47 protein-coding genes, 1 tRNA gene and 1 pseudogene (1 of these 49 only partly in view) are annotated in these 55740 nt (G+C 73.1%); 22 read left to right on the top strand and 27 right to left on the bottom strand.

Annotated features, from left to right (window positions below):
* Positions 1 to 789, bottom strand: partial view of a class I adenylate-forming enzyme family protein gene (locus tag ACFVU3_RS33870; RefSeq protein WP_390072388.1) — the 5' portion only. Its footprint begins 846 nt before the window's first position; the window shows 789 of its 1635 coding nt (coding positions 1-789); its start codon is at positions 787 to 789; its stop codon lies off the left edge, out of view.
* An 82-nt stretch (positions 790 to 871) separates the two neighbouring features.
* On the opposite strand from ACFVU3_RS33870, the gene ACFVU3_RS33865 reads away from it, so the two are divergent.
* Positions 872 to 944, top strand: a tRNA-Arg gene (locus ACFVU3_RS33865).
* Positions 945 to 1026: 82 nt separating this feature from the next.
* Here ACFVU3_RS33865 and ACFVU3_RS33860 read toward each other — a convergent pair.
* Positions 1027 to 1449 (bottom strand): annotated as a pseudogene (locus ACFVU3_RS33860) (IS5/IS1182 family transposase); the annotation flags it as partial.
* A gap of 376 nt (positions 1450 to 1825) precedes the next feature.
* Here ACFVU3_RS33860 and ACFVU3_RS33855 point away from each other — a divergent pair.
* Entirely contained in the window at positions 1826 to 2650 is an 825-nt protein-coding gene (locus tag ACFVU3_RS33855) for a DUF6551 family protein (RefSeq protein ID WP_390072385.1), read from the top strand.
* Between the two features lie 925 nt (positions 2651 to 3575).
* On the opposite strand, the gene lepB is transcribed toward ACFVU3_RS33855, so the two are convergent.
* From lepB to ACFVU3_RS33840, 3 genes are all read right to left on the bottom strand, one after another.
* Positions 3576 to 4352 carry a signal peptidase I gene (gene lepB / locus ACFVU3_RS33850; protein WP_390072382.1) on the bottom strand — a complete coding sequence of 259 codons (777 nt, stop codon included), beginning with the start codon at positions 4350 to 4352 and terminating at the stop codon, positions 3576 to 3578.
* Between the two features lie 71 nt (positions 4353 to 4423).
* Positions 4424 to 6202: an MFS transporter gene (locus ACFVU3_RS33845; protein ID WP_390072380.1), complete on the bottom strand. Its 1779-nt coding sequence runs from the start codon at positions 6200 to 6202 to the stop codon at positions 4424 to 4426.
* Positions 6203 to 6474: 272 nt separating this feature from the next.
* Entirely contained in the window at positions 6475 to 9018 is a 2544-nt protein-coding gene (locus tag ACFVU3_RS33840) for a serine hydrolase (RefSeq protein WP_390072378.1), read from the bottom strand.
* A gap of 162 nt (positions 9019 to 9180) precedes the next feature.
* Here ACFVU3_RS33840 and ACFVU3_RS33835 point away from each other — a divergent pair, with 162 nt between their 5' ends.
* From ACFVU3_RS33835 to ACFVU3_RS33825, 3 genes are all read left to right on the top strand, one after another.
* Complete coding sequence (locus ACFVU3_RS33835; RefSeq protein ID WP_390072376.1) at positions 9181 to 9879, top strand: GPP34 family phosphoprotein; 699 nt, start codon at positions 9181 to 9183, stop codon at positions 9877 to 9879.
* A gap of 286 nt (positions 9880 to 10165) precedes the next feature.
* Positions 10166 to 11026 carry a helix-turn-helix domain-containing protein gene (locus tag ACFVU3_RS33830; protein ID WP_390072374.1) on the top strand — a complete coding sequence of 287 codons (861 nt, stop codon included), beginning with the start codon at positions 10166 to 10168 and terminating at the stop codon, positions 11024 to 11026.
* Between the two features lie 333 nt (positions 11027 to 11359).
* Entirely contained in the window at positions 11360 to 11560 is a 201-nt protein-coding gene (locus tag ACFVU3_RS33825; RefSeq protein ID WP_169094264.1) for a DUF397 domain-containing protein, read from the top strand.
* A 112-nt stretch (positions 11561 to 11672) separates the two neighbouring features.
* On the opposite strand, the gene ACFVU3_RS33820 is transcribed toward ACFVU3_RS33825, so the two are convergent.
* Entirely contained in the window at positions 11673 to 12497 is an 825-nt protein-coding gene (locus ACFVU3_RS33820) for a hypothetical protein (RefSeq protein ID WP_390072372.1), read from the bottom strand.
* Positions 12498 to 12579: 82 nt separating this feature from the next.
* Between ACFVU3_RS33820 and ACFVU3_RS33815 the strand changes: the two genes are divergently transcribed.
* Positions 12580 to 13365 (top strand): SDR family oxidoreductase, encoded by a 786-nt coding sequence (locus ACFVU3_RS33815; protein WP_390072370.1) that lies wholly within the window; start codon positions 12580 to 12582, stop codon positions 13363 to 13365.
* A 25-nt stretch (positions 13366 to 13390) separates the two neighbouring features.
* Here ACFVU3_RS33815 and ACFVU3_RS33810 read toward each other — a convergent pair whose 3' ends face one another.
* The 4 genes from ACFVU3_RS33810 to ACFVU3_RS33795 form a co-directional block, all read right to left on the bottom strand.
* The gene (locus ACFVU3_RS33810) at positions 13391 to 14485 is read right to left on the bottom strand and encodes an ADP-ribosylglycohydrolase family protein (protein WP_390072368.1); all 1095 of its coding nucleotides are present in this window, start codon (positions 14483 to 14485) and stop codon (positions 13391 to 13393) included.
* A gap of 303 nt (positions 14486 to 14788) precedes the next feature.
* Positions 14789 to 17419, bottom strand: a complete 2631-nt coding sequence (locus ACFVU3_RS33805; RefSeq protein WP_390072366.1) for a bifunctional FO biosynthesis protein CofGH — start codon at positions 17417 to 17419, stop codon at positions 14789 to 14791.
* Positions 17420 to 17482: 63 nt separating this feature from the next.
* On the bottom strand, positions 17483 to 18316 hold the full coding sequence (locus ACFVU3_RS33800) for an LLM class F420-dependent oxidoreductase (protein WP_390072364.1): 834 nt from the start codon (positions 18314 to 18316) through the stop codon (positions 17483 to 17485).
* Positions 18317 to 18376: 60 nt separating this feature from the next.
* A complete protein-coding gene (locus ACFVU3_RS33795; RefSeq protein ID WP_390072362.1) occupies positions 18377 to 19078 on the bottom strand; it encodes a hypothetical protein in 702 nt (233 codons plus the stop codon).
* A 108-nt stretch (positions 19079 to 19186) separates the two neighbouring features.
* Between ACFVU3_RS33795 and ACFVU3_RS33790 the strand changes: the two genes are divergently transcribed.
* The gene (locus ACFVU3_RS33790) at positions 19187 to 19951 is read left to right on the top strand and encodes a GNAT family N-acetyltransferase (protein WP_390072360.1); all 765 of its coding nucleotides are present in this window, start codon (positions 19187 to 19189) and stop codon (positions 19949 to 19951) included.
* On the opposite strand, the gene ACFVU3_RS33785 is transcribed toward ACFVU3_RS33790, so the two are convergent.
* Positions 19926 to 20390, bottom strand: a complete 465-nt coding sequence (locus tag ACFVU3_RS33785) for a GNAT family N-acetyltransferase (RefSeq protein WP_390072358.1) — start codon at positions 20388 to 20390, stop codon at positions 19926 to 19928. The genes ACFVU3_RS33790 and ACFVU3_RS33785 overlap by 26 nt on opposite strands.
* A 58-nt stretch (positions 20391 to 20448) precedes the next feature.
* Here ACFVU3_RS33785 and ACFVU3_RS33780 point away from each other — a divergent pair, with 58 nt between their 5' ends.
* On the top strand, positions 20449 to 20661 hold the full coding sequence (locus ACFVU3_RS33780; protein ID WP_390072356.1) for a hypothetical protein: 213 nt from the start codon (positions 20449 to 20451) through the stop codon (positions 20659 to 20661).
* Positions 20662 to 20756: 95 nt separating this feature from the next.
* Here the strand turns inward: ACFVU3_RS33780 and ACFVU3_RS33775 are convergent, their stop codons facing one another.
* The 6 genes from ACFVU3_RS33775 to ACFVU3_RS33750 all read right to left on the bottom strand — a co-directional run bounded on the left by ACFVU3_RS33775 (position 20757) and on the right by ACFVU3_RS33750 (position 28872).
* Complete coding sequence (locus tag ACFVU3_RS33775) at positions 20757 to 22322, bottom strand: APC family permease (RefSeq protein ID WP_390072354.1); 1566 nt, start codon at positions 22320 to 22322, stop codon at positions 20757 to 20759.
* A 292-nt stretch (positions 22323 to 22614) separates the two neighbouring features.
* On the bottom strand, positions 22615 to 24072 hold the full coding sequence (locus ACFVU3_RS33770; RefSeq protein ID WP_390072352.1) for an aldehyde dehydrogenase family protein: 1458 nt from the start codon (positions 24070 to 24072) through the stop codon (positions 22615 to 22617).
* The gene (locus ACFVU3_RS33765) at positions 24069 to 25808 is read right to left on the bottom strand and encodes an amidohydrolase family protein (protein ID WP_390072350.1); all 1740 of its coding nucleotides are present in this window, start codon (positions 25806 to 25808) and stop codon (positions 24069 to 24071) included. The genes ACFVU3_RS33770 and ACFVU3_RS33765 overlap by 4 nt, the downstream gene beginning before the upstream one ends.
* A gap of 158 nt (positions 25809 to 25966) precedes the next feature.
* A complete protein-coding gene (locus tag ACFVU3_RS33760; RefSeq protein ID WP_390072348.1) occupies positions 25967 to 27091 on the bottom strand; it encodes an LLM class flavin-dependent oxidoreductase in 1125 nt (374 codons plus the stop codon).
* A 90-nt stretch (positions 27092 to 27181) separates the two neighbouring features.
* The gene (locus ACFVU3_RS33755) at positions 27182 to 27943 is read right to left on the bottom strand and encodes an SDR family NAD(P)-dependent oxidoreductase (protein ID WP_390072346.1); all 762 of its coding nucleotides are present in this window, start codon (positions 27941 to 27943) and stop codon (positions 27182 to 27184) included.
* Between the two features lie 11 nt (positions 27944 to 27954).
* A complete protein-coding gene (locus ACFVU3_RS33750; RefSeq protein ID WP_390072418.1) occupies positions 27955 to 28872 on the bottom strand; it encodes a TIGR03619 family F420-dependent LLM class oxidoreductase in 918 nt (305 codons plus the stop codon).
* A 160-nt stretch (positions 28873 to 29032) separates the two neighbouring features.
* On the opposite strand from ACFVU3_RS33750, the gene ACFVU3_RS33745 reads away from it, so the two are divergent.
* Positions 29033 to 29254 carry a type II toxin-antitoxin system VapB family antitoxin gene (locus ACFVU3_RS33745; protein WP_376599468.1) on the top strand — a complete coding sequence of 74 codons (222 nt, stop codon included), beginning with the start codon at positions 29033 to 29035 and terminating at the stop codon, positions 29252 to 29254.
* The gene (locus ACFVU3_RS33740) at positions 29251 to 29664 is read left to right on the top strand and encodes a PIN domain-containing protein (protein WP_390072344.1); all 414 of its coding nucleotides are present in this window, start codon (positions 29251 to 29253) and stop codon (positions 29662 to 29664) included. The genes ACFVU3_RS33745 and ACFVU3_RS33740 overlap by 4 nt, the downstream gene beginning before the upstream one ends.
* A gap of 28 nt (positions 29665 to 29692) precedes the next feature.
* On the opposite strand, the gene ACFVU3_RS33735 is transcribed toward ACFVU3_RS33740, so the two are convergent.
* The gene (locus ACFVU3_RS33735) at positions 29693 to 30919 is read right to left on the bottom strand and encodes an amidohydrolase family protein (protein WP_390072342.1); all 1227 of its coding nucleotides are present in this window, start codon (positions 30917 to 30919) and stop codon (positions 29693 to 29695) included.
* Positions 30920 to 31161: 242 nt separating this feature from the next.
* On the opposite strand from ACFVU3_RS33735, the gene ACFVU3_RS33730 reads away from it, so the two are divergent.
* The 4 genes from ACFVU3_RS33730 (at position 31162) to ACFVU3_RS33715 (ending at position 36544) form a co-directional block, all read left to right on the top strand.
* Positions 31162 to 32370 carry an RNA-guided endonuclease InsQ/TnpB family protein gene (locus ACFVU3_RS33730; RefSeq protein WP_390072340.1) on the top strand — a complete coding sequence of 403 codons (1209 nt, stop codon included), beginning with the start codon at positions 31162 to 31164 and terminating at the stop codon, positions 32368 to 32370.
* 147 nt (positions 32371 to 32517) lie between these two features.
* The gene (locus ACFVU3_RS33725; RefSeq protein WP_390072338.1) at positions 32518 to 35694 is read left to right on the top strand and encodes a BTAD domain-containing putative transcriptional regulator; all 3177 of its coding nucleotides are present in this window, start codon (positions 32518 to 32520) and stop codon (positions 35692 to 35694) included.
* Between the two features lie 215 nt (positions 35695 to 35909).
* On the top strand, positions 35910 to 36104 hold the full coding sequence (locus tag ACFVU3_RS33720; RefSeq protein ID WP_390072336.1) for a hypothetical protein: 195 nt from the start codon (positions 35910 to 35912) through the stop codon (positions 36102 to 36104).
* Between the two features lie 308 nt (positions 36105 to 36412).
* Positions 36413 to 36544 carry a hypothetical protein gene (locus ACFVU3_RS33715; RefSeq protein ID WP_390072334.1) on the top strand — a complete coding sequence of 44 codons (132 nt, stop codon included), beginning with the start codon at positions 36413 to 36415 and terminating at the stop codon, positions 36542 to 36544.
* Here ACFVU3_RS33715 and ACFVU3_RS33710 read toward each other — a convergent pair.
* Together ACFVU3_RS33710 and ACFVU3_RS33705 are read right to left on the bottom strand one after the other, a co-directional pair.
* Positions 36520 to 38025: a sensor histidine kinase gene (locus ACFVU3_RS33710; RefSeq protein ID WP_390072332.1), complete on the bottom strand. Its 1506-nt coding sequence runs from the start codon at positions 38023 to 38025 to the stop codon at positions 36520 to 36522. The two genes, ACFVU3_RS33715 and ACFVU3_RS33710, sit on opposite strands and share 25 nt — an antisense overlap.
* Positions 38018 to 38692 (bottom strand): response regulator transcription factor, encoded by a 675-nt coding sequence (locus ACFVU3_RS33705; RefSeq protein WP_390072330.1) that lies wholly within the window; start codon positions 38690 to 38692, stop codon positions 38018 to 38020. Before ACFVU3_RS33705 ends, ACFVU3_RS33710 begins: the two co-directional genes overlap by 8 nt.
* A gap of 94 nt (positions 38693 to 38786) precedes the next feature.
* On the opposite strand from ACFVU3_RS33705, the gene ACFVU3_RS33700 reads away from it, so the two are divergent.
* Positions 38787 to 40220: a DUF2079 domain-containing protein gene (locus ACFVU3_RS33700; RefSeq protein WP_390072328.1), complete on the top strand. Its 1434-nt coding sequence runs from the start codon at positions 38787 to 38789 to the stop codon at positions 40218 to 40220.
* 4 nt (positions 40221 to 40224) lie between these two features.
* Here ACFVU3_RS33700 and ACFVU3_RS33695 read toward each other — a convergent pair whose 3' ends face one another.
* Positions 40225 to 40911 (bottom strand): hypothetical protein, encoded by a 687-nt coding sequence (locus ACFVU3_RS33695; RefSeq protein WP_390072327.1) that lies wholly within the window; start codon positions 40909 to 40911, stop codon positions 40225 to 40227.
* Between the two features lie 132 nt (positions 40912 to 41043).
* Positions 41044 to 42594, bottom strand: coding sequence for a FadD3 family acyl-CoA ligase (locus ACFVU3_RS33690; RefSeq protein ID WP_390072326.1), 1551 nt, complete (start codon positions 42592 to 42594; stop codon positions 41044 to 41046).
* A gap of 90 nt (positions 42595 to 42684) precedes the next feature.
* On the opposite strand from ACFVU3_RS33690, the gene ACFVU3_RS33685 reads away from it, so the two are divergent.
* Genes ACFVU3_RS33685 through ACFVU3_RS33675 form a run of 3 tightly spaced genes read left to right on the top strand, consistent with a single transcriptional unit; the run spans position 42685 to position 45053 of the window.
* Positions 42685 to 43827, top strand: coding sequence for a lipid-transfer protein (locus ACFVU3_RS33685; RefSeq protein WP_390072325.1), 1143 nt, complete (start codon positions 42685 to 42687; stop codon positions 43825 to 43827).
* 12 nt (positions 43828 to 43839) lie between these two features.
* Complete coding sequence (locus tag ACFVU3_RS33680; protein ID WP_390072323.1) at positions 43840 to 44271, top strand: Zn-ribbon domain-containing OB-fold protein; 432 nt, start codon at positions 43840 to 43842, stop codon at positions 44269 to 44271.
* Entirely contained in the window at positions 44268 to 45053 is a 786-nt protein-coding gene (locus ACFVU3_RS33675; RefSeq protein WP_390072321.1) for an enoyl-CoA hydratase/isomerase family protein, read from the top strand. The genes ACFVU3_RS33680 and ACFVU3_RS33675 overlap by 4 nt, the downstream gene beginning before the upstream one ends.
* Here the strand turns inward: ACFVU3_RS33675 and ACFVU3_RS33670 are convergent.
* On the bottom strand, positions 45019 to 45618 hold the full coding sequence (locus ACFVU3_RS33670) for a hypothetical protein (protein ID WP_390072319.1): 600 nt from the start codon (positions 45616 to 45618) through the stop codon (positions 45019 to 45021). The genes ACFVU3_RS33675 and ACFVU3_RS33670 overlap by 35 nt on opposite strands.
* Before the next feature lie 139 nt (positions 45619 to 45757).
* Here ACFVU3_RS33670 and ACFVU3_RS33665 point away from each other — a divergent pair, with 139 nt between their 5' ends.
* Positions 45758 to 46357 carry a hypothetical protein gene (locus ACFVU3_RS33665; protein WP_390072317.1) on the top strand — a complete coding sequence of 200 codons (600 nt, stop codon included), beginning with the start codon at positions 45758 to 45760 and terminating at the stop codon, positions 46355 to 46357.
* 64 nt (positions 46358 to 46421) lie between these two features.
* On the opposite strand, the gene ACFVU3_RS33660 is transcribed toward ACFVU3_RS33665, so the two are convergent.
* Positions 46422 to 48779, bottom strand: coding sequence for a PQQ-binding-like beta-propeller repeat protein (locus ACFVU3_RS33660; protein ID WP_390072315.1), 2358 nt, complete (start codon positions 48777 to 48779; stop codon positions 46422 to 46424).
* A gap of 290 nt (positions 48780 to 49069) precedes the next feature.
* On the opposite strand from ACFVU3_RS33660, the gene ACFVU3_RS33655 reads away from it, so the two are divergent.
* A complete protein-coding gene (locus tag ACFVU3_RS33655) occupies positions 49070 to 50695 on the top strand; it encodes an IS200/IS605 family accessory protein TnpB-related protein (protein WP_390072313.1) in 1626 nt (541 codons plus the stop codon).
* 33 nt (positions 50696 to 50728) lie between these two features.
* On the opposite strand, the gene ACFVU3_RS33650 is transcribed toward ACFVU3_RS33655, so the two are convergent.
* Positions 50729 to 51619, bottom strand: a complete 891-nt coding sequence (locus tag ACFVU3_RS33650; RefSeq protein WP_390072311.1) for a VOC family protein — start codon at positions 51617 to 51619, stop codon at positions 50729 to 50731.
* Positions 51620 to 51899: 280 nt separating this feature from the next.
* Here ACFVU3_RS33650 and ACFVU3_RS33645 point away from each other — a divergent pair, with 280 nt between their 5' ends.
* On the top strand, positions 51900 to 52547 hold the full coding sequence (locus ACFVU3_RS33645; protein ID WP_390072309.1) for a TetR family transcriptional regulator: 648 nt from the start codon (positions 51900 to 51902) through the stop codon (positions 52545 to 52547).
* Positions 52548 to 52694: 147 nt separating this feature from the next.
* On the opposite strand, the gene ACFVU3_RS33640 is transcribed toward ACFVU3_RS33645, so the two are convergent.
* The gene (locus ACFVU3_RS33640; RefSeq protein ID WP_390072307.1) at positions 52695 to 53168 is read right to left on the bottom strand and encodes a nitroreductase/quinone reductase family protein; all 474 of its coding nucleotides are present in this window, start codon (positions 53166 to 53168) and stop codon (positions 52695 to 52697) included.
* On the bottom strand, positions 53168 to 54397 hold the full coding sequence (locus ACFVU3_RS33635; RefSeq protein ID WP_390072305.1) for an acyl-CoA dehydrogenase family protein: 1230 nt from the start codon (positions 54395 to 54397) through the stop codon (positions 53168 to 53170). Before ACFVU3_RS33635 ends, ACFVU3_RS33640 begins: the two co-directional genes overlap by 1 nt.
* 106 nt (positions 54398 to 54503) lie before the next feature.
* Here ACFVU3_RS33635 and ACFVU3_RS33630 point away from each other — a divergent pair, with 106 nt between their 5' ends.
* Positions 54504 to 55685, top strand: a complete 1182-nt coding sequence (locus tag ACFVU3_RS33630; protein ID WP_390072303.1) for an acetyl-CoA acetyltransferase — start codon at positions 54504 to 54506, stop codon at positions 55683 to 55685.
* The last annotated feature ends 55 nt before the right edge of the window (positions 55686 to 55740 follow it).

Genomic DNA, 55740 nt, shown 5'->3' with positions numbered 1-55740 from the left:
CAGCGTGCCGCCGCCGGCCATCACCGCGAACAGCGACGTGAAGGCGGCCACGTGGAAGAACGGGAAGGTCGTCAGCGACACGACGGGCCCGCCGCCGCCCGGCCGCTCCCCCCGCGCGAGCGCGGCCGCGGCGGCGAAGTACCGCGGATGGACGGCGGCCCCGGCCTGCGCGAGCTGCGTGGCGACGGCCCCCTTGGGCCGCCCGGTGGTGCCCGAGGTGTAGAAGATCGTCGCGTCGTCCTCGGCCGCGACCTCGACGTCGGGCGGCCCGAGCAGCGGATCGTCGTCGGCCTCGTACGCGGCGAACCCGGCCTCCGCCTCCCCCCGGAACACGATCCCCGGCACCCCGGCCCGCCGCGCCCAGGCCCGCACCCGGGGCACCCGCTCCCCGTCGACGAGCAGCACCCCCGGGGCGCAGTCGTCGAGCGCGTACGCGAACTCCTCCTCGCTCCACCACGCGTTCAGCGGCACGGCGACGAGCCCGGCGAGCTGCGCCGCCCAGAACGCCACCTGCCACTCGGGCACGTTCCGCATCGCGACGACGACCCGGTCCCCCCGCTTCAGCCCGTACTCCCCCACCAGCCGCCGGGCCAGCCCGCAGGAGGCGTCGAAGAACTCCCGGTACGAGAGGACCTCCCCCTCGGACACGAGAAACGCCCGGTCCCCGAACGCCCACACGGCCTCGACGAACTCCCGCAGCGTCCGGGGCCCCCCGACATACACCCCGTCCCGCACCTCGAACGGCGCCCCGTCCCCGGTCAGCCGCCCCACACCACCACTCCGCCCCACGACCACCCTCCTCACCCGACCCCCCAGTCTGACCCACAACCCCACCCCCCAACCCCCCATCCGCTAGGCTGTTCCCCGCCCCGCCTCCGTAGCTCAGGGGATAGAGCACCGCTCTCCTAAAGCGGGTGTCGCAGGTTCGAATCCTGCCGGGGGCACAAACCGAAGGGCCAGCTCACAGGGACTTTTCCCCGGAGCTGGCCCTTTCGCATGATCACGCCCGTGCCACCTACGAGACCCGCGCCAAGAGCTGGTGTTCTCGTTGGCGAGGGAGCGGGCCATGAGGCTGGTCATCGCCAGGTGGACCATAGCTTCGGAGCGGGTGGGGCAGGACCTCGTAGTCACGGGCCAGTCGGCGGTTCTGCATCAGGCAACCGTAGGTCCGACCGACCGCTTCAGGGCAGGTATGAATCCCCTGGTCGCGGGCTTGCGGACGGCAATTTCCATGTCGATGGCTAGCGTGGCGGCGCCGTGCTCCACGAGGTGCTGTCAGTAGCCGCCGGCGATCTATGCTTCGCGGACTCAAGGGTGGCCGACAGCAGCCTGATCGAGCAGCGCGGCGCGGGCCACGAACTCCTACACGCCGGCCGCGGTGACCAGCGTGGCAAGAAGCAAGCCGTGGGTGTCGGTGACGATGCTCCGCTTCCTATCGAAGTCCCTCTTGCAAGATCGCAAAAGAGCAACAGCCCTAACAACACCCAATACATCAGAAATTACCTCATAAGCAAATAATGAGGGCGATAAAGATCCTTGAGTGCCATTTGAGCGAACCCCCCAACTCGGTCGACTTCCCACCAAATCACACACCACGGCTTGGGTGTCCAGGTGACGCGATAGCCAAGACAGCTCTGCGGGTACCGGTCCGCCGAAGTGCGAATAGAGGACAGCACCCATGGCCGCCTGAGGCCGCAGAGGCAGCAGGTCGCGCAACGGAGTTGATGGCACGTCAGTCAATCTGATTGTGTAGCTTCGCGCCGCCCTCCCATGCGTGACCCAGGTCACTTCCCTTAGCGCGGCGCAGAAATGAGGGATGCCTCCCATGGCGAAGAAGTACCGCTATGAACTGCCGGAACACCCCGTCGACTACGGCGTGAAGGTCGTGGCAGCAGACCTTAAGATCGCCTCTGAAGCCCAGCGAACGATCAATCCGGCGCGAGCCAAGGCGATTGCCGCCGATATCAAGCCACATGCGCTCGGGTCGATCATCGTTTCTCAGCGACAGAACGGCGATCTCTACATTGTCGATGGGCAACACCGACGAGAAGCTTGCCTCATCGCCGGCATCGAGACGCTTGTGGCTGAGGTACACCGAGGTCTGACTCTGTCCGAGGAGGCGACCCTGTTCCTGATCAAGAACAGGGAAGCGGCCAAAACCAACGCTCACGACGAGTACCGCATCGGGCTCACAGCTGGGCTCCCGCTGTTCGTCGATACCGAATCGGTCCTCGTCTCACACAAGCTCAAGATCGGCAGCACCTCTTCAAACCAGATCGGAGCGGTGCAGGGGATCCTCGCGATCACCGACAAATACGGCCCTGAGGTCTTGGACGAGGTACTCACCATCGCGGAAGCCGCCTACGGACGTACCGCCGAGACGTGGGACGGGATCATCATCGGCGGACTCGGCGAGTTCGTTGGGCGGCATCGCGACCTTGTTCTCAGCGCCGCCTCACTAGACGAGTTCGCACGCAAGGTGGAGAAGCGGTCCTCGGCAGCACGGTTGATCGGCGACGCGCGCAGCTTCGCCACCGGCTTCGGCTCGAAGGCAGACGGAACCGGGTCTCGCAAGATGGCGGCCTATCGACTGTTCGTCGAGGTGTGGAACAAGGGACGTCGAAACCACAAGATCGACATCGGCGGCTGAAGGTACGACTCAGAAGGTCTGACTCCACGGCTGCTGCCAACGACGCTGTACGGAGACGCCCCTGGCGTCTCCGTCTGGCCGTCACATCAGCGAACAGTTAGAGGGCCAGAAACCCCGACCCGAACTGTCCTGGAGGGTCTCGCAGGTTTGAGTCTTGCCGGGGCACAAGAGCTGAGGACCCCCGCTGATCTTGGTGGGGTCCTCGGCGACTGGATCATCGGCATCGGCTGTGATCCCGGTGCTGCTGGGAGTTCCCGTCGCTCGCGTCCGTGCCGAAGGCCACCACTCCAGCATCGAGTTGGGCGGGCTCCGCACCTTGTCGACCGATCAGCGCCCCGGGGTTCCGGCAAGACGGGTACGACTGCCGCGCGGTGAGCGTGGTCCCTCGGCCCGCCTGACCTGCACGGACGGCATCGACGACGGTGTACGACAGCGGTCGGTAGCGGACCGCCGGACCGTCGGCGAGCAGCCGCCCGACTCCGGGCAGGACCCTCAATCGAGCTCCTGAAGCCGGTGGTCGAGAGTGGGCGGAGGCTCCGTCGTGGCGGCTGTGAGGGATCCCGTCCACCGATCCGGTTTCTCGCTGGTGTGCCACGGCGATCTTCAGGGGGGGCCGGCCGGCTCTCCTCGGCCTTCCTGTGCGCGGCCGCCTGGACTTCGGCGGGGGTGCGGTCGGCGGCGGGGTGGGGGAGGTGGCCATCCGCAACGCCTCGGGGTTCCAGGAAGTAGACGGCGTAGCGCCATCTCTCGGGGGTGCGGTACAGAACGATCGTCTCGGGGGTTCCCAGGTGGTCCAGCCAGTGCTTCCGCGGTCTCACCATGCGCGCACGGTAGTCGCACGGCGGGTCCCGGTGGGTGCGGCGGGCATCCGCGCGAAGGCCCCCACCGTCGTGGTGGGGGCCTTCGGGGTTCCGGGGGGTGGAGGTCAGTCCTGGGTGGTGAAGGTGTCCGGGACCGGGAGGGTCGACCAGTGGGGGACGGGCCAGGCCACGACGATGGCTCGGCCCACCACGTCGGTGAGGGGGACCATGCCGCCGCGGCCGTCGTTCTGGTGGTAGCGGGAGTCCTGGGAGTGCTGGCGGTGGTCGCCCATGACCCAGAGGTGGCCGGCGGGGACGGTGACCTTGAACTGGCCGCCGGCGTCGTTGCTGCAGGGGGTGTTGCCGGCGAAGACGTAGGGCTCGTCGAGCGGCTTGCCGTTGAGCTTGACCGGGCCCGTGCCCTGGCATTCGACCGTGTCGCCGGCGACGCCGATAACACGCTTGATCAGGTGCTGCTCGCCGGCGGCGGGCATCAGGCCGACGAAGCCGAGGACCTTCTGGGTGGTGGTGGGGGGCTTCAGTTCGTGGCCCGCCAGCCAGTCGGCGGGGTCGCGGAAGACGACGACCTCGCCGCGGTCGGACTCCGAGCCGAACCAGGGGGTGAGCTTGTCGACCAGGACCCGGTCGTCCTCCTGGAGGGTGTTCTGCATGGAGCCCGACGGGATCAGGAACGCCTGGACCAGGAAGGTCTTGATCAGGAACGCCAGGACCAGCGCGACCGCGGCCAGGAGCGGGTACTCCACCCACGGGGAGAGGCGGCGGCGTCTCGGCGGGCGGGGGGCCTCCGGCGCCTCGCGCCCGGGTTCGGGCCTCAAGTCCGTCGCCACGTCTCCCGCGTCCGTCACGTCCGCCGTCCCCGATTCAGTTGGTTCCTGCCGCATGGGACGACCCTAGGCCCGGATTCCGGTGGAGGGCATCCTTCCCGGGCGTTCACCCTCCTTATGAGTGACCGTCAGGGATGGCCGCGGAGCTCGTCCGGGCAGGCGGTGCCGCGCGGGAAGAGCTTGTAGGGGGCCGCCAGCCGGTACGTACCGGCCTTGGGGGCGATCAGCTCGGTCCACTCGTCGCCCTCCTCGTCCGGTTCCGCCTTCAGCAGGCAGCCGTTCTCGTTGGCGAAGACCTTGGGGATCTCCGTCTCGGACTCCTCGCGGGCCAGCTTGGACGCCTCCGTCTCCTGCGGGGGCTCCAGCTTGCCGCCGTTCTCGTCCATCAGCGCCAGCCAGGGCGAGTACGGGACGCGGATCTTGATCCGGGCCGGGCGGTCGAGGTGGAGGACGACCTCGTTCTCGGCGGCGCGCTCGACCTGGGCCGGGGCGTCCGCGAGCGGGGTGGCGTCGGCGACCTCGTAGAGCCGCCAGTTCGCGTCGGCCCACACCTGGTTCAGGTACGGCAGGCCCTCGGCGACGAGCTCCGCCTCCTGCTCCGCGCCCGAGTCGGGGGCGCCGGTGGGGAGGACGACGTACCGGACGGACCAGCGGTGGAGCCACTCGCGGTAGTTCACGGCGTTGAGGGTGTCGTCGTAGAAGAGCGGGTTGCGTTCCATGTCCGCCTGGCGGTTCCAGCCGCGCGCCAGGTTGATGTAGGGGCTGAGCGCCGAGGACTCGCGGTGGCTGGAGGCCGGGACGACCTCGACGCGCGCCTTCCGCGCCTCCCGGACCTGGAGCTGGTTGATCAGCGGCGCCACCTCGAAGGCCCAGGAGGCGTCGGGACGGGTGCGGATCACGTCGTCGACGCCCTTGAAGCCGATCCAGAAGTTCAGGCCGAGGAAGGCGACGACCAGCGCGTACCAGCGGCGCGAGCGCGGGCGCGTGTACGGCAGGGCGGCGAGCAGCGCCACGCCCGCGAAGAGCATCGGGAGCCGCGAGATGTTGGAGCCGATCTGCGAGTCGATCAGCCAGGTCAGGAAGGTGCCGACGGTGTAGCAGGCGGCGGCGGTGCGGACGGTCCGCCAGTCCTTCGGTACGAGGACGAGGACGAGGATCCCGAAGAGCAGCGGCAGCGCCGTCGAGGCGAAGGCCATCGGCTGGGTGCCGGAGAAGGGGAAGAGCCAGGAGGAGAGCGCGACGACGGCCACGGGGGCGAGGCCGATGGCGTACGCGCCGGGGCGCCGCTTGTTGAGGAAGAGCGCGGCCGCGATCACGCCGAGGAACAGGCCGGCGACCGGGCTGCACGCGGTCGCGAGCCCGGCGAGCGGCGCCGCCACGGCGGCCTTCGCCCAGCGCTTGCGGCGCCAGCGGTGCGGCCAGCAGAAGACGGCGGCGACCGAGCCGAGCGCGAACATCATGCCGAGCCCGAAGGTGACGCGGCCCGACAGGGCGTTGCAGAGGAAGGCGAAGACGCCCGCGAGGGAGCACGCCATCGGGTTCCGGACCGCCGGGACCCGCACGAGGATCAGCGCTGTCAGGGCGGCGGAGAGCGTCCCCGCGATCATCATGGTCGAGCGGACGCCGAGCAGCGACATCACGTACGGCGAGACCACGCTGTACGAGACCGGGTGCATGCCGCCGTACCAGGCCAGGTTGTACGCGGAGTCCGGGTGCCGTCCGACGAACTCGGCCCAGGCGTCCTGCGCCGCGAGGTCGCCGCCGCTGTTGGCGAAGTAGAAGAACCACAGGATGTGGAGGAGCGCGGCGACGGCCGTCGCCACCATGACGGGGTAGCGGCGCTTGCGCCGTCGTGGCGGAGGCGGTGTCGTGGTCCGCTCGGGGGCGGTGCGCTGGTTCGGAAGCACTATTCGCGAAGGTGAACCGGAGGTGGGGGGTGCGGTGGGGGGCGGGGTGAGGGGCGGGGTGGGGGCGTCCTGCTCGGGAGGGGGCGCGGCGGCCGTGCTGCGGCCCGCGCGTGTCGGCTCGGCGGTGGTCACTGCGGCCCTTTCCCGTGCTGCTTCCCTCTGCCCGTCTCGCGTCCGCGCGGCTCCGCGTGTCGCGTCTCGTCCCCCGGAGACGCTAACAGCAGGGCGCCCCGGTCGTCCGGGGCGCCCACCGTTCACGTCGGCCGATCGGGTCAGCCGACCCGGGTCAGCTTCTTGTCGAAGCCGGGCTCGACCAGGTCGGACTCCAGCGCCACCGGGGCGCTGACCTTCCCGGCGCCCTCGCCGATCGAGACGGTGCCGACGACGTCCCCGGCCTTGCCGGTGTGCGGGACGGCCTTGCCGCCGTCGGCCAGCGTCAGCGCGACCTTGAGGCCCGGCCAGCCGACCGCCTTGATCTCCTTCGTCGCGACGACGGGGGTCCGGCCCCCGAGCCCGTCGTCGACGTAGCCGACGACCTGGCCCTTCTTCACGACGGCCGCGGAGGTCACGTCGTCCTGCGCCTTCTTGATCAGCTCGTAGCTGTAGTCCAGCGACAGCTCCAGCTTCTTGTTGAGCGTCTCGGCGTTCTGCGCGCCCATCACGATGCCCAGGACGCGGCGGGGCTCGCCGTCGACGACCGTGTTCGCCGACCAGAGCAGGTTGCCGCCCGCGGGGGTGGAGGAGCCGGTCTTGATGCCGCTCACACCCGGCTTGAGCAGGAGCCGGCTGTTGTTGTTCTCGATGTAGCCGACGCCCTCGATGGTGGCGTTCGGCATGTCCACGATCTCGCGGAACACGTCGTACTGCATGACCGCCTTCGCCAGCTTCAGCTGGTCCTTCGGGGTCGAGACGGTCGAGTCGAGCAGGCCGGACGGGTCGGTGTACCGGGTCTGGGTCATGCCCAGCTCCTTGGCGGCCGCGTTCATCTTGTCGACGAACGCCTGCTCCGAACCGGCGTCCCAGCGCGCGAGCAGCCGGGCCACGTTGTTGGCCGACGGGATCATCAGAAGCTGGAGGAGCTCCTTCTCCGTGTAGGTCTGCCCCTCCGTCACGGGCGCCGTCGACTCGTGCGCCGCCTTCGCCTGCTCGGCGGCCTTCTTGTCGATGGTGATCTCGGGGCCCTTCTGCTTCCCCTTGATCGGATGGTCGCGGAGGATCACGTACGCGGTCATCGTCTTCGTCACGGACGCGATCGGCGCCGGCTTCTGCGCCCCGTACGTGCCGATGGTGCCGACGCCCTCGACCTCCACCGCGCCCTGGCCCTCGCCGGGCCACGGCATCTGGAGCGGGCCGCCCGCGAAGGTGTACGTCGGAGAGGCCGAGAGCTTCAGCGCGGGCGCCGGAAGCGGCCGGACCATCTGCACGATCGCAAAGACGATCAGGAGGAGCAGGACCAGCGGGGTCCAGATCCGGACCCGGCGCAGGGCCGTCCGCCAGGCGTTCGGCGGCGGCGGCGGGGTGTTCGTCAGCTCGGCCAGCAGGTCGAGCGGGGGCAGCGGCGGGAGCGGCTGCTGCCGCGTCCGCTCGGGCTCCCCGAGCGCCGGGGCGGCGGGCTTCGCCTGGGCGGGCGCGGACGTCCGCGGGGCGGCCGGGGCGGCCGAAGCCGCCGCGGTGGCCGAAGCGGCCGGCTTGCCGGCGGCGGCCTGGTCCCGCTTCGGGTCCCGCTTCGGGTCCGGGTCCGGCTCGGGCGCGGCGGCGTCGGCCGGCTTCCGGTCGGCCGGGATGTCCGGACGCAGCGGTACGAAGGTGCTCGTCCGCTCGCTGTCGGAGTCGGAACCCGCGGAGACGGCCGGGTCGCGCGGCAGCTTGAGCGCGGTCGTCGGCTGGTCCACGGCGGGCGCGGCCGGCGGTCGGACGGCCCGGAACATGGTGGTGGGCTGGTCGACCGGGTCCTCGGCCCTGGGCGCGGGCGCGGCGGCCTTCGGCGCGGACGCCTGCGCGGCGCCGGACCCGGTCCCCGCCGCGGACTCGGACTCGGGCTCGGGCTCGGAGTCGGAGTCGGAGCCGGCCCCGGGCTTCGCCGTGCCGGCGTTCGACTCCGCGGACTTCGACTCCGCGGGCTTCGACTCCGCGGGCTTCGACTCCGCGGACTTCTTCGTGGCGAACCACGACGGCTCGGCGGCCTTCGGCGCCTCGACGGCCGTCGCGGGGGCCTCCGCGGGCTCGGCGGCGTCCTCGGACGCCTCGGCGTCCCCGGAGGCCGTCGCGGGCCCCTCGGGCGCGGACGCGGGCTCCTCGGCCGTCACGGACGCCTCACGCGCCCCGGAGACCTCACGGGCTCCGGACGCCTCGGACGCGTCCCCGGTCTCGGCGGCGGCGTCGCTGTCGCTCTCGGCGTCGGCGTCGGCGTCGGACTCGTCGTCGGTCCCGTCCGTCGCCGCCGTCGCGACCCACGCCGCCACGGCCTGCTTCAGACGGTCGCCCTCCGGCGCGGCCGAACGTTCCGCCGCCGTCCCGGACGACGCCTCCGCCGACTTCTCCGCCGAATCCTCCGCCGGCTCCTCCGCCGGCTCCTCCGCAGACGCCTCCGCCGGCTTCTCGCCCGGCTTCTCCGCGTCGTCCTCCGGGGTGCGCGGCGCCAGGGTCTTGAACACCGCCGTCGGCTGGTCCACCCGATCCGGCGCGGACACCGCGGACGCCGGGGTCTCCGGGGAAGCAACCGTCGACGCGGCCGCCGTCGTCTTCCCCTTCGACGACCCCTGCTGCTCCGCCCTGTCGGGGGACTCGCCCGCCACCGTGCCTCCTCCATGCGTCATACGTAAGTCCGAACCGTCTACCAGTGTCCTGTGTGAACCCCTTGGCTCCCGTGCTAGACGAGAACGACATACCTACTGGTTCCCGGACGAACCATCCAGGCACTCTCGACAGATGAATGTGAGAGGGGTCACCCTGTCATTCATCCACGCGGGGAGGCATGGATGGGCAGGAGCCGCAGAACCATTCCGGAGGAGCTTCTGCTGCTCGCTCTGGACCCGACCACGGGTACCACAGCGCAGCCGCAGTCGCTCGATCTGGGCCTTGCCGGAGCACAGCTAGTGGAGCTGGCTCTGGCAGGACGGATAGCCCCTGACGGGGATCGTATCGCCGTGGTGATGCCACGGCCGACCGGAGATCCGACTCTGGACTCCGCACTGGAACTGCTGCGCAGGCGCGGCAGTCCGGTCCGGGCCGTCCACTGGATCGGCGGGCCCCGGCTGGGGCTCCGCCAGACGTATCTCTCGCATCTGGAGCGATGCGGCATGGTGCATGCCGTGGAGGGCCAGATGTGCGGGGTGCTGCCGACGACTCGCTACCAGGCGACGGACACGGCGATCAGCCGGGAGATCAGGGCCCGGCTGGACAGTGCGATCCGCACCGGCGTACCACCGGACCCGCGGACCGCGGCGCTCGCCGCACTGGCCCACGCGGTCGGACTCGGCAAGCACCTGTACCCCGGCAACGAAGGACGGTCGTCGCGGTCCCGGCTGCGCGATCTGATCCGGCACGACCCCATGGGCGGTCTCGTCGCGCACGCCGTGATGGACGTCCAGAACGGCGCGGCCGCACAGCCGCGCCGGAACGGCCCGGGCGTACCCGCCCAGCCACGCGGCAGCATGGCCCGCGCCGCCGCCCACTGAGGCGGCGCACGGCGCGGCACCGCCGGGACCCCCGGCACGCCGCACGCACGGCACGACCCGTACGCCGGCACGTCCGTACGGCCGCGCCGCGCACCACGTACCGATCCGGGAGCCGCACACGGTGTGCGGGGCGCCTCCGGGCGCCCCGCACATCCGCACCACATCCGAGCGCCCGCGCGGGCGTTGTCGCGTTTTCCCAGCGCACGCCACACCTTTGGTGGCAGTCTGCCAAACAGTAGATACTCACAGCTACGCATCGCAGACAGCAGCCGGAGGTGCAGTTTCCGTGGCGTCCAGTGTCAACCCCACCGTCAGGCGACGCCGATTGGGCCAGGAGCTGCGCAAGCTCCGCGAGGGCAAGGGCATGACGGCCGAGCAGGTCGCCGAGCGCCTCCTCGTCTCCCAGTCCAAGATCAGCCGCCTCGAGAACGGCCGGCGCTCCATCAGCCAGCGCGATGTGCGCGACCTGTGCGGGGTGTACGAGGTCGAGGACGAGGCCATGGTCAACTCCCTCATGCAGATGGCCAAGGACTCGCGTCAGCAGGGCTGGTGGCACGCCTTCGGGGACATCCCGTACAGCGTCTACATCGGTCTGGAGACGGACGCCCAGAGCCTCCGCGTCTACGAGCCGCAGATCATCCCCGGACTGCTCCAGACCCGCGCGTACGCCACCGCCGTCATCTCCGGCGCGCTCCCCGAGTCGACTCCGGCCGACATCGAGAAGCGGGCCACCGTCCGCACCCGCCGCCAGGACCGGATCCGGGACGACGAGCGCCCGCTGCGCCTGTGGGCGGTCATCGACGAGGCGGCGCTGCGCCGGGTCGTCGGCAACCGGCAGGTGATGGTCGAGCAGCTGGAGCACCTCGTCGAGCAGTCCCAGCTGCCGCACGTGACCGTGCAGGTGCTGCCCTTCGACACGGGCGCGCACCCGGGCATCAGCGGCCAGTACTCGATCCTGGAGTTCCCGGACGCCGCCGACTCCAGCGTCGTCTACATCGAGGGCGTGACGAGCGACCTGTATCTGGAGAAGGGGCCGGACGTCTCGAAGTACAGCTACATGTACGAGCACCTGCGGGCGCAGGCGCTGGGCGTGGAGCAGACGCGGGAGTTCGTGGCCGACATCGCCAAGACGTACGCGCAGGGCTGACAGTCCCGGCACTCGGGGCGGTTCGGGCACGTCAGACAGGTCACGCACGTCAGGCACGTCAGACAGGTCACGCAAGGCCAGGCAGGTCAGGCAGGTCAGGCAGGTGCGGACAGGCCCGGCAGGGGGAGACAGGTCAGACAGGTCTGAACCACATGGGGCAGGTACCGTACACCCCCGACTCAGGCTGACGGAAGCTCAGTTGGAATATGCCACCCGGTCGTGTGAACGCCGGTCCCGCCGCTCGGGACCGGCGAGTAGCGTCGATCAGGCCGGTGGAGATCACGCCGGCACCGACACTCACGCCCTTCGGGCAGAACCGGAGCTGTGCACATCATGGCCATCATCCAGGGTGCCACCGACAACTGGACCAAGTCCTCCTACTCCGGCGGCAACGGCGCCTGCGTCGAGGTCAAGTCCCCGGCCGTCGCCGCCATCGCGGTCCGCGACTCCAAGGCCCCCGAGGGCCCGTCCCTCTCTTTCGGACCGGGCTCGTGGAACGCCTTCGTCGGCCAGGTCAGCGACGGGGCTCTCTGAGCCGCGCAGAACCGCAGGCACCACGCGTAGCACCGCCCTCTCGTCCGGTCCGCCGTCCTGGCCGAGAGGGCTCGCTCATGTCCGGGGCCCGGCGGGCGGTCCCGGAAGTCCGTCACCTCAGCCGGTCGACGTGGAGGTCCGTCCCCGGGGCCGTCGGGACGAACGGCGCGACCAGCTCCACCCGGCCCGCGTCGCCCGCGAGTCCGCCGAGGTCGGCGAAGTGCTCGTCCCAGTGGTCGCGCGGGTCCCGCTCCAGGAACCAGAGCAGGGTGAGGCGGGTGTCGACGCCCTCCACCTGCTTCACGTACGTCATGCGGTCGCCGGGCAGCGGCGTCGGGCGGAAGACGGTCACCATCGCCGCCGGGGAGCCCGCGAGCCGGCGCGGAAGGTCACGCGCGGCGAGCCGCTCCAGGAGCGCGGCGCGCTCCTCCGGGCCCGCGCAGTCGACCACCTGGAGGATCAGACCCGCGTAGGGGTGGTCGAGGGCGTGGAAGTCGCGGGGGCCGGCCGCGCCGTCCCGGTACACGGTCGTCTCGTGGTCCTGGAAGGACGTGAAGACGTGGGTGCGGTCGTGGTAGACGCGGGCGTCGCGGTTGAGCCGTTTGTTGATGGCGACGGTCCACTTCATGTGCGCGTCGTAGCGGCCGTCGGTGATCCAGTACGTGGAGAGGTAGCAGCCGGCGGTGACGGGCTGGGCGACGGCGGACTTCTCCGGGACGCGCAGCTCCTGGAGGTCGCGGGTGGCGACCCAGCGGCGGCCCGCGAACATCCAGGGCATCGCCATCGCGCCGGCGTAGTAGTGGTCGTCCTCGTACCAGCGGTTGTACGCGTACTCGTGCCCCGGATGCGGCTCCACCATGGTGATCAGGGCGTGGCCGGGGCGGACCCCGTACGGCCCGGTGGCGGCCAGTTCCCCGTACGTGTCGGCGTCGCTCATCGCCGTCTCCCTTCCCAGTGCGGCTCGGGACACCTACTCTGACGGACCGTCAGATCAGTGACCAGAGGCGGGAGACACCCGGATGCTGCTCCAGGGGAAGACGGTCGTCGTGTCGGGCGTCGGGACCGGACTCGGTCACCGGGTCGCGGAGGCGGTGGTACGCGACGGGGGCAACGCGGTCCTCGGCGCCCGCACCGAGGCCAACCTGGCCAAGACCGCGGCCGCGATCGACCCGGCGGGCGGGCGCACCGCGCGCCTCGCCACCGACATCACCGACGAGACGCAGTGCGAGGCGCTCGCCGCGCTCGCCGTCGAACGGTTCGGCGGGATCGACGCGGTCGTCCACGTCGCCGCCTGGGACTCGTACTTCGGCGGGCTCGCCGACGCGGACTTCGCCACCTGGCAGGGGGTCCTCGACGTCAACCTCTTCGGCACGCTGCGGATGACCCGGGCGTGCCTGCCGGCCCTGCGGGCGGGCGGCGGCGGGTCCGTCGTCCTCATCGGCACGCAGTCGGCCGTCGCCGCGCCGACACAGGTGCAGCAGGCGGCGTACGCGGCGTCCAAGGGCGCCCTGACCTCGGCGATGTACTCGCTGGCGCGGGAGCTCGGGCCGGACCGGATCCGGGTCAACACAGTGCTGCCGGGGTGGATGTGGGGGCCGCCGGTCGAGGCGTTCGTCCGCTTCACGGCGCGGACGGAGGGTGTGGACGAGGCGGAGGTGCTCACGCGCCTCACCTCGCGTATGGCCCTCCCCGACCTCGCGACCGACGGCGACGTCGCCGACGCGGTCGCCTTCCTCGCGTCTCCGCGCGCGCGGGCGATCACGGGCCAGTCCCTCCTGGTGAACGCGGGCGAACTGATGCGGTGACGCCGCGCCGGGCGGGACGCGGGGGCTACGGGGTGGGGTAGCGGGTGTGCCAGGTGGGGGTGTGGAGGGTGGCCGCCTGGGTGAGTTCCATGGCGAGGTCGTCGGAGAGTTCGAGGACCGTGCCGCGGCCTTCGAGCGCCGCCAGCCAGGCGGGCGGGAGGGCCGTCTCGCCGTGCTGGACGCCGAGGAGCGCGCCGGTGACGGCGGCGGTGACGGCGGACGGGCCGTCGTGGTTGGCGGCGAGGCGCAGGCCGTGGCGGACGTCCTCGCCGACGAGGGCGCAGTAGACGGCGGCCGCGAGCTGGCCCTCCGCGCGGTCCTCGTCGGCGCCGAGGGCGGTGACGCGGTCCGCGTCGGGGACGCCTTCGCGGACGGCCGCGAGGGCGCGGGTGAGGGCCTCCGTCACGGGCTCGTGGCCGGGGCGGGCGGCCAGCAGACCCAGGGCCGTGGCGGCGGCCGCCTCGACGGAGGCGCCGCGGGCGACGCCGTGGACGGTGACGGCGAGCGCGCCGGCGGCGAGCGTGGCCGAGGGGGCCCCGTGCGTCTGGGCGGCGCACTCGACGGCCAGCTGGCAGACGAGCGCCGGCTCCCAGCCGACGAGGAGGCCGAAGGGGGCGGAGCGGACGAGCGCGCCGGAGTCGCCGGCGTCGGGGTTCTTGGGCCGGTCCAGGGTGCCGAGGCGTTCGTCGCCGAGGCCGGTGAGGCAGGCGCGGGGTGCCCGGCGGCGGGCGTAGAGCCATTCCTGGCGGCCGAGCCAGCCGTTGTCGTGGCGCCGTTCGTCGGGGCCCCAGTCGCGCTGGGTGGCGGCCCAGCGCAGATGGGCGCGGTGGACCTCGGTGGGCGGGTGCCAGACGCCGCTGTCGCGGCGGACGTGGGCGCGGATGAGGCCGTCGACGGTGAAAAGGCTCATCTGGGTGGCGGCGGTGACGGGCAGGGTGCCGTCGGGGGGTTCCGTGAGGCCCGCCTCGCCGTGGGCCGTGCGGATCTCCTTCAGCGCCCGCTCGTGCACGCCCGCGCCGAACGCGTCGCCGACGGCGGCGCCGAGCAGACAGCCGCGGACACGCGAGCGGAAGTCCTGTTGTTCGGTGCGGCCCCACACGGCCGCGGCAGTGGTGGTCACGACGTGCCCTCCCCCGTCCGAGGTCCCGTTCTCTCACCGGTCTCCGCAGCACTGTAATCGACCGGGTGTGGTCGTTCGGGGGTCAGAGTCTTATGTGATCGGACGCCCTTCAGGCCGCTTTTGACCACAGTTCACCCGAGGTTCGCGGTTGGCCTGAACCGTCCGCCGCAGGCCCCGCTGACACGCCTCAGGCACTCCTCCGCCGCGCCGGCCGCCGCCCTCCCGGTGGGCCCCGGCGCCCACGGGCCGAGGGCGCTCCGGCGCCGCCCGCTCGTGGGCCGAGACCCCTGCCGGGGGACCCCGTCAGCCCTCGATCACCGGCAGCAGCTCCGGCAGGTGCCCGTCCGAGGCACGGGCGGCGGCCTGCCGCTCGGCCGGGACCTCGCCGTAGAGGGTGGTGCGGGGGCGGGACGGGCGGCCGGCGGCCTCGGCGATCGCCTCCAGGTCGCGGATGGAGCGGTACGAGCCGTAACTCGACCCCGCCATGCGGGAGATGGTCTCCTCCATCAGCGTCCCGCCGAGGTCGTTCGCACCGGAGCGCAGCATGGCGGCAGCACCCTCCGCGCCCAGCTTCACCCAGCTGGTCTGGATGTGGGGGATGTGCGGGTGGAGGAGGAGCCGGGCCATCGCCGTCACCGCGCGGTTGTCGCGGATCGTCGGGCCGGGGCGGGCGATGCCCGCGAGGTAGACGGGCGCGTTGGTGTGGATGAAGGGGAGCGTGACGAACTCCGTGAAGCCGCCGGTCCGCTGCTGGATGGAGGCCAGGGTGCGGAGGTGGCCGAGCCAGTGCCGGGGCTGGTCCACGTGCCCGTACATCATGGTCGAGGACGACCGGATGCCCAGCTCGTGCGCGGTGGTGACCACCTCGATCCAGGTGGCGGCGGGCAGCTTGCCCTTGGTCAGCACCCAGCGGACCTCGTCGTCGAGGATCTCGGCGGCCGTGCCGGGGATCGAGTCGAGCCCGGCCTCCTTCGCCGCGGTCAGCCACTCGCGGATCGACAGGCCGGTGCGGGTGGCGCCGTTGACGACCTCCATCGGCGAGAAGGCGTGCACGTGCATGCCGGGGACGCGCTCCTTCACCGCCCGGGCGATGTCGAAGTACGCGGTGCCGGGCAGGTCGGGGTGGATGCCGCCCTGCATGCAGACCTCCACCGCGCCGACGTCCCACGCCTGCTGGGCGCGGTCGGCGACCTGGTCGAGGGAGAGGGTGTACGCGTCGGCGTCCGTCCGCCGCTGGGCGAAGGCGCAGAAGCGGCAGCCGGTGTAGCAGACGTTGGTGAAGTTGATGTTCCGGGTGACGATGTACGTCACCTCGTCGCCGGAGACCGACTTCCGCACGTCGTCCGCGACCGCGCACAGCGCGTCGAGCGCGGGGCCGTCCGCGTGGAAGAGGGCCAGGGCCTGCGGGTCGGTGAGCTTCGTCGGGTCGTCGGCGGCGACGGCCAGCGCCTCCCGCACGTCGGCGTCGATCCGCTCGGGGACCATGCCGGGCGCCGCGGCCTCCCGCAGCGCCTCCCAGTCGCCGTACACCTCGTCGAAGTCGGCGCGCCGGTCACCGGTCCGGCCCTCGGTGTCGATGGTCGCGTGCAGGTCGGTGCGGCCGCTGCCGGTCCCGGCGGCCGTGAAGGTCTCGTCCGGCTCCTGCCACGGCAGGCCGCGCACCACCGCGTCCGGGTTCGCGAGGCCGGTCTCCGGGTCGGCGAGGGCGCGCACGTGCGGCATGATCCGGGGGTCCAGCCACGGCTCGCCGCGCCGGACGAACTCCGGGTAGACGCAGAGGCGTTCGCGCAGCTCGAAGCCGGCGGCGGCGGAGCGCTCGGCAAGCTCGTCGATCCGGGGCCAGGGGCGCTCGGGGTTGACGTGGTCGATGGTGAGCGGGGAGACCCCGCCCCAGTCGTCGATGCCGGCGGCGATCAGCCGCTCGTACTCGGCGTCCACCAGGTTCGGCGGCGCCTGGAGGCACGCGGAGGGGCCCATGATGAGACGGGCGACGGCGACGGCCGCGACCAGGTCGTCGAGTTCGGCGTCGGGCATCGAGCGCATCGCCGTGTCCGGCTTGGCCCGGAAGTTCTGGATGATCAGTTCCTGGATGCCGTGGTAGGCGCGGGCGGTCCGGCGGAGCGCGAACAGCGACTCCGCCCGCTCCTCGTACGTCTCCCCGATGCCGAGGAGCAGCCCCGAGGTGAAGGGGACGGAGGAGCGGCCGGCGTCCTCCAGGACGCGCAGCCGGACGGCCGGCTCCTTGTCCGGCGAGCCGAAGTGCGGGCCGCCGGGCTCGGACCACAGCCGGGTGGCGGTGGTCTCCAGCATCATGCCCATCGACGGCGCCACCGGCTTGAGCCGCTGGAAGTCCGTCCACGACATCACGCCCGGGTTGAGGTGCGGCAGGAGCCCGGTCTCCTCCAGGATGCGCACCGACATGGCCCGTACGTAGGCGAGGGTGTCGTCGTAGCCGTGGGCGTCGAGCCACTCGCGCGCCTCGGGCCACCGGTCCTCCGGCTTGTCGCCGAGGGTGATCAGGGCTTCCTTGCAGCCGAGCGCGGCTCCCTTGCGCGCGATGTCCAGCACCTCGTCCGGCGACAGGAACATGCCGTGGCCCTCGCGCCGCAGCTTCCCCGGCACGGTCACGAAGGTGCAGTAGTGGCACTTGTCCCGGCAGAGACGGGTGAGGGGTATGAACACGCTCTTCGAGTACGTGATCACCCCGGGCCGCCCGGCGGCCTCCAGCCCGGCGTCCCGCACCCGGCCCGCGACCGCCACGAGCTCGGCCAGGTCCTCCCCGCGCGCCCGCAGCAGCACCGCCGCCTCGCCGACGTCGAGCGCGACCCCGTCCCTGGCCCGCCGCAGCGCCCGCCGCATCGCGCTCCTGGTCGGGGGTGCGGTCTGCCCGCCGGTCTGCTGGTCGGCCCGGTCGTCGGCCTGGTGGTCCGTCATGCCCCGAGCATACGAGCGGCGCCCGCGGGGGGTGCGGGGTCCCCGCGGCTCGTCACGGACCTGTCATCCCACGTACGCCGCGTACGCGTCCAGGACGCGCAGGACCTCCGCCTCGCCGGACGGGGGGAGCTGGAGGACGGTCTCCTCGCAGCCGAGCTCGGCGTAGTGGGCGAGCTTGCCGGGGGTGGGGAGGACGGCGTAGGGGACGATCTGGAGGTGCCCGGGGTCGCGGCCGGCCCGTTCCCACGCGGCGCGCAGGACCGGCAGCGACTCCGAGAGGCCGCGGCCGCCGATCGGCATCCAGCCGTCCGTCTGCCCGGCGACCGCGCCGAACAGCTTCGGCCCGGCGGCGCCGCCCAGGAGGATCCGCGGCGCCCCGCCGGCCGGCTTGGGCCAGACCTCCGAGGCGCGCACGGAGTGGCCGTGCTCCCCGTCGTACGCCGTCGGCTCCGGCGCCCACAGGGCCCGCATGAGCGCCAGCCGGTCGCGGACGAGCTCCCGGCGGGTGGACCAGACGACGCCGTGGTCGGCGGCCTCCTCGCGGTTCCAGCCGTATCCGATGCCGAGGGTGAGGCGGCCGCCGGAGAGGTGGTCGAGGGTGGCGATCTGCTTGGCCAGCGCGATCGGGTCGTGCTGGGCGAGCAGGGTGATGCCGGTGCCGAGCGCGAGCCGCTCGGTGACGGCGGCGGCCTGGGCGAGGGCGACGAACGGGTCCAGCGTCCGGGCGTACTCGCGCGGCAGCTCCCCGCCGGCCGGGTAGGGCGTCTCCCGGGAGACGGGGATGTGGGTGTGCTCGGGCAGGTAGAGCCCGGCGAAGCCGCGCGCCTCCAGCTCGCGGGCGAGCCGCACGGGCGAGATGGTCTCGTCGGTCAGGAAGATCGTGGTCGAGATCCGCATGACGGCACGGTAGGGGCTGCGGCCGCGGATTCCGAGGGGTACGGCGCCGGCGGGCGCGCGTCATCCCCGCGCCGGGTCCACCGCCCGCTGCCGCGCCGCGAGTTCCCCGTATCCGCCGTGTCCCCAGACCTTCTCGCGGAAGCGCTGGAGGGTGAGCGGCGTGCGGTCCTCGCCGGGCACGTCCGCGAGGTGGACCGTGCCACAGCGGTGGCAGTACCAGCCGTGCGACCAGAGTTCCTCGGCCCGCGGGCGGCCCTCCGTCAGGCGGGCGAAGGCGGTCCGGCGGCGGTACGTCACGACGGCGACGAGGACGACGACGAGGAGCGCCGCGGCCGAGATCCAGCCGAGGTACGCGAAGTCGGGCGGGGGCGCCGAGGCCGGGCCCAGCGGCTGCGTGTAGTCCGGGGTGGTCGAGCCGCCGGGGACGAGGTACACCCCGCCCACCCGCGGCATGCCGTCGGGGCCGGTCTCCATGGCCGGGTCCTCGAACCAGTGCCCGGCCTGGACCCCGCCGACGAAGGTGCCGATCGCGACGAGCGCGGCGAGCGCCCCGAGGGCGACGATCCCGTGGGACGGCGGGCGGGGCACCGGCGAGAGGGCGTCGGAGAGCCCGGTGGTGACCGTCCGGGTCACGGTCCGCAGGTCGCCGTCGCGGTCGCGCTCGCGGCCGGTCACGGCGTCCCGGCCGGCGACGTGCACGGCGGGCACGGCCTGCACCCGGTCGTCGCGCCCGCATCCCGGACAGGTGCGCGTCCCGCTCATCATGGTCTCCCCCCGGTCGAACACGGTGATGACGAGGGTGACGTGCTCATGCCCCGCGGTGGTTCCCGGCGGGGAATCCTCCGGCGGCCGGGCCGCCGGAGTGCTTGGATGACGCGCGTGCTGAACCGAATCGAGTCGTACTACGACGCCGTGCCCCGCTCCTCCGCCCGCGCGGAGGACTTCGGACCGCTGACCTTCTTCGTGCGGGAGGGGGCCGACGGGTGGCCGTTCTACGCGCGGCCGACGCCCGGGCACCCGGACGACGCGACCGTGGAGGACGTGGAGCGGGTGCGGGCCCGGCAGCGGGAGCTGGGGCTGCCGGAGGCGTTCGAGTGGGTGGCGGAGACGACGCCCGGGCTGCGGGCCGCCGTGGAGGCGAGCGGGATCGTGGTGCACGAGCACCCGCTGATGGTCCTGGACGGCGCGCCGCTCGCCGTCTCGGCGCCCGAGGGCGCGCGCGTCCGCACCCTCGCCGCCGGCGATCCGGACCTGGCGGCGGCCGTCGCCGCCCCGTACGCGGCCTTCGGCGCGACGCCGGGCCCCGGTGACGTGCGGCGGGTCGCCGCCCGGATCACGGAGGGTCTGACCGTCCTCGCCGCCGCCTTCGACGCGGCGAGCGGGGAGGCCCTGGCGGGCGGCCAGGTCCAGCCCGTCGGGGACGTGGCGGAGGTGGTGGGCGTCGGCACCCGGCCGGAGGCCCGGCGCCGGGGCCTGGCGCTCGCGGTGACCGCCGCGCTGGTCGCGGACGCCCGGGCGCGCGGCACGGGCCTGGTCTTCCTGACGGCCTCGGACGCGGACGTGGAGCGCCTCTACGCCCGGCTCGGCTTCCGTACGGTCGCGACCGCCCTCATCGGGGAGGCGCCGGCGCCCTGACCATGAAGACGTCCACCGCGTCCTCCGCCTCCCGCGTGAAGCCGGCCCGCTCGTAGAGCCGGCGGGCCGCGCTGCCCTGGAGGACGGCGAGCCGGACGGGGGCGGCGGCCGCGTCGGCGCGGGCCAGCAGGTGGCGCAGGACGGCGGTGCCGAGGCCCTGCCCCTGGAGGTCCGGGGCGAGGTAGAAGTGCTCCAGGACGAGGCCGTCGCCGCGGTCGTCGGGGCGGAGCGTCACGCAGCCGGCGAGCGCCCCGCCGGTCTCGACGATCGAGGTGTACGCGGGCGAGAACCCGTCCCGCAGCCGTTGCCGGACCCGCTGCCCGTCGTACCGTCCGAGCCGCTCCAGGTCGTCGCGCAGGACGGCCGCCCGCAGTTCGGCGACGGTCTCGACGTCCTCCGCCCGTCCCGGCCGCAGGGACCAGCCGCTCTCGGTGCTCATGGCGCGATGGTAGGGACCCGTTCGTAACCGCCCGCGCCCGGGGCCCGTTGGAGCGGGCATGAAGAAGCTCCTCACCGCAGCCGCCCTGACCGCCTTCGCCGCCACCGGCGGTCTCGCCTCCGCGGGCGCCGCCGCCGCCGACACGGGCGGCATGAACCTCCCGTCGGTCGTCCCCCTCAGCGGTGTCCTGGCCCCCGAGCCCCTCCCGGCCCAGGCCGCCGACCTGCCCCCCGTCCACCGGGCGGTGGACGGACTGCTGCCCGGGCGGTAGGGGTCCCGGACACGGGACGAAGGCGGCGGGACCCCCCACGGGCCCGCCGCCTTCGCGTTTCTGGACGACTCAGCGGTGCGTACGGAGCGGCCGCGTCAGTCGGCGACCACCAGGGACGGGGTCTCCTTCGTCAGCACCTCGCCGCGGAAGAAGGCGGGGCTGCGGCGCTGCATGACGAGCATGATGACCGCGCCGAGGAGGAGCAGGCCGACGGCGATGACGAAGACGGAGCCGACGCCGAAGACGGCGGAGCCGGAGCCGTAGGCCGGGTCCCACATGTCGTAGAGGGTCTTGCCGAAGACCGCGGTGAGCATGAGGCCGCCGAGGGCCGGCATGAGGCCCTTGAAGGCGAAGTCGCGGAAGGAGCGGAAGAGCTCGGCGCGGAAGTACCAGACGCAGGCGAAGGCCGTGATCCCGTAGTAGAAGCAGATCATGAGGCCGAGCGCGTAGATGGTGTCGACCAGGACGTGCTCGCTGACCAGGGTCATCACGGTGTAGAAGGCGCCGGTGGCGACACCGGCGACGACGGTGGCCTTGCCGGGGGTCTTGAAGACCGGGTGGACCTTGGTGAAGGACGTCGGCAGGGCCTCGTAGGTGGACATGGCGAGGACCGTGCGGGCGACCGGGATGAAGGTGGTCTGGAGGCTCGCGGCGGCGGAGGCCAGGACGGCGACGAAGAGGAAGACGCCGAGGACGGGGCCCATGACCGGGCCGGCGAGGGCGGCGAAGACGTTGTCGGAGGTCTCCGGGTTGGCCAGGCCGAGGCCCTGGTCGCCGGAGCCGACGGCCATCTGCGCGGCGATGCCGGTGGCGAGGTAGGAGCCGACCAGGACGACCATCGCGATGAGCGCGGCGCGGCCGGGGGTCTTCTCGCTGCCGGTGGTCTCCTCGTTGGTCGCCATGCAGGCGTCCCAGCCCCAGTACATGAAGATCGAGAGGGAGAGGCCGGCGGTGAAGGCGGCGAAGGACTGGACCGCGAAGGGGTTCATCCAGGACCAGGAGAAGTCCACCGAGGTCTCGAAGGAGCCGGCCTTGGAGAGGGCCAGGGCGACGAAGACGGCGAGGACGACGAGCTGGAGGCCGACGAGGGCGTACTGGACGCCCTTGGTGGCCGTCATGCCGCGGTAGCTGATCGCGGTGGCGGTGGCGATGAGGGCGAGACAGGTGACGATGTGGACGGCCTTGTTGCCGTCCAGGGCGGCGATCGATCCGCTGCCGGTGATCTCGCCCGCGAGGAGCCAGAAGTAGGAGGTGGCGACGCCGGCCAGGTTGGAGAGCACGATGATCGTGGCGATCACCAGGCCCCAGCCGCACATCCATCCGATCTTGGGGCCGAACGCCTTCACGGTCCAGGTGAAGGAGGTGCCGCAGTCCGGCATGGCCTTGTTGAGCTCCCGGTACGCGAAGGCGACGAGGAGCATCGGGAGGAAGCCCGCGAGGAACACGGCGGGCATCTGGAGGCCGACCTCGCCCGCGGTGGAGCCGAGGGTGGAGGTCAGGCAGTAGACCGGGGCCACGGTGGAGATGCCGATGACGGCATTGCCGAGCAGGCCCACGGAGTTGCCGCCGAGGCCCTTCTTGCGCATGTCCTGCGTGTCGCCCGGGGCGGTGGCGCCCCTTACCGTGTCTCCGGCCTGGGGCCGTACGTCCACCTGAGTCATGAACAGGACGTTAAATGCTGCGGTTTCCTTATCCGGAAGCGTGGACTCCGCTCATGTGATCGATCAGAGCCTTGCATTGCGAGATCAAATCGGGACACCGGCCAATGATTGAAAGATCGACCACCCGGACGGACCGACCAACTGGTAGGTCGGCCGCCGGATGTCCGATATGCGGGAACCGCAGCCGAGACCGGAATGTCCGTTTCGAAATTTTCCCGAGGAATTTTCGCGGGCGCCTCCGGCACGGCCCGACCCCTTGGGAGGACCGGGTTCCGGTCGTTGTACCGGCCGGTCAGCCGGGCCAGACGACCGCCTGCGTCTCGCTGTAGGCGTGGAGGGCGTAGGACCCCACGTCCCGGCCCACCCCGCTCTTCTTGAAGCCGCCGAACGGGGCCTCCATGTTCCGGCCGATCGTGTTGATCCCGACCCCGCCGGCCCGCAGCCGGGCGGCCACCCGGAAGGCGCGGGCCACGTCCCCGGACCAGACGTAGTCGATCAGGCCGTAGTCGCTGTCGTCGGCCAGGGCGATCCCCTCCTCCTCGTCGTCGAAGGGCACGACCACGACGACCGGACCGAAGATCTCCTCCCGGACGACCCGCATGTCGTTGGTGCAGTCGGCGAGCAGCGTCGGCGCCACGTAGAAGCCCCGCTCCAGGTCGGGCCGGACTCCGCCGGCGACGATCCGCGCGCCCTCCTTCCGGCCCAGCTCGACGTACGCCTCCACCCGGTCGCGGTGGGCCGCCGAGATCACCGGGCCCACCACCGTGCCCCGCGCGGCCGGGTCCCCCACCTTCAGGTGGCCGGCGTACGCGGCCAGCTTCGCGACCAGTGCGTCGTGGATCCCCCGCTGGGCGAGCACCCGGGTCGGGGCGGTGCAGATCTGGCCGCTGTAGAAGGAGAAGGTCGTGCCGATGCCCATCACGGCGGAGTCCAGGTCGGCGTCGTCGAAGACGAGCGCCGCGCCCTTCCCGCCGAGCTCCATGAGCTGCCGCTTCATCGCCCGGCCGCAGACCTCGCCGATGGCCTGGCCGACGGCGGTGGAGCCGGTGAAGGAGACCATGTCGACGTCCGGGGAGTCGACGGCCGCCTCGCCCACGGCGGGCGCCGAGCCGGTGACCAGGTTGACCACGCCGGCCGGGACACCGGCCTCCTCCAGGGCGCGGACCATGGCGAAGACCGACAGCGGGTCCTGCGGGGCCGGCTTCACCACGACGGTGTTGCCCATGGCGAGCGCGGGCGCGATCTTGCCGGCCGGGTTGGCCCAGGGGTTGTTGTACGAGGTGACGCAGGTGACGACGCCGACCGGGCGCCGTACCGCGACCGCCCCGAAGACCCCCGCCCTGCCCATGGGTCCGGCCTCGTTGATCTGCGGCGGCAGGGGCTGCTCGACCGGCTCCAGGGCGCCCTTGGCGTACCGCCGGAAGCGGGAGGAGCCGACGGCCACCTGCATGCCGCGCGCGGTGCCGGTGGTGGCGCCGGTCTCGGCGCGGGCCAGGACGGTGTGCGCGTCGGCGTCGCGGGTCATGATCGCGGCGGCGCGGTCGAGGATCGCGGCCCGCTCCTCGGGCTTCGTGCGGGACCAGGCCGCGAAGGCGTCGCGGGCGGCCGCGGCGGCCTCGTACACCTGGCCCCTCGACGCCTCGGGCGCGAGCCCGACGGTCTCCTCGGTGGCCGGGTTCACCACCTCGTAGTGGCCGCCGTCGGGCTCGGTCCACTCGCCGCCGATGTAGAGCCTCTCGGTGATCGTCACCGGGTGTTCACCGTCCTCGTGTCACGGCCCGAGCGCAGGACGCGCCCGGGGATCGCCCCGGTCACCTCGTCGTCCCTGACCGTCTCGACGCCGTTGACGCGTACGGAGACGATGCCGACCGCCCGCGAGTCGAGGCGCGGGCTGTCGCCGGGCAGGTCGTGGACGAGGGTGGCCGGGCCGGCGTCGATCCGCTCCGGGTCGAAGAGGACCAGGTCGGCGTGGTAGCCCTCGGTGATCCGGCCGCGCTCGCGGAGCCCGAAGAGGCGGGCCGGGTCGTCGCTGAGCATCCGCACGGCCTGCTCCAGCGGGACCAGCTTCCGGCCGCGCAGGCAGTCGCCGAGGAAGCGGGTGGTGTACGGGGCTCCGCACATGCGGTCCAGGTGGGCGCCGGCGTCGGAGCCGCCGAGCATGACGTCCTCGTGCTGCCAGGTCTCGGCGCGCAGCGCCCAGGAGGCCGGGTCGTTGTCGGTGGGCATCGGCCACAGGACCGTCCTGAGGTCGTCGTTGGCGCAGATCTCGACGAGGCACTGGAAGGGGTCCTGGCCGCGCTCGGCGGCGATGTCCTTCACGACGCGGCCGGTCAGTCCCTCGTTCTCCCGGCTGTACGTGTCGCCGATGACGTACCGGCCGAAGTGGGCGAGGCGGCGGAAGACGCCGGCCTCCCGGGAGTCGGCGCGGCGGAGCATCTCGGCGCGGACGTCGGGGTCGCGGAGCCTCTCGATCCGTTCGGGGACGGGGAGGCCCAGGATCTCGCCCCAGCCGGGGATGAGGTTGAGGGCGCAGAAGGTGCCGAGGGACATGTTCATCGGGGTGAGGATCGGCATGGTGAGGGCGACGATCCGGCCGCCGGACTTGCGGGCCCGCTCGGAGGCGGTGAGCTGGCGGGGGACGCGCTCGGGGACGGAGGCGTCGATGGTGAGGACGTTCCAGTTCAGGGGCCGTCCGGCGGCGGCGGACATCTCGACGAAGAGGTCGATCTCGGCGTCGGAGAACTGGTCGAGGCAGCCGGCGAGGATCGCCTCCAGCTGGGTGCCCTCGTGCTCGCCGACCGCCTTCGCCAGGGCGATCAGCTCGGCGGGGCTCGCGTGCCGGGAGGCGACGGGGGCGCCGTCGCCGTCGGAGTGGGTGGACGACTGGGTGGTGGACAGGCCCCAGGCGCCGGCCTCCATGGCCTCCTCCAGGAGGGCGGTCATCGCCGCGAGCTGCTCGGGGGTGGGTTCTCCGCCGACGGCGTCCTCGCCCATCACGTACCGGCGCAGGGCGCAGTGGCCGACCATGAAGCCGGCGTTGACGGCGATCCGCCCCTCCAGGGCGTCGAGGTACTCGCCGAAGGAGGACCAGCTCCAGTCGACGCCCTCTTCGAGGGCGGCCAGGGCCATGCCCTCGACCTTGGACATCATGCGGCGGGTGTAGTCGGCGTCCTCGGGCCGGCCGGGGTGGAGCGGGGCGAGGGTGAAGCCGCAGTTGCCGCCGGCGACGGTGGTGACGCCGTGGTTCATGGAGGGGGTGGCGTACGGGTCCCAGAAGAGCTGGGCGTCGTAGTGGGTGTGCGGGTCGACGAAGCCGGGGGCGAGGACGAGTCCGGTGGCGTCCTGGGTGGTCCTGGCCTCCTCGGCGACCGTGCCGGGCTCGGCGATCACGGCGATGCGGCCGTCGCGCAGTCCGACGTCGGCGGTGAAGGCGGGTGCGCCGGTGCCGTCCACGACGGTGGCGCCCGTGATGAGGTGGTCGAGCATGGGCGATCCCTTTCTGCGGTTCCGTACGTGCTGCGCGCGGACGCGGGTGTGCCCCGGCCCGGAGGCCGCCGCGGAAGGGCCTCCGGCCGGGGCCGGTACGGGGCGGCGGTCCGGGAAGACGCCGCCCCGGACCCGCTGTGCGGGCCCTCGGGACGGGCCTAGGAGCCGGCCGCCTGCCGGAAGCGGGTGGTGCGGTGGACCGGGTCCGTGTCGATCTCGGGGATCACGTGCTCGCCGATCAGCTTGATCGTGTTCATCGTGTCCTCGTACGAGATCCCGATCGGGAGGCCGAAGGAGAGCTGGTCGGCGCCGGCCCGCTCCCAGCGCCTGCACTGGGCGAGGACCTCCGAGGGGTCGCCGCAGATCATCAGCTCCTCGGCGATGAGGAGTTCGATGATCTCGGCGGAGTACTCGGGGAGCAGCTCGGGCCACTCGGGGACGCCCTCGGGGCGCGGGAAGGTGTCGTGGTAGCGGAAGAGCAGCGACTGGAGGTAGTTGAGGCCGCCGCCGACGGCGATCTCGACGGCCTTCTCGTGGGTCTCGGCACAGATCGCGGTGGAGGTGACCATGACGTTGTCGTTGACGAAGTCGCCGACGGCCCTGGCCTCCTTGATGGCGTTCTTGTAGGACTCGACGACCCACTCCATGTCGGAGACCTTCTGGACGCTGAAGCCGAGGACGCCGAGGCCCATCTTCCCGGCCATGGCGTACGAGGAGGGGGAGCCGGCGGCGTACCACATGGCGGGGTGGGAGGTGCCGTACGGCTTGGGGAGGATCTTGCGGGGCGGCAGGGACCAGTGCTTGCCCTGGAAGCCGGCGTACTCGTCCTGGAGCCACATCTTGGGGAACTCGGCGATGGTCTCTTCCCAGAGTTCCTTGGTGTGGTTCATGTCGGTGATGCCCGGGAAGAAGCCGAGGATCTCGTGGCTGCCCGCGCCGCGGCCGGAGCCGAACTCGAAGCGGCCCTCGGAGAGGTGGTCGAGCATGGCGACCTTCTCCGCGACCTTCACCGGGTGGTTGACCGGGGCGAGCGGGTTGAAGATGCCGGAGCCGAGGTGGATGCGCTCGGTGGCGTGGGCGAGGTAGCCCAGGTAGACGTCGTTGGCCGAGAGGTGCGAGTACTCCTCCAGGAAGTGGTGTTCGGAGGCCCAGGCGTACTTGAAGTTGGACTTGTCCGCCTGGATGACGTACTCGGTCTCCTCCATGAGGGCCTTGTGCTCGGCTTCGGGATCGGTCTCGGCGCGCTTGCCGACGTATCCCTGTACGAAGATCCCGAATTCCACGGAAGTCACCGTCCTCGTGAGTTTCTGACGTGTCGTCAGATTCTTGGATGCACTGCGCCGTGTCAATACCTGATGGATCGTCAGATCTGATCAGAACAGGGAGACCCCGGCCAGCCAGCCGCCGTCGACGACGAACGGCTGGCCCGTCACGTACGAGGAGTCGTCCGAGGTCAGGAAGAGGGCGAGGGCCGCCACCTCCTCCGGGCGGCCGATCCGGCCCAGCGGCACGAGCTTGCGGTACAGCTCGCCGGCCGCCGCCGGGTCCACCCCCTCCGGGTTGCTCATCGGGGTGTCGATGGCGCCGGGGCAGACCGCGTTCACCCGGATCCCCCGCGGCGCCAGCTCCAGCGCCGCCACCCGGGTCAGCCCGACCACCGCGTGCTTGGACGCCGCGTAGGCGCCGACCCCGGCCATCCCGGTCAGGCCGGTGTACGAGGCGGTGTTGACGATCGTGCCGCCGCCGGCCGCCGCGATCTCCGGCGCGACCGCCCTGATCCCCAGGAAGCAGCCCGTCTGGTTGACCGAGACGATGGCCTGGAACTCCTCCAGCGGAGTCGAGAGCAGCTCGTTGAAGCGGAGGATGCCGGCGTTGTTCACCAGCGCGTCGATCTTCCCGAACCGCTCCCTGGCGGCGGCCACCGCGGCCGTCCACTCCTCCTCGCGGGTCACGTCCAGGTGGACGTAGGCGGCCCGCTCCTCCCCCAGCTCCTTGGCGAGGGCCTCCCCGGGTCCGTCCAGCACGTCCGCGAGGACCACCTTCGCCCCCTCGGCGGCGAAGAGCCGCGCCTCCCGCTCACCCTGCCCGCGCGCCGCCCCCGTGACGATCGCGACCCGCCCGTCCAGCTTGCCCATGCGCGTACTCCCTACAGATGCGGGGCGACCCCTTCGGCGAAGGCCGCCATCTGGTCGATGAGTTCGGTACGGCTCCGGCTGCGGAACCTCACCTGGATCTGGCCGACGCCCATCGCCACGTACTCCCGGAGCGAGGCCGCCAGCTCCTCCGGCGGGCCGGTGAGCGTCCGCCGGCCGGTCTCCCAGCCGGGGGCGCCCACGTACAGCGGCTCGGCGATCGCGCCGAAGACGAACGGCGTGGTGAGCCCGGCCTCCTCGCGCGACCGCCGGATCCGCTCGATCCGGCGGGCCAGCACGTCCCGCGGGTCGCCCTGCGGCAGCCAGCCGTCGCCCTTGAGCGCGGCCCGCCGCACCGCCGCCGGGGAGGAGCCGCCCACCCAGACCGGGATCCGCTCCTGCGCGGGCCGGGGCCGCTGCCCCAGGTCCTTGAAGGCGAACCGCTCCCCCAGGTGCTCCGGGTACTCCTCCGGGCCGAGCGCCGCCCGCAGCGCGTCGAGCGTCTCGTCCAGCACCGCCCCGCGCCCCGCGAAGTCCGCCCCGACCGCCTCGAACTCCTCCTGCACGTGACCGGCGCCCACCCCGAGGACCAGCCGGCCGCCGGAGAGGTGGTCGACGGTCGCGTACGCCTTGGCGGTGACCAGCGGATGCCGCAGCCCGACGACGGCGACGTGCGAGAGCAGCCGGACCCGCTCGGTGGCGGCGGCCAGGAAGGAGAGCGTGGCGACGGGGTCGTACCAGACGGTGCTCATCCCGGCGGCGAGCCGGCGCGGGATGGCCACGTGGTCGCAGCAGGCGACGTAGTCGAAGCCGTGCGCGTCCGCGGCGCGAGCCACCGCGAGGAGGTCCGCCGGCCCGGCCCCGGCTTCCCAGGGCTCGGCGTAGATCACGGACTGGGACTGGACCGGCAGCTGCATGCCGTAGACCACCATGGGGATCCCCTTCATCTGACGCTGCGTCAGTTCTGGTGCCGGGGCCATGCTGGACCCTGACGGGTCGTCAGGCAAGGGGTGCGGCGACGCATCGCCGGGCGAGCGTGATGTGTAAGACGTACAGTTCTTTGTACATGACCCACAGGACGGAGGGCCCGCCATGGCCGTCACTCAGATCGACATAGACGAGGACGCGCTGGAGCGGGCCATGGCCCTCTCCAAGGCGCGAACCAAGAAAGAGGCCGTCAACCTCGCGCTGCGCTTCTACGCCGAACGACAGGAGCGCGCCGCGCGCATCGGGCGCCACTTCGAGCGGGCCCGCCACTGGGGAGCGGTCGAGGACGCCGAGCGACGCCATCGGGCCGAGAAGGACGCCGGGTGATCTACCTCCTCGACACCTCCGGCCTCGTCCGGCTGCTCGGGGACCCGGCGCTCCAGGCCGCCTGGCACGATGCGATCGACGCCGAGGCGATCGCATCGTGCTACCCCCAGCGCGCCGAATTCCTGCACAGCGCCCGGAACGGGCGGGAGTACGACGAGATCGCCGAGATGTTCGCCGACCTCTACCCCGATGTCGCGGTACCGAAGAACGCCGGGCGCTGGATCGACGCGGTGCAGCGCCGCATGGCACGGGCCGGGGAGCACCACGGCGCGTCGGCCGTCGATCTGATCATCGCGGCCACGGCGGCCCACCACGGACTGACCGTCCTGCACGACGATGACGACTACCGGACCGTCGCCCGGCACGCGCCCGATCTGAGCGAGCAGGGCGTGCGGGACGCCCTGGCCTGACCCGGCGGGGCGGGGCCCGCCGCCCGCCTCAAGGCCGCCAGAGCCCCTCCGGGGTCAGGCCCAGCAGGTCGATGGCGTTGCCGCGCACGATCCGGTCGACGACGTCCGGGGCCAGGTGGCCCATCTGCGCCTCGCCGACCTCCTTGGACTTGGGCCAGGTCGAGTCGGAGTGCGGGTAGTCCGTCTCGTAGAGGACGTTCGCGGCGCCGATCGCGTCGAGGTTGCGCAGCCCGAAGGCGTCGTCGAAGAAGCAGCCGAAGACGTGCCCGGCGAAGAGCTCCGACGGCGGCCGGGTGACCTTGTCGGCGACCCCGCCCCAGGCGCGGTTCTCCTCCCAGACCACGTCCGCCCGCTCCAGGATGTACGGGATCCAGCCGATCTGGCCCTCCGCGTACATGATCCGCAGGTTCGGGAAGCGCTCGAACTTGCCGCTCATCAGCCAGTCGACCATCGAGAAGCAGCAGTTGGCGAAGGTGATGGTGGAGCCGACCGCCGGCGGGGCGTCCGCCGAGGTGGACGGCATCCGGCTGGACGAGCCGATGTGCATCGCGATGACCGTGCCGGTCTCGTCGCAGGCCCGGAAGAAGGGGTCCCAGTGGTCGGTGTGGACCGAGGGCAGCCCCAGGTGCGGCGGGATCTCGGAGAAGGCCACCGCCCGGACCCCGCGCGCGGCGTTCCGCCGCACCTCGGCGGCGGCCAGCTCCGGGTCCCAGAGCGGGATGAGGGTGAGCGGGATCAGCCGCCCGCGCGCCTCCGGCCCGCACCACTCCTCCACCATCCAGTCGTTGTACGCGCGCACGCAGAGCAGGCCCAGTTCGCGGTCGGACGCCTCGGTGAAGGTCTGGCCGCAGAAGCGCGGGAAGGTCGGGAAGCAGAGCGCGGACTGGACGTGGTTGACGTCCATGTCGGCGAGCCGGTCGGGGACGGAGAAGGAGCCCGGCCGCATCTGCTCGTAGGTGATGACTTCGAGGCGTATCTCGTCACGGTCGTAGCCGACGGCCGTGTCGAGACGGGTGAGGGGCCTGTGCAGATCCTCGTAGACCCACCAGTCGCCGATCGGCCCGTCGTCGCCCGGCGCGCCCATGACGGGCGCGAACCTGCCGCCGAGGAAGGTCATCTCCTTCAGCGGGGCCCGGACGATCCTGGGGCCGGTGTCGCGGTACCGGGACGGGAGCCGGTCCCGCCAGACGTGCGGGGGCTCCACGGTGTGGTCGTCCACCGAGATGATCCTGGGGAAGGTCTCCTGGGTCTCCATGCCTTTCACGGTAGCGTTGATCTGACGAATCGTCAGCTCCTGTGGCGGCGGGATCGGGACACAGCGATGAAGGTCCGGGCGCTCGATGGCGCGCCTGGGATGCCTCTGGGTGGGTGAGGTGTCTCCCTCTTACAGGGAGACAGGATCCTCGGCTCGGACGGTTGAAGCGCTGGAGTCCCCTCTGCAACTACCCTCACCTGCGCTCTCTTCCGTTGTCAGTGACGGGTGCTAGCTTCCGGGACATGGCGACGACAGGAGCTGTCACGACGGTGGCCGGGCATGCCCGGTACACCTTCCGGTTGCGCGTGTCGTCGGCTGCTCGCGCTGGCCTTGCGGCCGAGTGGGCGCGCTGTCGTTGGGTGTGGAACGAGTGCGTGGCGGTGTCACGCAAGGTCCACAGCCTGAACCAGTCCGCCGAGCACACGATCACGTGCGGTCCGGCTCAACTGGACAAGATGCTGACCACCGCGAGGAGGTCGACGGCGTGGCTACGGGCAGGGGCCAGTGTCCCGCAGCAGCAGATCATCCGGGATTTCGCCGGATCCCGGGCAAAAGCGCTGAAGGACATCAAGGCGGGTAGGCCGGTGCGGCACCGGTCCGGGATGCCCCGCGTCAAGCGCAAGCGCGACGCACTGCCCACCCTGAACTACACGCAGCGGGGTTTCCGACTCAAGGACGGTCGCCTGTGCCTGGCGGGCGGGATCGTGCTGACGGTGGTGTGGTCGCGTGATCTGCCGTCCGCGCCCAGCTCGGTCCGGGTGTACCAGGACAGTCTCGGTCACTGGTACTGCTCGTTCGTCGTCCCCGCGATGACCGAGGCTCTGCCGGCCACCGGCCGGGCGATCGGCGTCGACTGGGGCGTCAAGGAGACCGCCACCACGACCTCCGACGCCCACGACCTCCCCCACGCCCGACACGGCAAGACGGCCGAGCAGAGACTCGCCCGCTACCAGCGGATGATGGCCCGCAGGGCGACTCCGAAGAACCGGCCCGACACCGCCGGCTACCGCAAGGCCCGCAAGGCCGCCGCGAAGCTGCACAAGAAGATCGCCCGGCAGCGGCAGGACACCGGCCGCAAGTGGGCCAAGAAAGTCGTCCGCGACTTCGACCACCTCGCGGTGGAGGACTTCCACCCCAAGTTCCTAGCCCGATGCCGCACCATGTCCCGGAAAGCCGCCGACGCCGCGATCGCAGCCACCAAGACGGCACTGATCGACATGGCCCGCAAGCACGGCAGGACCGTGCACCTTGTTCACCCCGCGCACACCACCATGGACTGCGCACGATGCGGCGCGAGAACCAAGCACGCACTCCCCCTCTCCGAAAGAACGTATACGTGCACCGCGTGCGGAGCCGTGTCCCCCCGGGACAAGAACTCCGCACACGTGATGCTCGTCCGGGCAGGTCTCGACCCGGCTGGTGCTGACCTCGTAAGACCTGCCACCTGCTAGGTGCCAGGCGAAGTGAGCCAGGAATCCCCTCCCGCCAGGGAGGGGAGGATTCAAAGGTCCCCCACAACCGCGCCCCGATGCTGACGCGCTCGCTCCGGACAAGGCAGACTGTCCGGGGCGATACCACCGGTAGGGGCAGGGGGAGCCATGGGGCAGGACAACGGGCCGCGCGTCCCGGCGCGGGACCCCGGCGGGCACGAGGCCGGGCCGGAGTCCGGCGTGCCCCGGCAGCGGGCCAGGCCGGGCGCGGCGGAGACGGCACCGACGGCCGCGGCACCCGCCGGCGAGGCGCGCACGGCCGCGGACACGACCGCGGACGCGGCGGCTCCCCCCGGAGGGCCGGACACCGCACCCGCGGCCGCGGCACCCGCCGGAGGACCGGCCGCGGCGCCGGCGGCCGCCGCTCCCCCCGCCGAGGCCGCCGCCCCGGGCGGCGCCGGGCTGCGGTTCGGGGTGCTCGGGCCCGTACGGGCCTGGCGGGACGAGGAGGCGCTGGCCACCGGCTCGCCGCAGCAGCGGGCCCTGCTCGCCGCCCTGCTCCTGCGCGGCGGCCGCACCGCCACCGCCTCCGAACTCATCGACGCCCTCTGGGGCGAGGAACCCCCCTCGCAGGCGCTCGCCGCGCTCCGCACCTACGCCTCCCGGCTCCGCAAGGTCCTCGGCGCCGAGGTGCTGGTCAGCGAGTCCGGCGGCTACGCGCTGCGCACCACCGCGCTCGACCTCACCCGCGCCCGGGAGCTCGCCGCCGAGGCCGACCGGCTGCGGGCCGCCGGCGAGCGGACCGCCGCCCGCGACCGGCTCGCCGAGGCCCTCGACCTGTGGGACGGCGAGGTCCTCGCCTCCGTGCCGGGGCCGTACGCCGACACCCAGCGGACCCGCCTGGAGGAGTGGCGGCTCACCCTCCTGGAGACCCGCGTCGACGTCGACCTGGAGATCGGCGCGCACGCCGAGGCCGTCTCCGAACTGACCGCGCTCACCGCCGCGCACCCGCTGCGCGAGCGGCTGCGCGAACTGCTGATGCTCGCGCTCTACCGGGGCGGACGGCAGGCGGAGGCCCTCGCCGTGTACGCCGACACCCGCCGGCTCCTCGCCGACGAGCTGGGCGTCGACCCGACCCCCGAACTCTCCCGGCTCCAGCAGCGCATCCTCCAGGGCGACGCCGAACTGGCCCGGCCCGTCGAGGAACAGGCCCCGGCCGCCGCGCCCATCGCCCGCCCCGCCCAGCTGCCCGCCACCGTCGCCGACTTCACCGGACGGGCGGCCTTCGTGCGGGAGCTGGGCGCACAGCTCGCCACCGCCGAGGGCTCCGTCATGGCCGTCTCGGCGCTCGCCGGCATCGGCGGCGTCGGCAAGACCACGCTCGCCGTGCACGTCGCCCACGAGGCGCGCCCCCACTTCCCCGACGGGCAGCTGTACGTCGACCTCCAGGGCGCCGGCTCCCGGGCCGCCGCGCCCGAGACCGTCCTCGGCTCCTTCCTGCGCGCCCTCGGCACACCCGACTCGGCCATCCCCGACTCCCTGGCGGACCGGGCCGCCCTCTACCGCTCGACACTGGACGGCCGCCGGGTCCTGATCCTCCTCGACAACGCGCGGGACGCCGCCCAGATCCGGCCCCTGCTGCCCGGCACGGCCGGATGCGCGGCGCTCGTCACCAGCCGCATCCGCATGGTGGACCTGGCCGGCGCGCACCTGGTCGACCTCGACGTGATGTCCCCCGAGGAAGCGCTCCAGCTCTTCACCCGGATCGTCGGCGAGGAGCGGGTGCGGGCCGAGCGGGAGGCGGCCCTCGACGTCGTCGCCGCCTGCGGCTTCCTGCCGCTGGCCATCCGCATCGCCGCGTCCCGCCTCGCGGCCCGCCGCACCTGGACGGTGTCGGTCCTCGCCGCCAAGCTGGCCGACGAGCGGCGCCGCCTCGACGAGCTCCAGGCCGGCGACCTCGCGGTCAAGGCCACCTTCGAGCTGGGCTACGGCCAGCTGGAGCCGGCCCAGGCGCGGGCCTTCCGCCTCCTGGGCCTCGCCGACGGCCCCGACATCTCGCTCGGAGCCGCCGCAGCCGTCCTGGACCTCCCCCTGTGGGACACGGAGGACCTGCTGGAGGCCCTGGTCGACACGTCCCTCCTGGAGTCGGCGGCCCCCGGCCGCTACCGCTACCACGACCTGGTCCGGCTCTACGCCCGCGCCTGCGCCGACCGCGACGAGCACCCGCCGACGGAGAAGGAGGCGGCCCTCTCGCGCCTCCTCGACTTCTACCTCTCGACCGCCGCCCGGGTCTACGCCATCGAGCGCCCCGGCGACCGCCTGGTCGACCACCTGGAGCCGGCGACGTACGAGGGCCTGTCCTTCACCGACCGCCACGACGCGCAGGACTGGCTCTACGCCGAGTCCCACTGCCTCCTCGCCTGCGTCCGCCAGTCCGCCACCGCCCCGGCCACCCTCCGCCGCGCGGTCGACCTCCTGTGGGCCTCCCTCGACCTGGCCGAGTCCGGCGCCAACTCCAAGGAGTACGAGGCGGTGGCGACGGTCCTGCGGGAGGCGGCGGCGAAGACCGGTGACGTGCGGGCGGAGGGGCGGGCGGCCAACGTGCTGGCCTACGTCCACCACTACCAGGGCCGCTTCGACCACGCGGAGCGCGAGGCGGCGGAGGTGACGGGCCTCTCCGGGTCCGTGGGCGACCGCCTGCCGATCTGCTGGGCGCTGAACGCCCGGGGGGCCATCGCCCACTACCAGGCGCGGTTCGGCGACGCCGACGACCATCTGACGCGCGCCATAGCGGAGTTCCGCGCGGCGGAGGACCGGGCCGGCGAGGCCGCGGCCCTGTGCAACCTCTCGCGCATCCGCCTCGCGACGGGGCGCAAGGAGGACGCCATCCGCATGGCCCAGCAAGGGGCCGACATGTACGAGCAGATGGGCCACGCCCTCAAGGGCGCCAACGGCCGCTACGCGCTCGGCCTGGCCCTCACCGAGGGCGGACGCCTGGACGAGGCCCGCGACCAGCTGCACGAGGCGCTGGCCGTCTTCGTCGACAGCCGCCAGCGGCTGTGGGAGGGCATGACCCTGTTCCGGATCGCCGAGGTCGACATCGTCGACGGCCGCCACGGCGTGGCGGCGGCCGGAGCGGAGAAGGCCCTGACCGTCCTCCGGGGCATCGGGGGCGAGTGGCGGCGCGGCAATGTCCTCACCGTCCTCGGCAGGGCCCTCCAGGGCCTCGGCCAGTCGGGCCGCGCCCAGGTCTGCTGGCAGGAGGCCCTGGACATCTACGAGGAGCTGAACGCGCCGGAGGCGGCCGAGGTGAAGGCGCTCCTGGCCCCGCCGCTGGCGGCCTGACCTCGGGCTCCGCGGGCGTTCATCATTCGTTTATCGCGGCCCGGCAGAGTCTTCCTCAACGATCCGCCGTGTCGGGGGGCAGACGGGTCGGGAAAGAGGTCGTCAGCCCGGCGCACTAGGGTGAGCGATTCCGAGGGGCCCGGCCGACCGTCCACGGGGGAGGAGCCGGACGGGCCCCGTTCACCACCGAAGTCATCCATCTGGAGGGGACCGTCATGGGCGACACCAACGCCACCGACCCGATCGTCAAGCCCGAGAACCTGCACATCACGGGTGAGGGCTCCGAGACCGTCGGCACCAAGAACCTGCACATCACCTCCGAGCCGGCCGACGCCATCGCGGACAAGGTCCTCGGCGAGGGCGGCGCCTCGACGGACAACCTCCACATCACGTCGGAGCCGGCCAAGTAGACCACTCCCCACGGGGATGACGGCACCGGCGGCAGGTTCGGGGGAGCCGCCGGTGCCACCCACAGGAGGCCCGGTCGACGGGGGAGCGCACGGTCCCGGGGGACTCCGGACGGAACCAGGGGGGATTCGTCCGGCAGGGACCGCGCGCGACGCGATCGGACCGCCGAAGGGAAGGGGCCGGGCATCTGCCCGGCCCCTTCCTCCTGTTCCGGTCACCTGACGAAGTAGAACCTTCCACTTCGCGGCGGTGGGGCCCCGCCGCGAGGATCGTTCCGCCCCGGTTCCCACCCCTTCACGAGGAGTCCGCCATGAGCCGCACGAAACGTCTCTTCGCCCTCGCGGTCGTCGCCGCCGCGCTCTCCTTCGGCACGGCCGCTCCGGCTTCGGCGAACATGCACATCACCGGCACCACCGCCTACGGCGACCTCCGCGCCGGCTGATCCCCGGAGGGGAAGCGGGCCACCAGCGAGGCGCCGGGCGCCGGGCGGTCCTCGATGGTGAGGGTGCCGCCGTGGGCCGCGGCGAGGTCCCTCGCGATGGGGAGGCCCAGGCCGGCGCCGCCGTTCGCGCGGGTGCGGGACGCGTCGAGGCGGGTGAAGCGGGCGAAGACGCGGGCGCGGTCGGCGGGCGGGATGCCGGGGCCGTCGTCGCGGACCGCGAGGGTCAGCTCCGTCGCCGACGTCCGGACGCTGACCGTGACCTCGGACCTCGCGTGGCGGCAGGCGTTCGCCAGGAGGTTGCGGAGGAGACGGTCCAGGTGGGTGGGGTTGCCGGGCAGGACCGCGGGGTCCGGGGCCTCGCAGCGGACGCGGAGCTCGGCCGCCTCCGGGAGGTGCTGGTGCTCGCGGACCAGGTCCTCGGCGAGGGCCGACAGGTCGACCGGTTCGCGGACCGGGGGGACCGAGCCGTGGCTGGCCAGCAGGAGCAGGTCGTCGGCGAGGCGCTGGAGGCGGACGACGTCCGCCGCCGCCTCCGTCACCACCTCCCGCCAGTCCTCCACCGCTTCCGGGTGGCGCAGGGCCGACTCCAGCTGGGCGCGCAGCGCGGCGAGCGGGCTGCGGAGTTCGTGGGCGGCGTCGGCCGTGAACTCGCGCTGCCGGGTGGCCGCTTCCTCCACCCGGTCCAGGGTCGCGTTCGTGGTGCGGGCGAGGTCCGCGATGACGTCGGCGGTCGGGGGGACGGGGACGCGGCGGTGGAGCGACCGGCTGGTGATGTCGGCGAGTTCGCGGCGGATCGCCTCCACCGGTTCGAGCGCCCGGGCGACCATGCGGTGCACCAGGAAGCCGGTCAGGAGGGCCGCCAGCGGGACGCCGGTGGTGAGGGCGATCCAGTAGACCTTGTCGAGGGACTGGTGGGCCTCCTCCAGGGACTGGAAGGTACGGACGCCCGCGAGGAAGAGCGCCCCCGTGACGGCGCCGGCGGTGAGCGCCACCCGGCCCCGGAAGGAGATCCGGGCGCCGCCGCGGCCCACCGCCACCGCGACGGCCCCCGCCGTGATGAGGCCGGCGGAGGGGCCGATGCAGGCGATGCCCCAGCGGAACGCCTTCTCCGCGACGTCGATCTTGGACTCCTCGTTCTCCTTGAGGAGCCAGCTGCCGTAGGTGGCGTACAGGGTCGCCGTCACGGCGGCGGCGGCGGTCGCGCCCCGGAGCCGTACCCACCAGGGGCCGCCCTTCCCGGCGAGGAGGCAGACGGCGGCGACGTACAGGGCGCCGGCCCAGGTGCCCCACGTGGTGATCCACTCGATCTGCGGGCCGACGCGGTCGTCGTTGAGGTGGACGGCGGGCCAGGTGGAGCGGAGGCCGGCGGCGCGGTCCGCGTACTGGAGCCAGGCCACCGCGCAGCCGACGACCAGGGCCGCGGCCAGGCCGGAGGCCCACACCGGGCGGGTCGCCCACACCGGGCGTCCGGGGTCACGCACGGCCGCTCACCCGGTAGCCGGCGCCTCTCACGGTCTCGATGGTCTCGCGCCCGAAGGGGGCGTCGATCTTCTTCCGTACGGCGCTGATGTAGACGTGCACGATGTTCGGGTCGCCGGTGAAGTCCGCGGACCACACCTCGTCCAGGACGTCGACGACGGGCACCACCTCGTCCAGGCGGCCCAGCAGGCAGTGCAGGACGGCGAACTCCTTCGGGGTGAGCGTGATCTGCTCGCTCCCCCGGCCGCAGGTGCGGCGGGCCGGGTCGAGCCACAGGTCGCCGGCCTCCAGGAGGGCGGGGACGCGGGCGCCGCCGCGGCGGACGAGGGCGCGCAGCCGGGCCTCCAGGACGACGTACGAGAAGGGCTTGGCGAGGTAGTCGTCGGCGCCGGTGTCGAGGCCCTCGGCCTCGTCGTACTCGCCGTTCTTCGCGGTGAGCATCAGCACCGGCACGTCGTTGCCCTCGGCGCGGAGCCGGGCGCAGACCTGGTAGCCGCTGAGGCCGGGCAGCATGAGGTCGAGCAGGACGGCGGCGTAGCGGTGTTCGCGGGCCAGGTGGAGTCCGGTGACGCCGTCGTGGGCCACGTCGACGGTGTAGCCGACGGCGGTGAGACCGCGCCGCAGCGAGGCGGCTATCCGTTCCTCGTCCTCGATCGCCAGGATGCGCATGGTCCCGAGTATCGCCGCAGGGCCGGGCCTTTCCTGAGGAATTCCTCAGGAATCTTCAGGGGCCCTTCAGGGGCTCCCGCCGAAGCTGCCTCCCATGCTCATGATCACCATGCCGGAGGCTCCGGCGCTGCGGGGGCGGGCGGTCGCCGCGTCCCGGACCGGGCCGGCGCTCGTCGCCGCCGTCCTCTTCTTCCTGCACGGCGCGTTCGCGCTGCGCAACCACGCCCGGTTCCGGACGACCGGCTACGACCTGGGGATCTTCGGTCAGGCGGTGCGCGCGTGGGCGGAGGGGCGGCTGCCCGCGTCGGAGATCCGGACGGCGACGGCCCCGGCGGGGTTCGAGGGCGAGGCGCTGCCGCTGCTCGGGGACCACTTCCATCCCGTGCTGGCGCTGCTCGGTCCTGTGTACCGGCTGGTGCCGCACGTGGAGGTGCTGCTGGTGGCGCAGGCGGCGCTGGTCGCGGCGGCGGTGTACGTGACGGGGCGGACGGCCCAGCGGCAGCTGCCGGGGCGGCCGTTCGCGGGTCCGGTGGTCGCGGCGGCGTGCGGGCTGGCCTGGGGCACGCAGACGCTGGTCGGCTTCGACTTCCACGAGGTGGCGTTCGCGCTGCCGCTGCTGGCGCTGGCGTGCCGGGCGTTCCTGGACGGGCGGCTGCGGGCGGCGGCCTGGTGGGCGGCGGGGCTGCTGCTGGTGAAGGAGGACCTGGGGGCGACGGCCGCGGTGCTGGGGCTGCTGATCGCGCACCGGGCGCGGGACCGGCGGGAGCGGCGGGCGGGGTGGGTGCTGGCCGGCGGGTCGGTGCTGGCGGCGCTGCTCGTCCTCAAGGTGGTGATCCCGGGCTTCGCGCCGGACGGGCGGTATCTGTACGCGGAGCAGGTCGGGGGCGCGTACGGGTTCCTCGACGGCTGGTCGGTGAAGGTGCTGACGGTCCTGGCGCTGCTGGCCGTCACGGGCGGCCTGGTGGTGCGCAGTCCGCTGGCGTGGCTGCTGCTGCCGACGCTGGCCTGGCGGTTCACCTCGTCGGTGCCGTCCCACTGGGAGCCGGGGCTGCACTACTCGGCGGTGCTGGTGCCGGTGGCGTTCGCGGCGCTGGTGGACGCGGTGCGGCGCGGAGCGCGGCTGCCGGTGCCGGGGCTGCGCGGGGTGCGGGCGGCGCTGGGCGTCCCGCTCGGGGCGGTCCTGCTGCTGCTGCCGCTCCAGCCGACCGCGCAGCTCGCCACGCCGGGTTTCTGGCGGGAGGGTCCGCGTGAGGCGGCGGCACGGGCGCTGGTGGCGCGGGTTCCGGACGGGGTGCGGGTGGCGGCGAGCAACACGCTCGCCCCGCACCTCACGGACCGGACGGTGGTGCGGCTCGCGGCGCCGGGTCTTCTCGACCGGGACCCGGCGGTCGGGTGGCTGCTCGTGGACCGGCTGGACGGCTTTCCGGCGGGCGCGGTGGACGGCGCCCTGCGGGAGGCGGCCGCGGACCCGGAGTGGCGGGTGGTCCGGGAGGAGGCCGGTGTCGTCCTCCTGGCCCGGGTGCGGTGACGGGTCAGCCGCGGGCGTAGGAGCCGAGGCCGACGAGGCAGTAGACGTACTCGCTGATGGTGGTGCCGTTCATGGTGTAGCGGTGCGAGAAGGCGTACTGGGTCTTGGGGTTGTCGTTGCACCTGTTCATGTCGGAGGTGAAGGGGAAGGTCTGGATGACCTTGTAGTGGGCGTCCGAGGCGGAGCAGGGGACCTCCTCGACGCCGCTGACGGACTGGGCGGTCTCGGAGTCCGGCAGGGTGCCGTTGAGGCAGGTGCCCTTCTCGTAGGGGTCGGGCTCCTCCTCGGTGGGGGTGGCGGCGGGGTCGGTGGGGAGGTCGAGGTCGAGGCTGGGGAAGGGGGAGACCGAGAAGGTGGGGACGGGTCCGGGGCCGGTGGATCCGGCCTTGTCGTCCTTGTCGTTGCCGTTGAGGAGGTACGAGCCGCCGATGACGGCGCCGAGGACGAGGAGCGGGACGAGGCAGCCGGCGACTCCGGACAGGCGCCGCGCGGGCGCCTGGCCGCCGGCGACGGTGATGCGGAGGAGGACGGTCGTGCCGGCGAACGGGACGGGGATGACGTCGCCGTGGCGGCAGGGCGGGACGTGGATCCGGGTGGGGCCGCCCACGTTGCCGGGCAGGGTGACCGGGATGACGACGCCGGTGGCGGCCTGCTGCGGGGTGAGGGTGAGGGGGAACTCCTGCGTGGACACCTGGTGCTCCTCGGTTCGGAGGGAGGGGGAGGGGGAGGTGCGCCCGTATGACGTGCGCACGGCTCGTTCCGGTTGCCGCCCCCTCCCCATTTCCATAAACGGATTCCAATCCTCCGGAAAGCGGGGCGGGCCTCAACCCCGCCTCCGCAGCTCGCCCTTGACCACCTTCCCGCCGGCGTTGCGGGGCAGCTCGGCGACGAACTCGACCTCCCGGGGCACCTTGTAGTTCGCCATCTCCCGCCGCGCCCAGGCGATCAGGTCGTCGGCGGTGACCCGCGCGCCCGGCCGCCGCACCGCGAACGCCTTGCCGACCTCGCCGAGCCGGGCGTCGGGCACGCCGATGACGGCGACGTCGGCGATCTCCGGGTGGAGGCCGAGGAGTTGCTCGATCTCGGCGGGGTAGGCGTTGAAGCCGCCGACGATGAACATGTCCTTCAGCCGGTCGGTGATCCGCAGGTTCCCGGCCTCGTCGAGGACGCCGATGTCGCCCGTGCGCAGCCAGCCGTCGGCGTCGATGGCCGCGGCCGTCGCCTCCTCGTCCTCGAAGTACCCGCGCATCACGTTGTGCCCCCGGACCAGCACCTCGCCCGAGCCGGAGAGCCTGACCTCGGTGCCGGGGACGGCCCGGCCCGAGGTGGTGGCGATCGTCCCGTCGGGGTCGTCGCGGCGGCACATGGTGACGAGGCCGCTCGCCTCGGAGAGCCCGTAGGCGGTGAGGACGGTGGCGATGCCCAGCTCGGAGCGGAGGCGTTCGACGAGGAGCAGCGGGACGACGGCGGCGCCGGTGACGACGAGCCGGAGGCTGGAGAGGTCGTGCGCCGCGCGGGCCGGGTGGTCGAGGAGCGACTGGTGGAGGGTGGGCGGGCCGGGGAGCACGCTGATCCGCTCGGCGGCGACGTTGGCGAGGACGGTGTCGGCGGTGAAGACCGGCTGCGGCACGATCACCGCGCCCCGCATCAGGCAGGCGAGGACGCCCGCCTTGTAGCCGAAGGTGTGGAAGAAGGGGTTCACCACGAGGTAGCGGTCGCCCTCGGCGAGGCCGGCGAGCGCGGCCCACTCCTCGTAGCAGCGCAGGGTCTGGGCGTGGCTGATGACGGCGCCCTTGGGGCGGCCGGTGGTGCCGGAGGTGTAGACGATGTCCGAGGGGCTGTCGGGGTCGATGGCGTCGGCGCGGGCCCGGACGCGGGCCGCGGAGATCCGGTCGCCCTCGGCGAGGAACGCCTTCCAGGTGGTCCATCCGGCCTCGTCGGGCGCGGTGTCGCCGAGGACGACGACCCGCGCCAGCTCGGGCAGCGGGACCCCGGCGCGGCGCAGCGAGGCGACGTACGAGGTGCCGAGGAAGGTGCCGGTGACGAAGAGGAGCCGGGCGCGGGAGCGGGCGAGGACGTCGGCGGCCTCGGTGCCCTTGAAGCGGGTGTTGAGCGGGACGAGGACGGCGCCGGCGGTGACGGCGCCGAGGGCCGCGACGATCCAGTCGAGGCTGTTGGGCGCCCAGATCGCGACCCGGTCCCCGGCGCGCACCCCGGCGGCCACGCAGGCCGCGGCGGACCGCTCGACGCGGGCGGCGAGTTCGGCGTACGGGACGCGGGCGCGGCCGTCGACGACCGCCTCCCGGTCGCCGTACCGCTCCCCCGCCGACCGTACGAGTCCCGGGATCGTGCCCCACTCCAGGTCACCGCGCATCTCCGCCTCCACCGTCCCGTGAGCTGACTATCCGTCAGATTAGTTGTAGCCTGACGCGCTGTCAGCAGTGCTGCCCCATGAGGAGGTCCGGTGCTCAAGGACGCCACCGCCATCGTCGGCATAGGACAGACCGCCTTCGCGAAACGACTCCCGGAGACCGAGAAGGCCCTCGCCTGCCGGGCGATCCTCGCCGCCCTCGACGACGCGGGCATCGCCCCGTCCGAGGTCGACGGCTTCGCCTCGTACACCATGGAGGAGACCGACGAGGTCGAGGTCGCCAAGGCCATCGGCGCCGGCGACGTCACCTTCTTCTCCAAGGTCGGCTACGGCGGCGGCGGCTCCTGCGCCACCGTCGGCCACCTCGCCGCCGCCGTCGCCACCGGCCAGGCGAGCGTCGGCGTCGCCTGGCGCTCCCGCAAACGCGGCTCGGGACCCCGCCCCTGGAAGAACACCGCCGTCCAGCTCCCCACCCCCGGCCAGTGGACCCGCCCCTACGGGCTGCTCCGCCCCGCCGACGAGATCGGCATGCTCGCCCGCCGCTACATGCACGAGTACGGCGCCACCCGCGACCACCTCTTCAACGTCGCCCTCGCCTGCCGCAACCGCGCCAACCAGAACCCGGCCGCGATCATGTACGACCGCCCGCTGACCCGGGAGATGTACATGACCTCCCGCTGGATCAGCGAACCCCTCTGCCTCTTCGACAACTGCCTGGAGACCGACGGCGCCCTCGCCTGCGTCATCGTCTCCGCCGAACGCGCCCGCGACTGCCGCCGCAAGCCCGTCTACATCCACTCCGCCGCCCAGGGCCTGCCCGCCCAGCACCACGGCATGGTCAACTACTGGAACGACGACCCGCTCTCCGGCCCCGCCTGGACCGCCGCCCGCCACCTGTGGAAGACCGCCGACTTCGGCCCCCAGGACGTCGACGTCGCCCAGATCTACGACGCCTTCACCCCCCTCGTCCCGCTCTCCCTGGAGGGCTACGGCTTCTGCGGGCGCGGCGAGGGCGCCGCCTTCACCGAGGGCGGCGCCCTCGAACTCGGCGGCCGGCTCCCCCTCAACACCGGCGGCGGCGGCCTCTCCGAGGCGTACGTGCACGGCTTCAACCTCATCAACGAGGGCGTGAAGCAGCTCCGCGGCACCTCCACCGCCCAGGTCCCCGACGCCGCCACCTGCCTGGTCACCGCCGGCGAGGGCGTCCCCACCTCCGCCATCCTGCTGCGCGCCTGAGGAGCTGATCCCGTGCTGAACCCCGTCATCGACGAAGACGGCGCCCCCTTCTGGGAGTTCACCGCCCGCGGCGAACTCCGCGTCCAGGCGTGCGCCAAGAAGGAGTGCGGCGAACTCCGCTTCCCGCCCCGCCCCTGCTGCCCGCACTGCCAGTCCTTCGCCACCGAGTGGCGGCTCATGTCCGGCCGCGGCCGCATCTGGTCCTACGTGCTCCCGCACCCGCCGCTGCTGCCCGACTACGCCAACCAGGCCCCCTACAACGCGGTCCTCGTCGAACTCGCCGACGCCCCCCGCATCCGCCTCGCCGGCAACGTCGTCGCCTCCCCCGGCGCCCGCCTCGACTCCGTCGACCCGGCCCGGCTCCGCATCGGCGCCCCCGTCCGCGTCGCCTTCACCGAGATCGACGGCATCGCCGTCCCCCGCTGGATCCTGGAGCGCGGATGAGCGCCCCCGGGATCTCCGTGGACCGCGACAAGGAGACCGGCGTCGCCGTCGTCACCCTCGACCGGCCCGCCCGGCTCAACGCGCTCACCCTCGCCATGGCCCGCGAACTCGGCGCCGTCTGGCGGGCGTTCCGGTACGAGGACGAGATCCGCGCCGTCGTCGTCACCGGCGCCGGCGGGCGGGCCTTCTGCACCGGCATCGACCGCGACGACGCCGGCCGGGTGCCGCAGCCCGCCTCCCCGTACACGATCGACGACCCGCTGATCGCGATCGGCCCCAAGGCCAACGACCTGTGGAAACCGGTGATCGCCGCCGTCGAGGGCATGGCCTGCGGCGGAGCCTTCTACCTGCTCGGCGAGGCCGAGTTCCTGATCGCCGGCGAGACCGCCGCCTTCTTCGACCCGCACACCACCTACGGCATGGTCAGCGCCTACGAGACCATCCACATGGCCCAGCGGATGCCCTTCGGCGAGATCGCCCGGATGGCCCTCATGGGCTCCGCCGAACGGATCTCCGCCCGCCGGGCCTACGAGACCGGCCTGGTCAGCGAGGTGACGGAGGCCGGCGGAGCGCTGACCGCCGCACGCGAGGCGGCGGCCGTCATCGCCTCCTTCCCCACCGAGGCCGTGCAGGGCACCGTACGCGCCCTGTGGACGGCCAAGGAGGCCGTCAGGTCCCAGGCCCTCGCCCAGGCCCCGCACCTCGTCACGCTCGGCAACCTGCCGGCGGAGCGGCAGGCCGAGCTGTTCACGACCCGGCGGACGGGCTTCCGGACGCGGTAGGGGCGGAGGTGGCGCGGGCCTCGGCGATCACGCAGTTCTTCACCTTGTCCACGAGGCGGGGCCGCGCCATCTTCACCTCGAAGTCCTTCCGCTGCCCGCCCTCGACCGTCACGACCGTCTCCGCCGTGTCGACCACGGAACCGGTCCCGCCGCGGAACTCCAGGGTCACCCGGTAGGTCTGGGTGGTGCTGTACAGCCCCTCGTTGACGATCCGCAGCGTCGCCGTGGTGTCCGCCTTACGCGCGGGCTTCCCCTTGCGCTTCTTCTGCGCCGGCTTCACGCAGTCCACGACGATCACGTCGACGGCGGGGCCGTACGACGCCGAGGCGGTGACCGCCGGCTCGGCGGTGTACTCGCCGCCACCGCTGCCGCTGTCGCCGCCGCCCGACCCGGAGCCCGCGTAGTCGTCGTTGTCCTTCTTGTCGCTGGAGCAGCCGCCCCCGCCGCTCTTGCTCTTGCTCTTGCCGCTCTTGCCGCCGCTGCCACCGGTGCTCGTCTGGAAGCCGGTCAGCGCCAGCACCACGACCGTCAGTGTGGCGGCCAGCTTCACCCGGGTCCTTACCATCGCCGTCTCCCCGTCCCTTCGGTCATGTGCGCGCCACACCCTAGCGGGGCGGGAGGGCCCGCATGGCGGGCCCCCCTCACCCGGCGTAGCGTCGACAGCGAGAGAGCCAGGCCGCGCAGCCCCCCGAGGAGGCCGATCGATGATCCGCAACGTCGCCGGCTCGGTCCTGGCCCTCGCCGGAGCGACGGCCGCCGTCTGGAGCCCCTTCCGTGCCTGGTACGACGGCCGTCACGGCAGCGACTATCCGATCGGGGACCTCTTCACCGGCATCACCGACGACGGCTCCGGGGTCGTCGGCTCGATCCTGCTGCCCTTCGCCGTCGCCGCCCTCGTCACCCTCGTCGGCGTGGTGCTGCGCTCCCGGCTGCTCGTCGCCCTCGCCGGACTCCTCGTCCTCGGCGTCACGGTCCTGTGGATGGTCCGGGTCGGCCAGGCCGAGGGCAGCCTGGTGATCTCCGGGGACGGACGCGGCCTCGGCGACGGCGTCGCCAACGCCTTCGGCGGCGGGGTGCTGCTCCTGCTCGGCGCCCTCGTCATGTCCGGCCGCCCCAGAAGCCACCGCCTGGAGCCCGCCGCGCCGCACACCCGCCCGACCCTCGACGGACCGCCCGTCGACGCCCCACCGCCCGCCGGGCAGCCGTACGACGCCGAGACCAGGAACCTGCCGTACGCCGCCCCCGGCCGCTTCGACGTCCCGGTCGATCCTCCGGCCGACCGGGACGGTCACCACCGCGCCTGAACCCCGGGCGCGGTGCGGGCGGGGTCAGGCGCGGTGCCGGCGGCGGCCGGGCGGGGGCGCGGTGCTAGCGGGCGGCCGCACCCCGGCCGGTGGCCGTGCCCTTCGCCGCGTCGAGCGCGTACACGCAGCGGTCCTTGCTGCACGCGTACACGACCCCGCCCTTCGCCACCGGCGAGCCGGTGATCTCGCCGCCCGTGGCGAGCTTCCAGCGCAGCTGCCCGCCGGTCGCGTCCAGGGTGTAGAGGACGTGGTCGGCGGAGCCGAAGTGGACCCGCCCGTCGGCGACGACGGGGGTGCCCACCAGCTCGGCACCGGCCGCGAACCGCCACCGGGGGGTGCCGGTGACCGCGTCCAGGGTGTAGAGCGCGCTGCCGCTGCCGACGTGCACATTGCCGTCCGCGACGAGCACCGGCTCGGACGACTGGCGCTGCTCGGTCGCGATCCGCCAGCGGTCCTGGCCGGTCGTGGCGTCGATCGCGTACACCGTGCCGAGGTGGTCGGCCAGGTACACGCCACCGCCCGTGACCGCCGGGCCGGGTGCGAAGGCCGGCGGGGAGAGGAAGACGGCGGGCGCCTCGAAGTGCCAGCGGACGTGCCCGGAGTCGATGTCGACGGACAGCACACGGGTGCCGGCGGAGACGTACACGCAGCCGTCCTCGGCCGGGGCGACCCGGACCGGCACGTGCCCGCAGGCGGCGGCGTCGCCGATCGGGTACGACCAGCGCTCGGTGCCCGTCCGGGCGTCGAGGGCCAGGAGCCGGGCCTCCCGCCACACGTACACGGTGTCGCCGTGCACGGCCGGGCCCGCCTCCGGGGTCTCGAAGTCCGTCTGACAGCCGGTGATCTCCCACAGCTTCGCGCCGTTGGACGCCTCCCAGCCCTGCACGCCGCCACCCCGGGTGCCGGTGACCACGGTGCCCCGGTCCACCCGGAGGGAGTACACCCAGGCGTCGGTGCGCAGCCGCCAGCGCTCGCTGCCGTCGGTGGCGTCCAGCGCGTACAGCGTCGGTCCGTCGGACGCGTGGATGCGGCCCTGGGCCACCGCCATCGACCAGGCCACGTCCCGCGTCTTGAACTGGCGCCGGCCGGACGCGGTGTCCAGCGCGTGCACCTCGAACGAGGTCACGTAGAGCAGATCGCCGTCGACGACCGGAGTCCCCCACACATCGTTCGACATGCGGAAACGCCACGGCCGCCACGCCCCGTTCCCGGGGTCCGTCTGCGGCTGCGCCTGCTGCGGCACGGGCGCCGGCGCCGGCGCGGGCTCCCCGCCGGGCGGCCGGACCCAGCCGGTGGCGTGCGGATCGGACGCCTGGCCGACGGCGAGCGCCGCCCGGGTGTCGGCGACCCGGGGGCCGGGGCCGATCGGCACGGTGGCGCCGCCGAGCCGCACCGGACCGCCGGACTCCTCCGCCGGTCCCGCGTGCCGGCCGCCCACGTGGGCGGGCTCGCGCGGGTCGCCCCCGTCGAAGCCGACGGGCGGGCGCGGCGGCATCGGCGGCGGGGTGACCGGCGGCGGCGGGGCCGGCCGGCCACCGCGCCGGGTCTCGATCATGGTGACGGCGCTCTCCGGCAGCCACGCGGAGGCGGTGCCGCTGTCGTCGCTGCCCGGCCCGAAGAGGTGCGGCGCGAGCATGGCCTGGAGATCGGCCGGTGTGGGCCGCTGGGCCACGTCCATCTGCATGCACGCGTCGATGAGCGGCCGCAGCTCGTCGGGCAGACCCTCCAGGTCCGGCCCGTCCCGGAGCAGCATGAAGACGGTCTCGACCGGGTTGGCGCCGTGGAAGGGCGCGTGGCCGGTGGCGGCGAAGACCAGCATGGAGCCGAGCGAGAAGACGTCGCTGGCGCCGGTGACGCTGCGCGAGTCGCGGGCCTGCTCGGGCGACATGTAGGCCGGGGTGCCCACGGCGACGTTGGTCATCGTCAGCCGTGTGTTGGAGACGCCGGACGCGATGCCGAAGTCGATCACCCGGGGGCCGTCCTCGACGACGAGGACGTTCGACGGCTTGAGGTCGCGGTGGACGAGACCGGCGCCGTGGATGGACTGGAGGGCCTCGGCGACTCCGGCCGCGAGCCAGCGGACGGCCTGGGCCGGGAGCGGCCCGCACTCGTTCACTATCTCTTCCAGCGAGGGCGCCGGCACGTACGCGGTCGCCAGCCACGGCACGGCCGCGCGCGGGTCGGCGTCCACGACGGCCGCCGTATAGAAACCGGACACCGCCCGGGCGGCCTCGACCTCCCGGGTGAAGCGGACCCGGAACAGCTGGTCCTCCGCGAGCTCCGTGCGCACGGTCTTGATCGCCACGCGCCGGCCGGACGCCGAGCGCGCGAGATAGACCAGCCCCATGCCGCCCGCGCCGAGCCGGCCCAGCACCTCGAAGGGCCCGATGCGTCTCGGGTCGTGCTGCGTCAGCTGTTCCACTTGCCTGCCACCTCCCCGTACGGGCCATGACGGTACGGCCCTGGCCCCTGATTGTTCCTGTCCGAGGCCCTGGTTGCGAACCCGGGGGCGGATCGGAGTGGCGAACCGTACACGCGCGCAGGGGAGGTGGGGACCTTCCGCCCCGCGAGCGGGGCGCGTGGGCCCGTGCCGCCGTGCCGTCGCGGAGAAGGGAACGGTGGTTCCGGAATCGAATGGGTGACCCTTCGGGCCGCTGATCGTTGGACGTCCTGACGGACGTGGGTGCGTTCCGGAGCCGGTGGGGAGGCGTGGTGAGCGGTCTGCGGAAAGTGGCCGCGCCGTTCGTGGTGCCGGGCCCCTCGGGGGTCACGGTGCGCACCGGCCTCAAGCAGCTGACCGACCGGGACCGTGCCGTACTGCGGCGGGTCGGATCCCACCTCGGCTCACTCGCCGCGCGTGATCTCCAGCACAGGTGCGCCGAGGGGCTGGAGCACTCCGCGGAGTCATGGGCGCAACGGAAGCGGACCTTGACCAGGGAGTCGTCGTCGCGGTGGGCGGGGTCGGTGACGAAGGCCACGCACGATCAGTGGGCGCTCGCCCGGCGCGGCCAGTGGGCGCGCGTCCAGAACCTGGAAGCCGGGGTGCGGACCCTCTCGTACCGGCTGTCACTGCCGCTGGGCGAGAGGGGCGAGAAGCGGGCTCCGGGTGGATACGGCTCCCGCCAGGAGTGGCACGCGAAGGCCCGCCGCCTGCAGGTGCTGAAGGACCGGCTGGCCCGTGAGCGGGCCGACCATCGGGCGGGGCGGGTCCGGGTCGTCCGCGGGGGGAGGAAGCTGGCCCGCGACCGCCACCGGCTCGACGCCGCCCGGCTCACCGCCGGACAGTGGCGTGAGCGATGGGAGGCCGAGCGGGCGTTCCTCCAGGCGGACGGCGAGTCCGGCAAGCGGTTCGGGAACGAGACGATCCGTGTCACCCCCGACGGCGAGGTGTCGATCAAACTGCCCGCACCGCTGGCAGACCTCGCGAACGCCCCGCGCGGCCGGTACGTCCTGGCCTCCCGGGCGGCCTTCCGCCACCGCGGCGACGAATGGGCCGACCGCGTCACCGGCAACCGCGCGGTGGCCTATCGCATCCACCACGACACGGCTCGCGGACGCTGGTACCTCACCGCCTCCTGGCAGATCCCGGCGCCCGTGACCGCTCCCGTCGCAACCGCCGTCGCGAGCGGTGCCGTCGGCGTCGACACCAACGCCGACCACCTCGCCGCCTGGCGTCTCGACCCGCACGGCAACCCCGTCGGCGAGCCCCGTACCTTCGCCTACGACCTGTCCGGCACCGCCGGCCACCGTGACGCCCAGGTCCGCCACGCCCTGACGCGTCTCCTGCACTGGGCTCTGCGGCACGGCCTCGCGATCGCGGTCGAGGACCTCGACTTCCATGCGGAGAAGACCCGGGAGAAGCACGGCCGACGGAAGGACTTCCGCAGACTGATCTCCGGCATGCCGGTGGCCCGGCTCCGCGCCCGGCTCGTGGCCATGGCCACCGCACTCGGCATCACCGTCGTCGCCGTCGACCCCGCCTACACCAGCGCGTGGGGCGCCCAGCACTGGCAGAAGCCCCTCAGCGGCACGAGCCGCAGAACCACCCGCCACCAGGCGGCATCGGTGGCCATCGGAAGACGCGCCCTGGGACACCCGATCAGGCGTCGGACGGCACCGCCCCCTGCTCACCGGAGCGATGGACAGGGGCATCGGACCGTTCAGGCTCGGTCCGGCAGCCCAGGGCACGAGGAGACCCGCCCCCACGTTCCCGGACCACGCACACGATGCGTGCCGCCGGACGCGGAGCGAAAGCGGGCGACCAGGACATCCCTCACCGTTCGGGATGTCCGCGGTGGCCGGGAGGGGTTCCTGGACCCTCCCCCGGCCACCGGCTAGGAACGGTGTCACAGGTCATACGGAGCGGAACGCTCACACCGCCGAGGGGGGGTCCGAGAGGGTGGAGGTGGGGGGTGCGGGGACGGTCAGGGGGACGGTGTCGGTGGAGAGGGCGGTGGGTTCCGCCGTGGTGACGAGGGGGTCGGCGGGGGTGGGTTCGGCGAGGACGGCGAAGCGGGCGCCCTGGTTGTCGTGGAGGACGGCGATCCGGCCGTAGGGGGTGTCGACGGGGGGTTCGGCGACGCGGCCGCCGAGGCGGACGGTGATGGCGCATGCCTCGTCGCAGTCGCGGACGGCGAAGTAGACGAGGACGTGGCCGGGCATCTCGGCGGGGAAGGCGTCGGTGATGACGGCCCGGCCGCCGAAGGCGGTGTCGTCTCCGGCGCGCGAGCCGGGCGGGGACCAGACGCGGTAGTCGAAGCCGGGTTCCTTGCCCTCCTCCGCGGGGTCGGCCTGGCGGCCGAGCCAGCCGAAGACGGAGGCGTAGAAGGTGTCCACGGGCCCGGGACGGCGGGTGTACACCTCCATCCAGCAGAAGGAGCCGGGTTCGTTGACGACCTCGAAGCCGTCGTCCTCGCCCGACTGGCGCAGGCCGACGACGGCGCCGCCGGGGTCGGCGGCCAGGGCGAGGACGCCGAAGGGTCCGACGGGGTACGGCTCCATGACCATCTGCCCGCCGGCGGCCTTCACGCGGGCGGCGACGGTGCCGGCGTCCTTGGTGGCGAGGTAGACGGTCCAGGTGGTGGGCATGCGGCCGTCCCGCTTGGGGAGGAGCCCGGCGACCCGGCGTCCGTCGAGCAGGGCCTCGTCGCGGTCGTCGTCGAAGGTCCAGCCGAAGAGCTCGCCGTAGAAGCGCTTGCCCGCCTCCAGGTCGGGGAGCTGCGCGTCCACCCAGCAGGGGGTGCCCTCTGTGTATACGGCCATGGCTCCACGCTAGGGCGGCGGGGGCGGGGGCGCGCTCCGGTGTGCGCCGTCCGGGGAGCCGGTCCGGCCGGGGTCCCGTTCCCGGTCGGCGGGGTTGTCCACCGAAGTTGTCCACAGCCTGTTCATAAGGCGGGCGGGGGCGCGGAGGGGCCCGGCCGCGGTGGCGGGATCCGGTCGCCGCGACCCGCCGAGGACACCCCTGCCGACCTCGGGGAACGGGGTGCACCCCATTTGCAGTCGGCCGAATCGCGCGCTGATCCCCCCTCGGTAAGCTGACGGCATGACAGGACAAGTACGCACCGTCGACGGCCGCGTGGCCGGACGACGCGGCCAGGCGACGCGGCAGAAGCTGCTCGACTGCCTCGGTGAGATGCTCAGCTCCTCGCCGTACCGGGACGTCAAGGTGATCGACGTGGCCCGGAAGGCGGGTACTTCACCCGCGACGTTCTATCAGTACTTCCCGGACGTCGAAGGCGCCGTCCTGGAGCTCGCGGAGGAAATGGCGAAGGAGGGCGCCGGGTTGACCGAGCTGGTCTCCGGCCGTTCCTGGGTCGGCAAGGCGGCCTGGCAGACCTCCGAGGAACTCGTCGACGGCTTCCTCGACTTCTGGCGGAAGCACGACGCGATCCTGCGGGTCGTGGACCTCGGGGCCGCGGAGGGCGACAAGCGGTTCTACAAGATCCGCATGAAGATCCTGAACTCGGTCACCAACTCCCTCACGGACGCGGTGAAGGAGCTCCAGGCCAAGGGCAAGGTCGACAAGGAGGTCAGCGCGGCCGCGATGGCGGGCTCGCTCGTGGCGATGCTGGCCGCGGTCGCCGGCCATCAGAAGGGCTTCACCACCTGGGGTGTGAAGCAGGCCGAACTCAAGCCGAATCTGGCTCTGTTGGTGCATCTGGGCATCACCGGCAAGAAGCCGGTCAGATAGTCCCGGCCGTCCGGCCCCGGTGACTCCGGCGCCTTCTCCTTCACCCGTCCTGTCGTCGACGCCGACGCCGGTCGCCGCCCCTCCCGGGGCGGGACCGCCGTCGGCGTCGTCGTGTCCGGGGCCTTGGGCCGCCTGGTCCGGCCCGGTTCATCTGCGGGTGAGCCGGAAGAGCCGGATCTCGCGGTCCACCCGGGCCTGGTAGGCGGCGTACGGGGGCCAGAAGGCGAGGGCCGCCTTCCAGGCCGCCGCCCGCTCCTCCCCCGTCAGCCGTTCGGCCCGTACGGGGATCGGCTCGCCCTTCCAGCTGATCACGGCGTCCGGGTGGGCGAGCAGGTTGGCCGTCCAGGCGGGGTGGCCGGGGCGGCCGAAGTTGGAGCCGATGAGGAGCCAGGTCCCCCGGTCGGGCTCCGGCATGCAGGCGAGCGGGGTGGTCCGCTCCCGGCCGCTCCTCGCGCCGGTCGCGGTGAGGACGACGCCGGGCAGCATCTGGGTGCTGAGCAGCGTCTTTCCCCTGCTGAGCCGGTGCACGGCCTTGTCGAGGGCGGGGATGACGTGGGGGGCGACGCGGGCGAAGGTCCGGGTCGAGGAGACCTTCTGGACGAGTTTCACTCCGATGGGCATCAGGCGGCCGCCTCTCCGAGGAGTCCGGTGCGTTCGGCGGCGCGGGCGCGGAGGCGTCCGGCGGGCCCGAAGAGGAGCTCGTCGGCGGCGGCGCGGCGGACGTAGGGGTGGGCGCCGGATTCGCCGGTGCCGCCGGTGCCGCTGCCGCGGTCCAGCTGGACGGCCTCGCCGGCGGCGGCGCGGAGGGCTTCGAGGGCCTGGGCGAGGGCGAGGGGTCCGCTCTCGGGGCCGGGTCCGGGTTCGCGGGCGGCGCAGTAGGTCAGGGCGCGGGCGGCCTCCACCTGGACGTGCAGGTCGGCGAGGCGGTGCCGGGCGGCCTGGAGGGGGCCGGCGGGCCGGCCGGGGCGTTCGCGGCCGGCGACGTCGCCGAGGGTGCGTTCGAGGGCGCCGCGGGCGGCTCCGGTGGCCTCGGCGGCGAGGAGGACGGCGGCGGTGCGGCCGGCGGCGGCGAGCGCGCGGGTGATGTCGGCGGGGTCGGCGGGGTCCTCGCCGAGGAGGGTGGCCGGGACGTCGCGGAGCTGGACGCCGGCCGGGGAGCGGGTGGGGTCGAGGCCGGTGCGGCGGGTGCGGACGAGTCCGGGGCCGGCGTCCTCGGTGCGGACGAGGTAGAGGAGCGTGCGGCTGCGGGCGTAGCCGCCGGTGTGGGCGGCGACGAGGAGGAGCCCGGCGCTGTGTCCGTCGAGGACCTGTTCGGCCTCGCCGTAGAGGAGCCAGCCGCCGTCGCCGTCGGGGGCGGGGCGGGCCTGGACGCCGCCGGCCCGGCCGTCGCCGGACCAGGCGCCGGTGGTGTTGTCGCCGGTGAGCCCGAGGGCGTGGGCGAGGGAGCCGCCGGGGACGGCGAGCGCGCAGGTGAGGGCGCCGTCGGCGATGCGGGGCAGCAGGTCGGCGCGCTGGTCGGGGGTGCCGAGGGCGGCGACGAGGGGGGCGGTGAGGACGGCGGTGGCGAGGAGCGGGGAGGGGGCGAGGGCGCGGCCGGTCTCCTCGCAGGCGAGGGCGAGTTCGGGGGTGCCGCGGCCGGTGCCTCCGTACTCCTCGGGGAGGGCGAGCCGGGCGAGGCCGAGTTCGCCGGACATGCGGGCCCAGAGGGCGGGGTCGTAGCCCTCGGCGGCGGTGGTGGTGCGGGCGGCCGGGGGGCCGGCGTGCTGGGCGAGCAGGTCCCGCAGGGTGCGGCGGATCTCCCGCTGCGTCGCGGTGAGCGCGGCGGGGTCCGCGCCGTCGGCGGTTTCCATGAGGCTCCCTCCGTATCTGACGGTCCGTCATGTTAGGGCGGGGGAGGGACGGTTGCCCAGAGCGACGCGGGTCCCGATCGCAGAGATCTGATGTACCGTCAGATCCATGACCGCCATCGGCACCACCTCACGCAGCAGCCGCGGCCGCCGCCGGGTCGCCGTCGCCGGCGTCGCGCTCTCCGACTGCGGCCGGGTCGACGGGGCCACCCCCTACGCGCTCCACGCCCAGGCCGCCCGCCGCGCCCTCGCCGACAGCGGCCTCGACCGCTCCCTCGTCGACGGACTCGCCTCCGCCGGACTCGGCACGCTCGCCCCCGTCGAGGTCGCCGAGTACCTGGGCCTCCGCCCCACCTGGGTGGACTCCACCTCCGTCGGCGGCGCCACCTGGGAGGTCATGGCCGCCCACGCCGCCGACGCCATCGCCGAGGGCCGCGCCAACGCGGTGCTGCTCGTGTACGGCTCCACCGCGCGCGCCGACATCAAGGCCGGGCGCCGCACCTCCAACCTCTCCTTCGGCGCCCGCGGCCCGCTCCAGTTCGAGGTCCCGTACGGGCACACCCTGGTCGCCAAGTACGCGATGGCCGCCCGCCGCCACATGCACCGGTACGGCACCACCCTGGAACAGCTCGCCGAGGTCGCCGTCCGGGCCCGCGCGAACGCGGCGCTGAACCCCGAGGCCATGTTCCGGAAGCCCGTCACCGTCGACGAGGTCCTCTCCGGCCCGATGATCGCCGACCCCTTCACCACACTGCACTGCTGCATCCGCAGCGACGGCGGCTGCGCCGTGCTCCTCGTCGCCGAGGAGTACGTGCCGGACACCCGGAAGACGCCGGTCTGGATCCTCGGCACCGGCGAACACGTCTCCCACACGACGATGTCCGAGTGGGAGGACTTCACCGTCTCGCCCGCCGCCGTCAGCGGCCGCCTCGCCCTCGAACGCGCCGGCGTCACCCCCGCCGACATCGACGTCGCCGAGATCTACGACGCCTTCACCTACATGACCCTGGTGACCCTGGAGGACCTCGGCTTCTGCCCCAAGGGCGAAGGCGGCGCGTACGTCACGGACAAGTCCGCGGTGCCCGTCAACACCGACGGCGGCGGGCTCTCCGCCTGCCACCCCGGCATGCGGGGCCTCTTCCTCCTCGTCGAGGCCGTCCGCCAGCTCCGCGGCGAGGCCCCCGGTCTCCAGGTGCGCCGCCCCGACGGCGGCCTCCCCCGGCTCGCCCTCGCCTCCGGCACCGGCGGCTGGTTCTGCTCCTCGGCCACGGTGGTCCTCGGCCGCGACTGACCCCGCCGCGGGCGCCCCGGACGGGGCGGGCCCGGCGCGGCCCGCCCCGTCCGGG

Origin of the sequence: Streptomyces sp. NPDC058052 (assembly GCF_042885515.1) — a bacterium.
Lineage (GTDB): Bacteria > Actinomycetota > Actinomycetes > Streptomycetales > Streptomycetaceae > Streptomyces.
The sequence above is the reverse complement of the archived record's forward strand: the minus strand, read 5'-3'. Positions and strand labels throughout refer to the sequence as shown.

What these genes read in the sequence shown, in the direction of transcription:
- ACFVU3_RS33855 (WP_390072385.1), top strand. Translation starts at nt 1,826, where the DNA reads ATGGCGAAGAAGTACCGCTATGAACTGCCGGAACACCCCGTCGACTAC.
- lepB (WP_390072382.1), bottom strand. Translation starts at nt 4,352, where the DNA reads ATGCGGCAGGAACCAACTGAATCGGGGACGGCGGACGTGACGGACGCG.
- ACFVU3_RS33840 (WP_390072378.1), bottom strand. Translation starts at nt 9,018, where the DNA reads ATGACGCATGGAGGAGGCACGGTGGCGGGCGAGTCCCCCGACAGGGCG.
- ACFVU3_RS33835 (WP_390072376.1), top strand. Translation starts at nt 9,181, where the DNA reads ATGGGCAGGAGCCGCAGAACCATTCCGGAGGAGCTTCTGCTGCTCGCT.
- ACFVU3_RS33825 (WP_169094264.1), top strand. Translation starts at nt 11,360, where the DNA reads ATGGCCATCATCCAGGGTGCCACCGACAACTGGACCAAGTCCTCCTAC.
- ACFVU3_RS33820 (WP_390072372.1), bottom strand. Translation starts at nt 12,497, where the DNA reads ATGAGCGACGCCGACACGTACGGGGAACTGGCCGCCACCGGGCCGTAC.
- ACFVU3_RS33815 (WP_390072370.1), top strand. Translation starts at nt 12,580, where the DNA reads ATGCTGCTCCAGGGGAAGACGGTCGTCGTGTCGGGCGTCGGGACCGGA.
- ACFVU3_RS33805 (WP_390072366.1), bottom strand. Translation starts at nt 17,419, where the DNA reads ATGACGGACCACCAGGCCGACGACCGGGCCGACCAGCAGACCGGCGGG.
- ACFVU3_RS33800 (WP_390072364.1), bottom strand. Translation starts at nt 18,316, where the DNA reads ATGCGGATCTCGACCACGATCTTCCTGACCGACGAGACCATCTCGCCC.
- ACFVU3_RS33795 (WP_390072362.1), bottom strand. Translation starts at nt 19,078, where the DNA reads ATGAGCGGGACGCGCACCTGTCCGGGATGCGGGCGCGACGACCGGGTG.
- ACFVU3_RS33790 (WP_390072360.1), top strand. Translation starts at nt 19,187, where the DNA reads ATGACGCGCGTGCTGAACCGAATCGAGTCGTACTACGACGCCGTGCCC.
- ACFVU3_RS33785 (WP_390072358.1), bottom strand. Translation starts at nt 20,390, where the DNA reads ATGAGCACCGAGAGCGGCTGGTCCCTGCGGCCGGGACGGGCGGAGGAC.
- ACFVU3_RS33780 (WP_390072356.1), top strand. Translation starts at nt 20,449, where the DNA reads ATGAAGAAGCTCCTCACCGCAGCCGCCCTGACCGCCTTCGCCGCCACC.
- ACFVU3_RS33775 (WP_390072354.1), bottom strand. Translation starts at nt 22,322, where the DNA reads ATGACTCAGGTGGACGTACGGCCCCAGGCCGGAGACACGGTAAGGGGC.
- ACFVU3_RS33765 (WP_390072350.1), bottom strand. Translation starts at nt 25,808, where the DNA reads ATGCTCGACCACCTCATCACGGGCGCCACCGTCGTGGACGGCACCGGC.
- ACFVU3_RS33755 (WP_390072346.1), bottom strand. Translation starts at nt 27,943, where the DNA reads ATGGGCAAGCTGGACGGGCGGGTCGCGATCGTCACGGGGGCGGCGCGC.
- ACFVU3_RS33750 (WP_390072418.1), bottom strand. Translation starts at nt 28,872, where the DNA reads ATGGTGGTCTACGGCATGCAGCTGCCGGTCCAGTCCCAGTCCGTGATC.
- ACFVU3_RS33745 (WP_376599468.1), top strand. Translation starts at nt 29,033, where the DNA reads ATGGCCGTCACTCAGATCGACATAGACGAGGACGCGCTGGAGCGGGCC.
- ACFVU3_RS33735 (WP_390072342.1), bottom strand. Translation starts at nt 30,919, where the DNA reads ATGGAGACCCAGGAGACCTTCCCCAGGATCATCTCGGTGGACGACCAC.
- ACFVU3_RS33730 (WP_390072340.1), top strand. Translation starts at nt 31,162, where the DNA reads ATGGCGACGACAGGAGCTGTCACGACGGTGGCCGGGCATGCCCGGTAC.
- ACFVU3_RS33725 (WP_390072338.1), top strand. Translation starts at nt 32,518, where the DNA reads ATGGGGCAGGACAACGGGCCGCGCGTCCCGGCGCGGGACCCCGGCGGG.
- ACFVU3_RS33720 (WP_390072336.1), top strand. Translation starts at nt 35,910, where the DNA reads ATGGGCGACACCAACGCCACCGACCCGATCGTCAAGCCCGAGAACCTG.
- ACFVU3_RS33715 (WP_390072334.1), top strand. Translation starts at nt 36,413, where the DNA reads ATGAGCCGCACGAAACGTCTCTTCGCCCTCGCGGTCGTCGCCGCCGCG.
- ACFVU3_RS33705 (WP_390072330.1), bottom strand. Translation starts at nt 38,692, where the DNA reads ATGCGCATCCTGGCGATCGAGGACGAGGAACGGATAGCCGCCTCGCTG.
- ACFVU3_RS33700 (WP_390072328.1), top strand. Translation starts at nt 38,787, where the DNA reads ATGCTCATGATCACCATGCCGGAGGCTCCGGCGCTGCGGGGGCGGGCG.
- ACFVU3_RS33690 (WP_390072326.1), bottom strand. Translation starts at nt 42,594, where the DNA reads ATGCGCGGTGACCTGGAGTGGGGCACGATCCCGGGACTCGTACGGTCG.
- ACFVU3_RS33675 (WP_390072321.1), top strand. Translation starts at nt 44,268, where the DNA reads ATGAGCGCCCCCGGGATCTCCGTGGACCGCGACAAGGAGACCGGCGTC.
- ACFVU3_RS33670 (WP_390072319.1), bottom strand. Translation starts at nt 45,618, where the DNA reads ATGGTAAGGACCCGGGTGAAGCTGGCCGCCACACTGACGGTCGTGGTG.
- ACFVU3_RS33665 (WP_390072317.1), top strand. Translation starts at nt 45,758, where the DNA reads ATGATCCGCAACGTCGCCGGCTCGGTCCTGGCCCTCGCCGGAGCGACG.
- ACFVU3_RS33650 (WP_390072311.1), bottom strand. Translation starts at nt 51,619, where the DNA reads ATGGCCGTATACACAGAGGGCACCCCCTGCTGGGTGGACGCGCAGCTC.
- ACFVU3_RS33645 (WP_390072309.1), top strand. Translation starts at nt 51,900, where the DNA reads ATGACAGGACAAGTACGCACCGTCGACGGCCGCGTGGCCGGACGACGC.
- ACFVU3_RS33640 (WP_390072307.1), bottom strand. Translation starts at nt 53,168, where the DNA reads ATGCCCATCGGAGTGAAACTCGTCCAGAAGGTCTCCTCGACCCGGACC.
- ACFVU3_RS33635 (WP_390072305.1), bottom strand. Translation starts at nt 54,397, where the DNA reads ATGGAAACCGCCGACGGCGCGGACCCCGCCGCGCTCACCGCGACGCAG.
- ACFVU3_RS33630 (WP_390072303.1), top strand. Translation starts at nt 54,504, where the DNA reads ATGACCGCCATCGGCACCACCTCACGCAGCAGCCGCGGCCGCCGCCGG.